The sequence below is a fragment of the Inquilinus ginsengisoli genome, assembly GCF_050434925.1.
In the GTDB taxonomy this organism is placed as follows: domain Bacteria; phylum Pseudomonadota; class Alphaproteobacteria; order DSM-16000; family Inquilinaceae; genus Inquilinus; species Inquilinus ginsengisoli_B.
The window spans coordinates 772,467-829,088 of record NZ_JBNDJK010000001.1 but is presented as its reverse complement, the minus strand read 5'-3'; the positions used below and the strand labels follow the sequence as shown (position 1 = coordinate 829,088).

Here is a 56,622-nt window from a genome sequence, read left to right as displayed (position 1 = left end):
GCCGGTCCAGCGCCCGGCGCACCGCCTGCTCGTTCACCGTGTCGAGATGCGAGGTCGCCTCGTCCAGGATCAGCACCGAGGCGTTCTTCAGGAAGGCGCGGGCGATGGCGACGCGCTGGCGCTGGCCGCCGGACAGGGCGGTGCCGCGCTCGCCGACCGGCGAGTCGAGCCCCTCGGGCAGGGTCTCGACCAGCTCGGCCAGCGAGGCATGCTCGATCGCGGCCGCCAGCTCCTGCTCGCTCGCCTCCGGCCGGGCGATCAGGATGTTGGCGCGCAGCGTGTCGTTGAACAGGTAGGTGTCCTGCGCCACCAGTGCGATGCGCCGGCGCAGGTCGTCGAGCTCGTAGTCCCGCAGGTCGGCGCCGTTCAAGGTGATCCGGCCCTCATCCACGTCCCAGAAGCGCATCAGCAGCTGCGCCGTGGTGGTCTTGCCGGCGCCGGAGGTGCCGACCAGCGCCACCGTCTTGCCGGCCGGGATCTCGACCGTCACCCCGGACAGGGCGCGTCGGCCCTGGCCCGGATAGGTGAAGCCGACGCCCTGCAGCGCTAGCGCCGCCGGGCCTTGATGATCCGGCACGCCCGGGCCGTCGAAGACCGGCACCGGCTCGGCCTTCAGCCCGTAGATGCGGCGGGTGGCGCCCAGCGTGTCGGCCAGCTGGCGGCCGACCTGCGCGATCTCCGACACCGGCAGGAAGGCGGCCATCGCCAGGATGGTCAGCAGCGGCAGCAGGCCGGAGTCGATCGCGCCGTGGGTCGACAGCGCGGCGCCGGTCACCACCACGGCCAGGCCGCCCAGGCCGGTCAGGATCTCCAGCAGGCTCTGCTGCCGGGTCAGCTCGGCGAAGAAGGGCAGGCGCAGCCGGATGAAGCGCTGCGACAGCGCATCCAGCCGGTCGCCCCGCGCGCCCTCCTGCTGGAAGGCGACGATCTCGCCCAGGCCCTGCACCGAGTCGACGGCGAAGGCGCCGAGCTCCCCGGCCGCCTCCCGCGATTCGGAGCCGAGCGTGTCGACGCGGCCGCGCATCAGGAACGGGCTGATGGCGACGGCCAGCAGGAAGGGCAGCAGCGCCAGCGCGATCCACGGGCTGGCCCAGACCAGCACCGCCAGCACTGCGGCCGGCACCAGCACGGCGACGAAGGCCGGCGCCACGGTGTGGGCGAAGAAGTACTCCACCAGCTCGATGTCGTGGGTGACCAGCGCCATCAGGTCGCCGGTGCGCCGCCGCACGAGATAGGCCGGCGCCAGGGCGTCGAGCTTGCGGAACACGTCCGAGCGCATGTCGGCCAGCAGGCGGAAGGCCATGTCATGGGCTATCCAGGATTCCAGCCAGTGCAGCACGCCGGACAGCGGCGCCACCACGGCCAGAGCCCAGAGCAGGACGCCATAAGGCTCGCCGTTCTTCAGCGCCAGCAGGACCAGGGCGCTGAGCACGCCGACGCCGATGAAGGCAACGACGCGCAGCACGCCGAAGGCGAAGGTCAGGGCCAGCTTGCCCTTCCAGGGCATGGCCAGCTTCATCAGCTCGGCCACCAGCCGGCCCCAGCCCAGCCCTTCGGCCTTGAGGATGCCTTCTGTTTCCACCTTGTCTGCGCCGTCGCCGGCCGCCTGGCCCTGCGCCGCCGGCTCCATCGCGCGGGTGGCGACGGGAGCATCGAGGATGGCTCCCGATGCCGATTCGCGCGCCTGCTCGGCCATCAGCCCGGCATAGACGCCGCCCTGCTGCATCAGCGCGGCATGGGGGCCGCTCTCGACCACCCGGCCGCGGTCCAGCACCAGGATGCGGTCGCAGCCGATCACGCTGGACAGGCGGTGCGCCAGCACCAGCGTGGTGCGGCCCTGCATCAGCCGGTCCAGCGCCTCCTGGATCACCGCCTCGTTCTCGGCGTCGACTGCGGACAGCGCCTCGTCCAGCACCAGGATCGGGGTGTCGCGGAGCAATGCCCGGGCGATGGCGACGCGCTGGCGCTGGCCGCCGGACAGCTTCACGCCCTTCTCGCCGACCACGGTGCGGTAGCCTTGCGGCAGGGACTGGACGAAGCCGTGGATGTTGGCGGCGCGGGCGGCGGCCTCGACTTCGGCCTCGGTCGCCTCCGGCCGGCCCATGCGGATGTTGTCCTCGACCGTGCCGTGGAACAGGAAGGTGTCCTGGTTCACCACCGAGATCATCGACCGGATCTGGGCGAAGGACAGGCCGCGCAGATCGTGCCCGCCCAGGCGGATCGAGCCCTGCTCCGGGTCGTAGAAGCGCAGCAGCAGGCGCACGATCGACGACTTGCCGCCGCCGGACGGGCCGACCAGGCCGATGCGCTCGCCGGCCCGGGCCTCGAAGCTCAGCGCCTCATGGATGGTGCGGCGGGTGCCGGGGTAGCGGAAGCGCACGCCGTCGAAGGCGATGGTCGGGTCCAGCGGCCGGACCAGCGTGGCCGGGGCGGCATCCGCCACCTCCGGCGTGTCGTCCAGCACCTGGTAGATGCCCTGGGCCGCGGACAGGCCGACCATGCCCTGGTGCAGCACCGACCGCAGCTCGCGCATCGGCCGGAAGATCTCGACGCCCAGCATCAGGATGACCAGCAGCGCCGACAGGGCCATGGCGCCGGAGTCGACCCGCCAGGCGCCCAGCGCCAGGGCCGCGGCGGCGCCGCTGGCGATGGCGCTGTCGGTGATGCCGCGGGCCAGCACATTGGTCCCCAGCACCCGCATGGTGCTGCGGAACACCGACTGCGCCTTGAGCTTCAGGGTCGCGGCCCGCGCGCCGCTCTGGCCGAAGGCCTTCAGCGTCGCCAGGCCCTGCACCGAATCCAGGAACTCGGCGGCGAAATCGGCATAGACCTGGCGCAGCTGCAGCGAGCTGCCGGTCTCGCGCCGATGCCACAGTGCCGGGCCGAACAGGGCGATCAGGGCGAAGCCCAGCATCACCGCCGCCACCGGCAGGTCGACGAAGGCGATGGCGGCGAAGATCAGGATCGGCGTCAGCAACGCGATCAGGAACTGCGGCAGGAACTGGCCGAAATAGACCTCCAGCTGCTCGACCCCGTCGATCAGCGACAGGGTCAAGGCGCCGGAGCGGCGGCGGGCCACGGTGCCGGGGCCCAGTGCCGCGATGCGGTCGAAGATGGTGCGGCGCAGGCGGGCCTGGACCCGCGACGCGGTCTCGTGCGCCACCATCACCCTGCCGTACTCGGCGACGCCGCGCAGCACCATGATGCCGGCGATCAGGACGATCGACGGCACAAGCTCGGCCAGCGGCCGGCCGGCGAAGACCTGGCCGATCAGCCAGCCCAGCAGCGCCAGCCGGGCGACGCCGAGCGCGACCGAGACCAGGCCGACCGCCACCGCCGCGGCGATGCGGAGGCGGACCCCTTCGGTGAACTTCCACAGGCGCGGTTCGAAATGCATCACGCATTCCCTCTGATGAAATGACGCCGCCGGTCGCCTGTCGTTCGGATGGGTCGGGCCGGCCCCGACCTGACGATACTGTGAACGCTGGTGAACGGAATTCGACAAATTCGAGGATCGGCTGTACGTTTCTGTTCAGGCATCTCGGTGCAGGAGAACGGGCCATGGCTGCCGACTGGGACGATCTGCGCGTGTTCCTGACGCTGGCGCGCGAGGGCAACCTGACCGCGGCGGCGCGGCGGCTGCAGGTGAGCCACCCGACCGTGGCGCGGCGGGTGCGCAGCCTGGAGGAGTCGATCGGTGCCCGGCTGTTCGACCGGGTGCCGGACCGCTTCGTGCTGACCGCGGCGGGCGAAGAGCTGCTGGCCGATACCGAGGCGATGGAGCGGGCTGCCGAATCGATCCAGCGCCGCAGCGCCGGCCTCGGCGACACCGCGCATGGCACGGTCCGGGTCTCGGCCGGCGAGGCGATGACCGGGTTCCTGGCCGACCACCTGCCGCGGCTGCGGCGCGGCCTGCAATGCATCGAGATCGAGCTGGCGGCCAGCCACATGCTGGCCAACCTGTCGCGGCGCGAGGCCGACCTGCTGATCCGCGAGCAGGTGCCGGACGTGTCGAGCCTGGTCGCGCGGCGGCTGGGCCGCGTCGAGTATGCGATCTATGCCGGCCGCGGCCATGAGGTCGCCGACACGACGCCGGAGGGGCTGCGCCGCCTGAGCTGGGCCGGCTTCGACGAGGAGCATAGCTACATGCCGGGCCAGGCCTGGGTGGCGGAGCTGCTGCAGGGCAGCCGGCCGGCGGTGCGGGTCAACAACTGGCTGGTGCTGCAGCATGCGGTGCGCAGCGGCGAGGCGGTGGGGCTGCTGCCCTGCTATGCCGGCGACCCGGATCCCGGCCTGCGCCGGCTGAGGCCGGTGGTGGAGGAGGTAGGGGTCGACCAGTGGCTGCTGGTGCATCGCGACCTGCGGGCTCTTTCACGAGTCCGCCGGGTGATGGATTCCCTGGTCACCCTGTTCCGTGAACGGCGCGACGTGCTGGAAGGCCGGCTGCAGGAGGTCGCGACGCCTTGATCCCGACGCCGCCGCCGGTTGAAATGGGGCCATGCTGGTGAGCGACAGATCCGTCATGACAGTCCTCGACCCGTTGGGGCCGGCCCATGCCTTTCATCCTCCCCCTCCCCTCGCGGGAGGGGGTAGGGGGAGGGGGTGTCGATGACGGGCGGCGATGTGAGGGGATCCGGAATCGTTGCCGGGCTGCGACGATCTTCCGACAAGGATGCTTGCGGCACCAACCCCTCCCCCTACCCCCTCCCGCAAGGGGAGGGGGAGGATAACAGGGGAGCGCGACGACTCCTCTTCCACCGGCCGTTCGCCCGCCTTCTCGCCTGCCTCTTCCTCCTTCTGGTCGCCGCCTGCGGGGCGATGGTACAGCCGATGGGCGCGTCGAACGGGACGCCGCGGCTGGAGGCCGATGCGGTGATCGCGGCCGACGGCTATCGCCTGCCGCTGCGGCACTGGGGGCCGGTGGACAAGCCGCGCGCCGTGGTGCTGGCGCTGCACGGCTTCAACGAATACGGCCGGGCTTTCGACGATCCGGCGCGGTTCTGGGGCCAGCTCGGTATCGCCACCTACGCCTATGACCAGCGCGGCTTCGGCGACACCGCCGGCCGCGGCATCTGGCCGGGGGCGGAGACGCTGGCGGCCGACGCCGCCACCGCGCTGCAGCTGCTGGAGGCGCGCTATCCCGGCGTGCCGGTCTATCTGTTGGGGGAGAGCATGGGCGGCGCCGTGGCGATCCTGGCCGCGACCGGGCCGGACCACCCGCCGATGGCCGGGCTGATCCTGTCCGCCCCGGCCACCTGGGGCCGGCAGAGCATGGACACCATCCCGCGGGTGGCGCTGTGGCTGACCCGCCGGCTGATCCCGGCGATGACCTTCACCGGGCGCAGCCTCGGCGTCCAGGCCAGCGACAACGTGCCGATGCTGATGGCGCTCGGCCGCGACCCGCTCTACATCCGGGCGACCCGGGTCGACACCATCGACGGGCTGGTCTACCTGATGGGCCGCGGCTCGGACGCGGCAGCGGAGATCTCGCAGCCGACCCTGGTGTTGCTGGGCGAGCATGAGCAGGTGCTGGCGCCGGCCTCGGTCAACCTGCTGCTGCGGCGCCTGCCGCGCCGGTCGGACCTGGTCGTCGCCTCCTACAGCCGCGGCTGGCACTGGCTGCTGCGCGATATCGGCCGGCGCACGCCGCAACGTGACGTCGCCGACTGGATGCTCCACCCGGGGCCAGGCCTGCCCTCCGGCGCCGAGCGGCGCGGCGAGGCCCGGCGCGCCGTGGCCGACGGCGCGGTCGTGGGATCGGAGCAGCAGGCGTCGGGCGGGCCCTGAGCTACTCGGCGGCGGCCTCCGCCGGGAGCGGCAGGCGCACCGGGCTGAACACCTCCTGCTCCTCCGACACGCCGCGCAGGCTGAACCGGCCCATCGGCTCGGCTTCGACCCCGACGGCCCGGCGGAAGGCCTCGGTCATCAGCGGCCGGCGGCCGGTGATGCGGCACAGCGCTTCGACCCGGCTGGCCAGGTTGACCGCGGGGCCGATCACGGTGAAGTCCAGCCGGTCGGCGGCGCCGATATTGCCGTACATCACCTCGCCGATATGCAGCGACAGGCCGTAGTCGAGCGCCGACCGGCCCTCCTCGACCCGCCTGGCGTTCAGCGCGGCCATGCCGTGCTCGGCCACCGCGGCGGCGGCCAGGGCCTTGGACGCGGCATCCTGCACGCCCTGATCCTCGTCCACCGGGAAGATCGCCAGCATGGCGTCGCCGATGAACTTCAAGATCTCGCCGCCGGATTCCTGCACCGCCGCGGCCATCGTCTCGAAGTAGCTGTCGAGCGAGGCGACGATCTCCTCGCGCCCGACCTTCTCGCTCATCGCGGTGAAGTCGCGCAGGTCGCAGTACCAGATCGCGGCATGCAGCGATTCCGACATGCCGCGGCGGATCTGGCCGTTCAGGATGCGGGCGCCGGCGTCATGGCCGACATAGGTGTCCAGCAGGTCGACGGCGGTGGCGCGCAGGGTGTGGATCTCGATCAGCCGGGTCAGGATCGGCATCAGCCGGTCGACCTTCTCCAGCGCCGCCTCGGTGAACCCGCCCTCCTCGCGCGTGGCGAAGGAGATGGCGGAGCGGCGGCCGCTGGTGAAGGCCATGCCGAACAGGGCGTAGTCGGTCAGCCCCTCGTCGCGGAACTCCTCCAGCACCGGGAAGTCGAGCTGCGCCTTCGGGCCGGTCAGGCGGCGGCGCAGCGCGTCCGCGCCCTCCTCGATCACTGCATGGATCGGGCTCTGCTGGTATTCGGGGGCGTTCCGGTTCTCCCACAGGCCGCGGCGGCGCTCGATCGCGCCGGTGCCGCGCCAGATATAGGCGGTGCCGAAATAGAGCGGATGCAGGGCCGGGATGATCGCCAGGCCGCGCGCGACCGGAACGTCCTCGGCGACCAGGCGGTTGCAGAATTCCTCGAGCAGCTGGCCGACGTCGCGGATGGTCGGCGCCTCATACAGCAGCCAGTCCAGCGTGGGTGAGCCGGTACAGCTCGTCATCGGATTCTCTTTCTCGATCACGACGCCCATGGTCCGCCCCTCGCAGCACAGCCTCCTTCATCTAGGGGCGGGACGTCCAGATTTCGAGTCAGGTCGTTACCGATGAAAGGAAAACCTGCCTTGCGTGGCGGGCCGGAGCGGGAGACGGCGTTGCCACCAGCCCCTTCTCAACCCCACAGCGACGGTTCCGGCGGGTACACCGTGGCGCCGTCATAGCGCAGGGCAGGATCGTGGTCCTGGGCCAGCAGCAACGGTCCGTCGAGATCCACCAGCTCCGCCCCCTGGGCCACCAGGGTGGCCGGCGCCATGGCGAGGGAGGAGGCGACCATGCAGCCGACCATCACGGCGAAGCCGCGCTCGCGGGCTGCGGCACGCAGCCGCAGCGCCTCGGTCAGGCCGCCGGCCTTGTCCAGCTTGATGTTCACCATGGCGTATTTGCCGGCGCAGCGATCCAGGCTGGCGGTGTCGTGGCAGCTCTCGTCGGCGCAGAGCGGGATCGGGCTCCGGAAGCCCAGCAGCGCGTCGTCCTCCGACGCCTTCAGCGGCTGCTCGATCACCTCGACGCCGAGCGCGGCGAAGGCCGGGCCGAAGCGCTCGAGATGGCCGATCGACCAGGCCTCGTTGGCATCGACCACCAGCCGGCTGGCCGGCGCGTTCGCCCGCACCGCCTGCACCCGCTCCAGGTCGCCGTCGCCGGTCAGCTTCAGCTTCAGCAGCGGCCGGTGCGCCGATTGCCGCGCCGCCTCGCCCATCTTTTCCACCGTGTCCAGGCTCAGCGTGTAGACGGTGGTGACCGGGCCGGGTTCCGGGATTCCGGCAACCGCCCAGGCCGGCACCCCGGCCAGCTTGGCCTCCAGGTCCCACAGGGCGCAGTCGACCGCGTTGCGCGCCGCACCGGGCGGCAGCAGCGCCTCCAGCCCGGGCCGGTCGGCGCCGTCGGCGATCGCCTGGACCACGCTCTCGATCTGCGCCGCCACGCTCTTCAGGCTCTCGCCGTAGCGGGCATAAGGCGTGCACTCGCCGCGGCCGACCGCGCCGCCGGCGACGATCTCGGCGATCAGCGTCCGCGCCTCGGTGCGGCTGCCGCGCGAGATGGTGAAGACGCCGCGGATCGGCCACACCGCCTCGCGCACCGAAAGGCGGCGGCCGGTCACGCGTGCACCGGCGCGGGCAACCGGTCGACGATGGCGGCGACGCCGGTGCGCACCGGGTCGACCGCCGGCAGGCCGAAACGGTCCTCGGCCTCCTTCAGCGCCCGCTCCGCCGCCTGCGGGTCCAGCGCCGAGGTGTTGAAGGCCAGCCCGATCACCTTGGCGTCGGGGTTGGTCAGCCGGGCGCAGTGCTCGTTCAGGGCGATGCAATCAGCCAGGTCGGGGAGGGGGAAGTGCGGCAGGCCGCGCATATGCGGCCGCCCGGGCTCATGGCACATCACCAGCGCCTCGGCCTGGGCGCCGTGCAGCAGGCCCAGCGAGACGCCGGCATAGGAGGCGTGGAACAGCGATCCCTGGCCCTCGATCAGGTCCCAATGGTCGGTCTCGGCCTCCGGGGACAGCCATTCGGTGGCGCCGGAGATGAAGTCGGCGACCACGGCGTCGACCGAGACGCCGCCGCCGGCGATCAGGATGCCGGTCTGGCCGGTGGCGCGGAAATCGGCCTTCAGGCCGCGGGCCTTCATCTCCCGCTCCAGCGCCAGCGAGGTGAACATCTTGCCGACCGAGCAGTCGGTGCCGACGGTCAGCAGGCGCCGGCCGCGGCGCGGCATGCCGGTGGCGACGTCGAAATCGCGGTCCGGGTGGCGCACGTCGAACAGGCTGCGGCCCAGCGCCTTGGCCCGCTGCGCCACCGCCGGCAGGTCGGCGATGCGGTTGTGCAGGCCGGAGGCGATGTCCATGCCCAGCTCCAGCGCCCGCAGGATGGTGCCCTGCCAGGCCTCGGAGACCCGGCCGCCGCGGTTGGCGACGCCGATGATCAGCGTCTGCGCGCCCTTGGCCGCCGCTTCCTCCAGCGTCAGGTCGGGCAAGCCGCAGGTGGCGCGGCAGCCGTCGAGCCGCAGCTGGCCGACGCAGACCTCGCGGCGCCACTGCGCCACGCCATAGGCGGTCTTGGCGGCGAGCTGGTCGGGGGCATCCCCCAGGAACAGCAGATAGGGACGCCTGATATCCACGATGCGGGCTCCTCACCAACGATCGCCGCGAGTGTAGCGGGAATCCGGGGTCAGGCCAGGACCGCGGCTTCGGGATGTCATAACCGGCGGTGAGGGTGCGCGAGGGTCCGCGAGGTCAGTTCTGGTCCTGCTGCTGCCGTTTGTCCGGTGGCGGCAGCGGACGCCGGGCCGGTGAAGGCGGGGGCCGGTGCTGCGGCTGGGCATGGGCCTGTGGCGGGACTACGCGCGGCGCCGGGTGCGGCGCGGCGGCATTGTGCGGCGGCGGCATCGGAGGCCGGGCGATCGCCGGACGCTGCGGCGCCGCCGGCGGGTGCGCCGCGGCCTGGGGCTGCGGCTGCGGGTGCCCGGCCAGCGGCTGCGCGGCCGGCGCGCTCCCGGGCCGTTGATCGCGCTCCGGCAGCGGCGGATGGCCGGGCTGGGCCGCGGCCGGGCCGCTCGGCGCCTGGGAGCCGTGCTGGTTGCGGTCGGGCAGCGGCGGGTGCGCCGGCTGGGCCTGGGCGGCGCCGGTAACGGGCGGCTTGGCGGTCGGCGCCACCGGGGGCTGCCCGGCGGCCTGGGCCGGGGTAGCCGTGCCGTGCTGGCCTGGGGCAGGCAGCGGGGCATGGCCCTGCCCGGCCGGTGCCGCGGCGACGCGGTCGATCGGCTTGGCCGGCTGGCTCGGCGCCGGCGGATGCGGCCGGTTCGGGTCGGCGGCGGCCAGCGGCAGCCTTCCGTCCGGCCCGCGGGCGAGTGCCGGATGCGGCGCCGGCGGTTGCCCGGCGGCCGGGGCCTCCGGATGGGGCAGGGCCGCGACCGGAGTCAGCCGGGCATGGTCCAGCTGGTCCGCCGCCACCGGCAGCGCGGCATGCGCCACCGGCTGGCACCCGGCCAGGACCTGCGCCGGCACCACCGTGGCGAAGCGGCGGTTGGCGCCGTCCTCGACGATCGTGGTCGGGCCGTTGTGGATGTTGGTGACGGTGTTGTTGATCCGGTTGATCTCGACGTTCCGGATGTTGGTGACGTTCACATTCCGGACATAGGCGTCGCTGACCCGGTAGGGCGGGCGGTAGGGCTCGCCCGGGCCCAGCGGGTACCAGCCGATCGGGTGGCTGTCGGCCGCCGCTGTGATGGCGGCGCCGACCGCGGCGCCGGCGAAGAAGCTGACCAGGGCCGGGGCATAGACCGGATGCGCCTCGACCGGGCCGGGCACCCAGCCCCAGCGGTCGTCGACACGGGCCCAGCGGCCATAGTGGAAGGGGGCGAAGCCCCAGGGCTGGTCGTCGACCCAGGTCCAGCCCCAGCGGTCGTCATGGTCCCAGCGGCCGTAGCGGTACGGCACCCAGTCGGCCGGCACGTCGGTCGGGTACCAGACGGTGCCGTAGGTCGGGGTCTCATGCCAGGTGCCGGCGGCGTCCAGATCCTGATAGCCGGTCATGGCGCGCGAGACGTAGCGCGGCGTGGCGGACGCCGCCCGGATCCGGCCGTCGGCCCAGTCGTCGAGCGGGCTGTGGTCGGCCGATTGCGCCAGGGTATAGCCGAACGGATCGCTGCCGCTGGCCACGCCGGTCTCGCCGCCCTGGATGTCGACCGGCCCGTCCGGCCCGCCGGCGATCTGCGCCTCGCCGGAGAACACCACCACCTGGGTCGGGTCCTGGGTGGTGCCGGCGTCGATGCGGTATTCGCCCGGTCGGTCCAGCGTGACCGTCCCGCGCGGGGTGTCGACCGTCCAGGTCTCGCCCGCCTGCAGGTCGGCGATGTCGATGTTGACCGAGCCCTGGCCCAGCTGGGCGGCGAAGGCTCTGTCGTCGAGCCGCTGGATGTCCAGCTCGGCCTGGTCGCCGAGATGCAGCTCGGCCGGGCCGATCTCCAGCGCCGCCCGGGCCTGCGGCTCGGTCCAGAGCGACATGCCGGATGTCACCGGCTGGTTGCGGGCGGCCACGGCCCAGGGCTGGGCCGGGTCGGGGCGCAGCGACACCGCGCCGGAGACATCGGCCAGCCGCCCGACCCGGGCCGGCGGATCATCATCCGCCCGGGCCGGAACGATGCCGCAGAGCAGGGCCGCCGCGGCGACCCCCGTCAGGATCCGCGCTTTCATCCATCCTCCTCGGCCGCCGGCCTCGCTGAGGGCCGGGCAGCCGGCTGTCCCCGTTCGGCGCCGGCAAAGGGCCGAAGCCCGAGACCGGCGCAAGCGCCCGTCCGCAGGGCCCGAGGCTAGGCGGGGCGCCCTTGCACGAGGCTGGCCCGGAGATGAATTCGCGGTGAGGGGGCCGGCGCAGCCTTACTTCAGCAGGCGGTCGATCTCGGCCCTCAGCTCGGCATCGTCCGGCATCCGCCCGGCCGAGGCCAGCACGGCGGCGCGCAGGAACAGGGCCTGGGCTGCCAGCTCGTCGACGCCGTCCTGGGCCTGGGCCATGACCTGCTCGATCTGGTCCAGCCGCTCCGACATGCGGTCGGCGGTGGTGCCGTCCAGCGGCTCGGTCTTCGCCGCCTCGATCGCCTCCAGCAGGTCCGCGGCGACGATGCGCAGCCCCAGCCAGGCCGTCGCCGCTTCCAGCGACTGCCGCGACCGCCGGCTCTCGCCGCTGCCCAGCCGGCCGATCAGGGGCGCCGCCGCAGCCAGGCCGCGGCGGGCCTCGTCACGGGCGTTGAGGGCCTGGGCGGCCTGCACCAGCAGCAGGTCGGCATCGAGCATCTGGGTCGATTCGGCGCCGTGCTCGAGCAGCGCCATGCCGACCAGCTCGTAGCGGCCGGCCTGCACCGCCGGCATCTCGCCATTGGCGGCATGGCCGCGCAGCCGGGCATAGAGCTCGGCGAAAGGATCCGGGGCCGTCGGCGCCGCGTCCGGCGCGGGCGTCGCGGTCACCACCGGCGGCTGCGGCCAACTTCGCAGCGCCTCGATCAGCCGGGCGGCGACCCGGGCCGAGGGCACCATCGTCGCATCGGCCGGCGGTGCGGCGGGCTGAGTCGGAGCGATCGGGTCGGCCGGCGCGGGCTGTGCCTCCCCGGCCGGCGGTGGCGAGGCTGCAGGAGGCGCGTCGGCGGCCGGAGCGGGGGTCGCGGCCGTTGCCGCCGGGTCGGAGGCTGTCGTCGTGGCGGGTGATTCTGCCGGCGGGGGCGGGGTGGGTGGCGCCGCGGCCGGCGGCTCGGTCGCAGGCGGTGCATCGGGCTGCGGCGCGGCATCCGGAGCGGCCTGGGCCACCTGAGCCTCCGGTGCGGCAGTGGACGGTGCCGCCTCCGCCGGAGCGGGCGCGTCCGGCGCCGCGGCAGTCTCGGGCAAGGCCGAAGGCGTCTGCCCGGAGCCGGACAAGGGCGCCGGCTGGACCAGCGGCCGCGGCGGCGCCGTCGCCGGGTCGGCCAGCAGCGCATCGGCCTGGGCCTGGGTCAGCCGGCCGGTGGCGGCGGCACCGCCGGCGCGCTGGTAGAGCGCGATTGCCCGTCGGGTGCCGTCGCCGAACCGGCCGTCGACCGGGCTGCGGTAGTGGCCCAACGCCGTGAGGCGCTCCTGCACCTTGCGGCGCTGCGCCGTGGTCAGCGCCGGCTCTGCGCCGTCCGGCGCCGGCGGGCCGATCAGGAGGTCGGCCTGGTTCTGCAGTGCCTGCAGCGACTGGCGGTCGCCGGCGGCGCGGTCGCGGATCGCCGCGGCCTCGGCGCAGTCGGGGCCCTGGGTGGCGGCGCGCGCGTCGATGGTGTCGACGCGCTGGCGCTGCTCGGCGATGTCGTCGGCGACGGCCAGGGCGCCGGTGCGGGCGGCCAGCGGGTCGGCGCCCTCCAATTCGCTCAGGCGCTTGCCGATGCGGTCGAGCACGGCGGTGGTATCGGCCTGCACCGACTGGGCGTCGTCGACCAGCGCCGGGCAGGCCTGCGGGCCACCGGGCAGGGCGCCGGTGGGGGTCGAGGCGATGCGGTCGGCCAGGCGGTTCGACCGTCGCGCCTCGGCGTCCAGCCGGCGGGCCAGGCTGCCCAGCCTTTCGCTCTGCAGGTCGGGGCGGCCGCATTGGCCGATGATGGTGCGATAGGCCGCCTGGGCCCGGCGCAGCTTGGCCGACAGGCCCTGGGCCTGGCTTGCGACCTGGGTCGCCTGGTCGATCGAATCGCGGGCGGTGCCGGCGCCGGCGTCGCGCTCGATCCGGTCGATCCGCGCCCGCACCCGGCCCAGATCGCTCTCCGCCGTGGTCGCCAGCACATGCGCCTCGGCCTCGGTCTGGGCGCAGCTCTGCGACCGGCTCGGCCGGGCCGGCTCCTCGAACTGGCGGCGGATGCCGCTGAAGAAGTCGTCCAGACCGTCCGCCCGCGCCGATCCGGGCGCGGCGGCGAAGGCCATCGCGGCGGCGATGATCAGGCTAGGAACGGTCCGGGCGATCCTCATGCGAACTCTTGCTCTTGCGCGTCAGCAGGCGGAAGGCCGCCGCGGCGCCGACCAGCGTCGCGACGGCCACGATTATGAGCAGCAGCGGCGCCGCATCTTCAATCCCGAAGATGCGGCCCAGGGCCTCGCCGGCGAACCAGCCGAGCCCGACCCAGACCGGCGCCCAGACGATCGCCGAGGCGACATTGGCGATCTGGAACGGGATGTGTCGCATCCCCATCATGCCGGCGACCAGCGGGATCACGGCGCGGACCGGGCCGAGGAAGCGGCCGATGAAGACGCTGATGCCGCCCCAGCGGTGGAAGAAGTCGCGGCCGGTGCGCAGCAGCTGCGGGTGGCGGGTGAAGGGCCAGATCCGCTCCACCCGGTGCTCCAGCCACACCCCGATCCAGTAGGAGGCGGCGTCGCCCAGGACGGCACCGCCGATCGCCCAAGGAATGACGTCCCACGGGCTCAGCGTGCCGGACTGGATCAGCGTGCCGGCGGCGACCAGGATCGCCGTGGCCGGCAGCAACAGGCTCAGGACGGCGAAGGATTCACCGAAGGCGAAGAGCAGGATGATCGGCCCGGCCCAGCCGGCATTGGCGCCGATCGTGGCGATCGTCTGGTCGATGAAACCCTGCACGCGGCCAATCTCTTCCGAAGCTCGCGCCCCGTATCGGCGGCAAAAGCGGCGATCAGAGGGCGAGGATGCGATCGGGCGCGTCGGAGAAAACGCCGGCGACGCCCATGTCGAACAGCGCCTTGGCCCGCTCCGCGTCGTTCACCGTATAGGCCAGCACCGGCCGGCCGGTGGCGCGGTATTCGGCGATGGTCTCTGCCGTTTCCTTCTCGTGGCTGATGTTGATGCTGGCGGCGCCGATGGCGTCGGCATTGGCAGCCCAGACCGCCGGCCGTTCCCAGATCAGGTAGCCGCGCGGCCAGTCGGGCGCGATCTCGCGGGCCTTGAGCAGGCTCTCGATGGCGAAGCTGGAGACCAGCGGCTTCGGCCGGTCGGTCGGCCACAGCTTCTGCGCCGCGGCCAGCGCCACCTCGGCGGTCTCGACCTCGCGGCCCGGGCAAGGCTTGATCTCGATGTTGACCGCCAGGCCCAGCTCCAGCGCCAGGGTCAGCACCTCATCCAGGGTCGGCACCCGCTCGCCGCGGAACTCGGGCGCGAATTTCCGGCCGGCATCCAGCATCCGCACCGCCGCGAAGTCGGAATTGGCGAGCGGGCCGCTGCCGTCGGTGGTGCGGTCCAGCGTGTCGTCATGGATCACCACCGGCACCCGGTTGCGGGTCAGCTTGACGTCGAACTCGACCATCTCGACGCCCAGCGCAGCGGCCTTGCGGAACGAGGCCAGGGTGTTCTCCGGCGCATGGGCCGCGGCACCGCGATGGCCGATGACTCGGGGCAGGGTCAGGGTCATGGGACGGTCTCCGGGGGACGTCAAGGCACTGCGGGAGGCGGGTTTCGGCTTGGTCGGCAAGGGTCCGGCTCACTCGCCCGGACGGAAAGGACCGGCAGCTCGTCAGGACAATCTCCCTCCAGGTGCCATCCTCGCCAAGCCGACGTCAAGTGCGGGACAGCCCGGCCATGACTCCCCTCGGCCCGGCATCCGTGCTAGAGCGAGCGCCGATTCGAAGATCCGGACGAGAACCCATGGGATTCAATTGCGGCATCGTCGGCCTGCCCAATGTCGGCAAGTCGACGCTGTTCAACGCGCTGACCTCCACCCAGGCGGCGGAGGCGGCGAACTATCCGTTCTGTACGATCGAGCCGAACACCGGCCGGGTCGGCGTGCCCGATCCGCGGCTGGACAAGCTGGCGGCGATCGCGGCCTCGGCCAAGGTCGTCGCCACCCAGCTGGAGTTCGTCGACATCGCCGGGCTGGTGCGCGGCGCGTCGAAGGGCGAAGGGCTGGGCAACCAGTTCCTGGCCAATATCCGCGAGACCGACGCCGTGCTGCACGTGCTGCGCTGCTTCGAGGGCGAGGTCACCCATGTCGAGGGGTCGGTCGACCCGGTGCGCGATGCCGAGATCGTCGACACCGAGCTGATGCTGGCCGACATGGAGGGGCTGGAGCGGCGGGTGCAGTCGGCGGCCAAGCGTGCCAAGGGCGGCGACAAGGACGCCAAGGCCGAGATCGACCTGATGGAGCGGGCGCTGGCGGTGCTGCGCGAGGGCAAGCCGGCCCGCACCGTGGAATTGTCAGCGGATGAGCGCGAGCCGTTCCGGCGCCTGGCGCTGCTGACCTCCAAGCCCGTGCTCTATGTCTGCAACGTCTCCGAGGAGGAGGCCGCGACCGGCAACGCCCATTCGGCCCGGGTCGAGGCGATGGCCAAGGCGCAAGGGGCCGAGGCGGTGGTGATCTCGGCCGCGATCGAGGCCGAGCTGGCGCAGCTCTCGGCCGGGGAGAAGCAGGAGTTCCTGGCCTCGATCGGGCTCGAGGAGCCGGGGCTGAACAAGGTGATCCGCGCCGGCTACAAGCTGCTCGGCCTGCTCACCTTCTTCACCGTCGGGCCGAAGGAGGCGCGGGCCTGGACCGTGCGGGCCGGCGCCGCCGCGCCGGAAGCCGCGGCCGAGATCCACAGCGACATCCAGCGCGGCTTCATCAAGGCCGAGACCATCGACTACGAGAGCTTCGTCGCGCTCGGTGGCGAGCAGGGCGCCAAGGACGCCGGCAAGATGCGGCAGGAAGGCAAGGACTACATCGTCCGCGACGGCGACATCTTCCACTTCCGCTTCAACGTCTGACGGCCGGTCGCGAATTTCGCGACCGGCTTTGACCCTATCCCGCCGTGCAGCTGGTGCTCTGGGCGCCGGCGATGCGGCTGTAGGTCGCCTGGCCGCCCTTGTCCCAGAACTCGGCGCCGTAGGGGTTGGTGTAGCGCGCACCGCTGCCGGAGATCGCGCGCTGCAGCGTCACCGTGTTGCCGCCGTCGGCCAGCACCAGCGCGTCGCCGGTGAAGCCGGCGGACAGGTTGGTGCCGTCGGCGCAGCGATAGCCGACGGTCTTGCTGGCGATGGCTTCGGTCCGCGCGGTCGGGTTCGGGGTGTCGTCGCCGCAGGCGGCCAGCGCGGCGAGGGCGAGCGCGCAGGGGATCAGGGTCAGGCGGCGGGTCATCGCAAAAATCTCCGATTCAGGGCCCGGAGCCGGAGCCCGGGCGGATAGTCGCCCCTCAGCAACGCCGCAGCCGGCCATTTGTTTCGCGGCCGGGCGAAGCGGTCCGGGTCCTTGTCGGACAAATTTCCCATCGTGACCCTTTCCGCCGGCTTTCCGGGCCCCACATCTTCACCAAAGATGCGGAGGAGACGCCGATGCGAAGCCCGGCCCCAGCCCTGCTCGCCCTGTCCCTGCTCGTCGCCAGCCCGTTCACCGCCCCGCCCGCCGCGGCCCAGGATGCCGCGCCCGGGACCAGGTTCGAGATCCGGCCGGACGCACTGCCCAAGCCCTACGCCACCGACGCCGTGGCCAACCAATCCGAGACCGTCGCCCGCACCGATGCGATGCGGCCGCAGGTGCCGAAGGGCATGACCGCGACGCTGTTCGCCGCCGGCCTCTCCGGCCCGCGCGAGATGCTGGTGCTGCCGGACCGGTCGATCCTGGTGTCGGAGCCCTCAGCCGGCCGGATCAGCCGGCTGGTCGCGCCCAACCCGCCGGCGCGGGCCCGGGCGATGCCGTTCCTGACCGGGCTGGACCAGCCCTACGGCATGGCGCTGCGCCGCGACGCGCTCTATGTCGCCGATCTCGACGGGCTGTGGCGGGTGCCCTATGCGCCGGGTGACGCCAGGGCGCAGGCCAAGCCGCAGCGGATCACGCCGGACGGCGCCTTCGACGGCGGCAACGGCCATCACAGCCGCAACGTGATCTGGGACCCGGCGTCGGACCGCTTCTTCGTCGCCATCGGCAGCCGCAGCAACATCGCCGAGGAGCCGGCGCCGCGCGCCACCATCCAGGTCTTCGCCCCGGACGGCTCGGGCGGCCGCACCTTTGCCTCGGGCCTGCGCAACCCGGTCGGGCTGGCGCTGCAGCCGGGCACCGGCCGGATCTACACCGTGGTGAACGAGCGCGACGGCCTGGGCAACGGGCTGGTGCCGGACTATCTGACGGCGGTGCAGGAGGACGGCTTCTACGGCTGGCCCTACGCCTATCTCGGCCAGAATCCGCAGCCCGACCTGGCGGACAAGAAACCCGACCTGGTGAAGGCAGCGATCGTGCCGGACCTGCTGTTCGAATCGCATTCGGCGCCGCTCGACCTGGTCTTCTACGACGGCTCGATGTTCCCCGACTGGCGCGGCGATGCGCTGGTGACGCTGCACGGCTCGTGGAACCGCGCCGACCCGATCGGCTACATGGTGGTCCGTGTGCCGTTCCGGGACGGCAAGCCCGCGGGCGGCTACGATGCGCTGGCGACCGGCTTCCGGGTCAATCGCGGCGACGGCGCCGCCCAGGTCTGGGGCCGCCCGGCCGGGATCGCGGTGCTGCCGGACGGGTCGATCCTGGTCTCCGACGACGAGGGCCGCACGATCTGGCGCATCGCCAAGGCCAGCAACTGAGGTCCGGGGCTCGGCGGTCAGACGACGGTCACGAGGTCGCTGTAGCGCGCCAGCATCCCGTCATGCGTCAGCAGGTGCAGCGGTTCACTGACCGCCTGGGCGACCAGCATCCGGTCGAACGGGTCGCGGTGATGGTGCGGCAGGTCGTGCACGGCCCGGGCGTGATCCCAGCTTACGGCCAGCGGCTCGAACCCGGCCTCCGCCAACCGCGGCATGAACTTGGTCATGTCGAGGCGCAGCTTGCCGAGAGCCGCCTTGATGCTGATTTCCCAGATCGAGACTGGACTGACGAACACGGCTGTCGCCTGTTCGATCGTCCGACGCGCCGTGGGCGACAGCATCGGATCGTCGTCCATCACCCAGATCAGGATGTTGGTGTCGAGCAGCAGCCTCACGTCGAGGAGCCGCCCTCGAATGCGTCGAGGACGGCATCGGGCAGCGGCGCATCGAAATCGGGCTCGATATGGATCTCGCCCTTCATCAGGCCGAACCGGATCTTGGCCGGCTTGCCGTCGTCCAACGGCACCAGCTTGGCCAGCGGCGTGCCCGACTTGGCGATGATGAAGCTCTCGCCCTTGCTGACCCGATCGACGATCTGCGAGAGCTGGGTCTTCGCCGCGTAGATGTTGATCTGCTTCATTGGGCTTGACCGAAGTTGGTCAAGCTAAGATGGGGCTCTGACCAATCCTGGTCAAGCCGGGTGGCTGGCCAGCTCAGGAAACGGGCGCCGGCTCCTCCGGATCCAGGTACAGCCGGAGATAGAGTTCCGACAGGAAGCCGGCGAACAGGGCTGTGGCGAGGGCTGAGAGCAGCAGCCAGAGCACCGCCCCGACGCCGGCGAGGACCACGTCGCCGGCGTCGGGCCCGGCGGAGGACGGCAAGCCCTGCCACCGCTCCAGCAGCCAGGTCAGCAGGCCGATGCCCAGCCAGGGCGGAATCTGGACCGCAACGCAGCCGACGAAGATCCGGGCCACGTTGCCCCGCGTCGCTGCCCAGCTCCGCCGGAAGGTCATCGAGCGGTCGCCGATCGCCACGGCCGGCAGGATGAGGGAAAGCCGGAAGGTGACGGCGGTGCCGGCGACGGCCAGGAGGATGATGACGGCCGTCATCACCGTGGCGCCGGCCCGGTCGCCCAGCCCGTGCAGCAGGGCGGCGATGGCGGGTGTGCCCATCAGCACGATCGCGGCACCGGGCATCACGGCGACGGCAGCCAGCAGCACATATCGCGCGAGCGTGTTCGGGCGGGAGAAGGCGCGGCGCTCCTCACGCAGCACGAAGCGGTGCCAGCCGATAGCGATGCCGGCGCCTACGACGGCCATGGCAAGGCTTCCAGCCGGCCCATCCCAGGCCTCCGGCGCCAGGGCGACCAGGGCGACGACCAGGATCACGGTGATCAAGGTCCAGGTCAGGGCGACCTTGAGGAAGGCACCGAGATTGCCGAACAGCCGGCCATACACCGCGTCGATCAGACGTGATAGCGGCAGAGGGCCGGCCATCGGTGCGGCGGAATCGTTCGGATCACCCATGCCGCATGATTGCCAAGGACCGACGCGGCAGCAAGACCGCTTCGCTGCGCTTTGATGGGCGGGAAGAGCGATTGACAAGCGTCCCGCCGCGGACTGAATATAAGTTGTGTTTCATCTATAGAAAACAATTTTAGATATGCTCTCGCCGCTGCTTCCACACCTTGCGGACCGTGCCTAGATGGTCGCCCGGATCGCTACGGTCGCGTTCCAGGGGATCGAGACGGCGCCGGTCGATGTGCAGGTGCAGGTCTCCGGCGGCTTTTCCGGCATCACCCTGGTCGGCCTGCCGGACAAGGCGGTGGCGGAAAGCCGGGAGCGGGTGCGGGCGGCGCTGCACGCCCTGGGCCTGGCCCTGCCGCCGAAGCGCATCACCGTCAATCTGGCGCCGGCCGACATGCTGAAGGAGGGCAGCCATTACGACCTGCCGATCGCGCTTGGGCTGCTCACCGCGCTCGATGTGCTGCCGGTGCACGAGGTCGGGCAGTACATGGCGCTGGGCGAGTTGGCGCTGGACGGGGCGCTGACCCCGGTCGCCGGAGTGCTGCCGGCGGCGCTGGGCGCGGCGGAGCGCGGACTCGGTCTGATCTGCCCGGCTGCCTCGGGGCCGGAGGCCGCCTGGGCCGCCGATGCCGAGGGCCGGATCGACGTGCTGGCGGCGCCGACGCTGCTGGCCCTGATCAACCACTTCAAGGGCACCCAGGTGCTGGCTCAGCCGCAGCCGCTGCTGGCCGCGGCGGACGGGCCCGGCCTCGACCTGCGCGACGTCAAGGGGCAGGAGACGGCGAAGCGGGCGCTGGAGATCGCGGCCGCCGGGAATCACAACCTCTTGATGATCGGTCCGCCCGGCTCCGGCAAGTCGATGCTGGCGGCGCGGCTGCCCGGGCTGCTGCCGCCGCTGTCGCCGGCCGAAGCGCTGGAAGTGTCGATGATCCATTCGGTCGCCGGCCTGCTGGAGGGCGGGCGGCTGATGCGCCGCCGGCCGTTCCGCGACCCACACCATTCCGCCTCGCTGCCGGCCCTGGTCGGCGGTGGGCTGCGGGTCCGGCCGGGCGAGATCTCGCTGGCCCATCGCGGCGTGCTGTTCCTGGACGAGCTGCCGGAATTCGCCCGCGCCACGCTCGAATCGCTGCGCCAGCCGATGGAGAGCGGCCGGGCGGTGATCGCCCGGGCCAACTCGCATGTCACCTACCCGTCCCGGGTGCTGCTGGCGGCGGCGATGAATCCCTGCCGCTGCGGCCATCTCGGCGACCCGGCGCTGGGCTGCGGCCGGGCGCCGCGCTGCGGCCAGGACTACCAGTCGCGCCTGTCCGGGCCGCTGCTGGACCGAATCGACCTGCATGTCGACGTGCCGGCGGTCTCGGCCGCAGACCTGTCGCTGCCACCGCCGGCCGAAGGCACGGCCGAGGTGGCGGCCCGGGTCGCGGCGGCGCGGGAGATCCAGGCCGCGCGCTATGCCGGCGATGGCATCACCACCAACGCCGAGGCCGACGGCTCGGTGCTGGGCCGGGTGGCGGCGCCCGATTCGGCCGGCGCCACCCTGCTGACCCAGGCGACGGAGCGGCTGCGCCTGTCCGCCCGCGGCTATCACCGGGTGCTGCGCGTCGCCCGCACCCTGGCCGACCTGACCGGTGCCGAGGCCATCGGCCGGGCCCAGATCGCCGAAGCTCTGTCCTATCGGCGGTTGGCCGTGGCCGGATAGGCCGGTGCACGGGCGGGCACGATGCAGCTCTCGAAAAAGCCAATTGGTTATCGGCGGAAATTTTGTGATCGTGATCGGGTTCGCTTCCGTCCGAAGCGGTTGCCCTTCAGCGCGACCCGATGGAGAGTTCCACCGATGCGATCGATCCTGCTCGTGTCCGCCGCGCTTCTGGCCGCTGCCTGCGTGCCGCAGCCAGTGCCGAAGAACTTCGTCGTGGTCCAGACCTTCAACGAGGGCGCCGCCGCGGGGGCCCAGCCCACCGCCGATCGCTATTGCGGCCAGTTCGGCCGCATGGCGCTGGCCTCCGACCGGCAATGGAACTACATCGGCTTCCAATGCGTGGAGCCGGCCAACTCGCTGGTCGCGCAGACGCCGATCCCGCCGATCTGGGACTGACTCCAGGGCCCGGACAGTAGAGGAGCCGCACGGCGGCGGCTCCTCGTTTTGCTCTCTTGTCCGCAGGCTCACCCGACGATGCCGGGTTGCCATTCTGGCGGAGGTCGCCGCAAGGGCGTTGCGGCTGGCCAATACGCGTTACCGGCTATGCCGACCACGTGGACACACGATGCGCCCCCGGAACGATCGGATCAAGGGGGTCGTCGTGCGGCGCAGCAAAGGTCAATGTGACTGCCACGGTCAGGCGTCGGATCACGCGGTCTGCCGGGCTCAGCGGCCGCGGCGAAGTCGCCCGGCATCCGGTTCTTGTGGCCGAGATGGCGATGCCGTCAATGCCACACCGCAAGCCATGGACCAACAAGCAGGAAATCGATCTGATATTTGCCGATCGCCAGCGAGGGGACGGTCATGCTCGGCAAAGAGGTGCTGGAGAAGCATTTCATCGAATCGTGGACGAAGGAGGCCGGATCCGAGGAGGACGCCGCCAGAACGATCTCGATTTCGCTCACGGTGCTCGGTCTCGGCGGTGTGCTGCTGACGCTGCAGAAGGAGGCGTACGGCCAAATTCCGGTTGACTACTGGATCATCGTCCCGCTCGCACTCTTGGTCGTTTTCCTGACGTTCTCGTCTCTCTGTATCCTCAAGATTCTCGATGCGGTGCGGCCGGCCTCCTACGGTCACCACCCGATCGAGGCAAGGATGATCGAATTTGCCGAATGGGAGGCTTGGCGACTCGAAGTTAACGAGGGCCTCTCGGGGGACGGACTCGGAGGTGAGATGGCACAGACTGCAAAGCAGAGCCACGAGCGCGAGGTGGCGAGAAAGCCGCCGCCGAAGGAAGTGGCTCCGCCAAGCGTCGAGTACGTCATCATCGGCCCGCATTTCCCTTGGGTGGACGAGACAAAGCTCAGGGGCAAGCGACTCGAGGGCGACGAATGAGCGACAAGCCCGCTCACGGCTCGCGCAACCCGAAACGGCCGCAACCCGCATCGTCGGTGTCGCCAAAGCCCACAGCGGCGCCTGGTGTCGAATACGTCGCGCGCGACGGGACCGACCGAAGCACGCCGACGAAGTAGGTATAGTCCTCTTACGCTGTCGGCCTCGGATCACGCCGCCTGGGTGGTCTGGGCGATCTGGGTCATGAACTTCCCGGCTGCCTTCTCGGCCAGCAGCGGCGCCGCCCCGGCGATCGCCTCGAGCAGCGGGTCGAGCCAGGCCTCGTCGGCCTTGGCGAAGTCGCCCAGCACCCAGCCATGCACCCGGTCCTTGTGGCCGGGATGGCCGATGCCGATGCGGACGCGCCAGAATTCCGGCCCGATATGGGCGTCGAGCGAGCGCAAGCCATTGTGGCCGGCGGTGCCGCCGCCCTTCTTGACCCGGACCTTGCCGGGCGCAAGGTCGAGCTCGTCGTGGAATACGACGACGTCGTCGGGCGTGAGCTTGTAGAAGCGCATCGCCTCGCCGACCGACCGGCCGCTCTCGTTCATGTAGGTGGTGGGCTCCAGCGCCAGCACGCGCTCGGGGCCGAGCCGGCCTTCCGCCAGCCGGCCCTGGAACTTCAGCCTCCAGGGCGAAAAGGAATGGCGCTCGACGATGTCGTCGAGCGCCATGAACCCGACATTGTGCCGGTGATACGCATATTGCGAGCCGGGATTGCCGAGGCCGACGAACAGCAGCATCGCACTCTCCCAGCCCGCAGGGCCTTGATCAGGCCTTCGGCTCCTCGGCGGCGGCCGGGGCCTCGCCGGTCACCGCAGCGGCCGCAGCCTCGGCGGCCTCGGCGCGGACGGCCGACGGCGCCGCGACGGTGGCGATCACGAAGTCGCGGTCCTGCACGGCCGGGCGGACGCCCTCCGGCAGCTTGACCGCGCTCATGCGCAGCGAATCGCCGATGTCGGCACCGGTCAGGTCGACCGAGACGAATTCGGGGATCGACTCGGCGCGGCAGATCAGCTCGACATCGTGGCGCACGACGTTCAGCACGCCGCCGCGCTTGATGCCGGGCGACGCGGCCTCGTTCTCGAAATGCACCGGCACGTCGGCATGGACGGTGGTCTTGTCGCTGACGCGCAGGAAGTCGAGATGGATCGCCTTGTCGCTCACCGGGTCCAGCGCGATGTCGCGCGCCAGCACGTGGTGCTTCTCGCTGCCGATCTCGATGTCGTAGAGGTGCGTCAGCGCCGCCGGGTCGCGCAGGATCTTCAGCAGCGACTGGGCGTTGACGTTGAACAGCACCGGCGGCTTGTTGTCGCCGTAGATGACGCCAGGAATCATCCCGGCCCGACGCGCTGCCCGTGCTGCCCCCTTACCGGCCCGGTCGCGCGCCTCGGCCGTGATCTTGATGGTTTCGGCCATTGGCTCTCTCCCAAGTGAAGACGCCGGCCTCCAGGGGTGCCGGCGTCGGTACGGCGTGAGTGAATGCTCACGCAAGCGCGGTCGTCTACCAGAATTGGTCCGCTTCCGCAACGGCCGGGGCCGCAGCCCCGGCCTGCGGCAACAGGCTTACCAAGCCGGCAGGATCGCGCCCTTGAACCGGGTCTCCAGGAACTTCGCCACCTCGGGCGACTGGTAGGCCTCGACCAGGGTCTTCAGGTCGGCCCGGTCCTTGTCGGTGGCGCGGGCGGCGACGAAGTTGCCGTAGGGGTTGTTGGTCCGGCTCTCGGCGATCAGCGCGTCCTTGCGCGGGTCCAGCCCGGCCTCCAGCGCGTAGTTGGTGTTGATGATCGCGCCGTCGAGATCCGGCAGGGCATGCGGCAGCTGCGCCGCGTCCAGTTCGGAGAACTGGAAGTTGTGCGGGTTCGCGGCGACGTCGAGCAGCGACGGGTTCAGGCCCTTGCCGTCGGCCAGCTTGATCAGACCGTTGGCGGCCAGCAGGTTCAGCGCCCGGCCGCCGTTGCTGGGATCGTTCGGGATGCCGATCTTCGCGCCGTCGGGCAGCTTGTCGATCTTGTCGACCTTCTTCGAGTACAGGCCGATCGGCTCGACGATGGTGAAGCCGATCGGGACGATGTGATAGCCGCGGGCGGCGATCTGCGCGTCCAGATAGGGCTGGTGCTGGAAGGCGTTGGCATCCAGCTCGCCATGCTCCAGCGCCTCGTTCGGGATGGCGTAGTCGGAGAAGGTGATCAGCTCGACCTCGAGGCCTTTCTTGGCCGCCACCTGCTTGGCGACCTCGGCGATCTCCTCCTCGCTGCCGCCCATGACACCGAGCTTGATGCTGGCGGCGAGGGCGCTGCCGGCGGTGGCGGCGCCGAGGGCGAGGCCGAGCGCCAGGCCGATCAGGCCGCGCGTCAGCGGGGAAAGGGACATGATGGGCTCCTGCACGTCTTGGGTCGGTATGGATATGGGCGGCTCCGCGCTGCGGATCAGGCCCGGGCCTGATCCGGCCGGTGCTGGCGGCGGGCGATCGTGGTCAGCGCCGCATGCGCCGCCCGGCCGGCCGCGCGGGTGGTGCGGAACAGGCGCCCCTCCAGCGGGGTGAAGGCCGCGTCGGATGCGTAGAAGCGGAAGCCGCGCGGCTCGCGCGTGACGATGCCGGCGGTCAGGCCACCGGCGACGATGATGAAGGCGTCAGCCATGGAAGGGATCCTCTCGGGGACGCGCCCGTTCGGGGGCGCGCTGCAACTGGTCGTGCGGTCGGGTGCGGCGGGCAGGCCCGCGATCAGCAACAGCGACAGGCGCGACACATGCCGACGCGCGGCATGGCGGCGGAGAGGATCGGTCGGGACAGGGTCGAAACCATCGGTCGGCTCCTCAGCATCAAACTGCCGGAACCACGAACTCATGTCGTGGCGCTTTAGCGTTTGGTGACGCGGCGCAAGCTGCTTCCGTCAAAATCCCGCGGGCCCGAAGACCGGTGCCGACCCTCGAACATACGAGGCGCTATGTCAATAATAAAAAATCTACAAAAATATATCGTCAATATTGTTCATTGCGAGGAGGCGAAGCTGACGAAGCAGTCCAGGGGCCGATGCGTATGGCTTCCGGATTGCTTCCCCGGCTCAGGGCCGGGGTCGCAATAACGGCGTGGCGTTCGGCAGGGCCGCTCGCAGAAGCCAGCAAAAAGCCCGCCCGGTTTCCCGGGCGGGCTTTCTGATCCGACTGCCGGCCGGGTCAGGCGCCGCGACGCCACCAGCCGCGCTTCGGGGCCTCGGGCGGCTGGTTCACCACCTGATTGGCCTCGACCGCGAGGTTCTCGGGCTGGGCCTCGGGCTCGGGCGCCGGGGCGGGCTCGGCAGCGACGGGCGCCGGCTCGGGCACCGCGCCGTTCAGCGCCGCCGCCTCCGGCTCCGCCGCCGGAGCGGGCACCGCGGCCTCGGCAACCGGCTCGGCCGCAGCCTCCGCCACCACCTCGGCCTTCTTCTTGCGCGGGGCACGGCGCTTCGGCTTCGGCGCCTCCTCGACTGGCGCCGCAGCTTCCGCTGGGGCCGCTTCCGCCGGGGCGGGCTCGGGGGCGATCACGGCCTCCGCGGCCGCAACCGTCTCCGGCGCCGTCTCGGCTTCGGGCTCGGCATGGCTGGCGGCGTCGGCGGCCTCGAGCACGAACGGTTCGGCCTCCTCGTCCGTCTTCTTGCGGCGGCCGCCGCGGCGGCCGCGGCGACGCTTGGCATCGTCCTCGGCCGGCGGGGTCTCGGGCGCCGCAGCTTCGGCGGCGGCCGGCTCGGCCGGCTCGACGGCGGCCGGGGCGGCCTCCTCGACAGGTTCGGCGTGGCTGGCGGCATCGGCGGCCTCGAGCGTGAACGGCTCGGCGGCCTGGTCCTCGCGCACGCCGTCCTCGGCCTCGTCGCGCGGGTCGTAGCCGAAGCTGCCATCGGCTGCGACCTGCGCCGGCTGGTCCGGGCGATGCCCCTCCTCGCCGCGCCGGCGGCCGCGCCGCCGCCGGCGGCGACGGCCGCGGCCCTCGCCATCGGCCTGCTGGCCGCCGCCGTGATGCTGCAGCGGCTGTCCCGGGCGCTGCTGCTGCGGCTGGCGCGCCGGCTCCTGGGCCTCGACGGCCTCCTCGACCTCTTCCGTCTCGTCCTCGACCTCGTCGGCCTCATGCTCCAGCGCGGCGTCGGTCTCGGCCATGATCCGGGCGGTGTTGTCGACCGGTGCCGCCGGGGCCGGCAGCTCGGCGCCGCGGGCGCGGGTGCGCTCGATCCGGTGCGCCGGCGGGATCAGGCTGTCATCGGCCTCGATCATCACCCGCACGCCGTAGCGTCGCTCGATGTCGGCCAGCGCGTCGCGCTTCTGGTTGAGCAGGTACAGCGCCATGGCGGTGGCGACATGCACGGTGACCTCCGAGGCGCGCTTGCGGATGCCCTCCTCCTCGATCGCGCGCAGGACGGACAGCGCCGCCGAGCCGGTGGTCCGGGTCATGCCCAGCCCGCCGCAATGGGCGCAGGTCTCGAAATGCGTCTCCATCAGGCTCGGGCGCAGCCGCTGGCGCGACAGCTCGAGCAGGCCGAAGGCGCTGATCCGGCCGATCTGGATGCGGGCGCGGTCCTGCCGCATCGCCTCCTTCAGCCGGTGCTCGACCGCCTTGTTGTGGCGGTCGTCCTCCATGTCGATGAAATCGATGACGATCAGCCCGGCCAGGTCGCGCAGGCGCAGCTGGCGGGCGACCTCGTCGGCGGCCTCGAGATTGGTCTTGTACGCCGTCTCCTCGATGTTCCGCTCGCGGGTCGACCGGCCGGAGTTGACGTCGATCGAGACCAGCGCCTCGGTCGGGTTGATGACGATGTAGCCGCCGGAGCGCAGCTGCACCACCGGGCTGTGCATCGCATCGATCTGGCCTTCCACGTTGAAGCGGTGGAAGAGCGGCACGTCCTGGTCCAGGTACGGCTGGACCTTCTTGGCATGGCTCGGCATGAGCATGCGCATGAAGTCCTTGGCGACGCGGTAGCCTTCCTCGCCGGCGACCTGGACGTCCTCGATGTCCTTGGAATAGAGGTCGCGGATCGCCCGCTTGATCAGGTCCGCCTCTTCGTGGATGGCGCAGGGGGCGGTCGACTGCAGCGTCGTCTGCCGGATCGAATCCCACAGCCGCAGCAGGTAGTCGAGGTCGCGCCGGATCTCCAGCTTGGTCCGTTCCAGCCCCGCCGTCCGCAGGATGACCGCCATGCCGTCCGGCACGTCCAGGTCATCCATGATCGCCTTCATCTTCTTGCGATCCTTGGGATTGGCGATCTTCCGGCTGATGCCGCCGCCGCGCGGCGTGTTCGGCATCAGCACGCAGTAGCGGCCGGCCAGCGACAGGTAGGTGGTCAGCGCCGCACCCTTGTTGCCGCGCTCCTCCTTGGTCACCTGCACCAGCATGATCTGCCGGCGCTTGATGACCTCCTGGATCTTGTAGTTGCGGTAGTTCGGCAGCCTCGAGCGGCGGTCGCGGGCCTCCTCGGCCTCGTCGCCGCCCAGCACCTCGACTGGCTCCTGCTCGCCGTCCTGGCCATTGCCATGGCCGTTGCCGTTCTCGCCCTCGGCGGTGGCCGGGTCGTCGCCCCGCGGCGATTCGGGTGGGGCCAGCAGCGCGACCGGGCCGGTGTCGCCCTCGCTCGACAGGGTCTCGCCGAAGCTCTCCTCGACGATGGGCTCGGCGTGGATCACCTCGCCCGCCACCCCGTCGCTCGCCTCGAACGCTTCGCTCGGGCCGGCCTCGGCGCCCTCGGCGCGGGCCGGGCGGCGGTCACCACGGCCGCGGCGCCGGCGGGACGCCGGCTCGGCCGGCTTCGCCTCGCCGGCCTCGGCCTCGTCGGCCTCCGCCGCCTGGCGGGCCAGCAGGGCCTCGCGGTCGGCGATCGGGATCCGGTAGTAGTCGGGATGGATTTCCGAGAAGGCGAGGAAACCGTGCCGGTTCCCGCCATACTCCACGAAGGCGGCCTGGAGCGAGGGTTCCACCCGCGTCACCTTGGCCAGGTAGATATTACCCTTCAGCTGCTTCTTGGCTTCGGTCTCGAAATCGAATTCCTCGAGCCGATTGCCGTCCAGCACCACCACCCGCGTTTCTTCCGCATGGGTGGCGTCCACCAGCATTCTTTTAGCCATGTACAAACCCTGGCGACGCTGCCGTCACCCCCGCGCGACCGACGGGGCTGCGGCGCGTCCTTGTCCTGCCGAAGCCGCCGGGGGCGCGAACCGTGATCACCCGAGAACGGCGCTTCGCAGCAGGCCAGACGGGAGGGTCCGCGACCACCGGTCCGGCGCGGATGCGCCGGGGCACGGCCTCGAGTTGATCTCAATGTCGCCCGACATCGCAGCCGCGCATCGCGTGCCGGCCGTTCGACGAAAGACGTTTCCCGGCGGAAATCGATGCGCCGCCGCGCGATCGACCCGGACACCCGGGGAACCCGGACATCCGATCGACCGATCGGGCAGACTGTCGCGCCGTCACGATACCGAGGCACCGCACTCTCGACAATGGGAGATTTCAGGGGTAAGGGGCTTGCCTGGCGCAAAGGCCTGACTCGCGGCCGGCGCTATGGTAACTGAAGCCGCCCCGGCCCACGGGTCGTCAGCCTGTGGTCATCAACGGAACACAATCGCGGCCTATCCGCTTCTGCGACGAGGCCGGCCTGCCGGGCCGACCCCGCCATTCCGGGGCGGCCGCCGCCGCCCGTCCACTGCCCCCATGGTTCGATGCGCCTGATCGGCTGGCTCCTGTCCTCCCTCATCCTCCTGCTCGTCATCGCGGCGGTCGGGGTCTTCGCGGCCGCGAGCTATTTCGGCCGCGACCTGCCGGACACGGCGCAGCTGGCCGAATACGCGCCGCCGATCACCACCCGCCTGCACGCGGGCGACGGCCGGCTGATGGCGGAATATGCCAACCAGAACCGGTTGTTCGTGCCGTTCGGGGCGATCCCGCCCCTGGTGGCGCAGGCCTTCGTCTCCGCCGAGGACCAGCGGTTCTACGACCATCCGGGCATCGACCTGCAGGGCATCGCCCGGGCCGGCCTAGCCGCGGTCCAGAACTATGCCTCAGGCCGGCGGGTCGAGGGCGCGTCGACCATCACCCAGCAGGTGGCGCGCAACTTCTTCCTGACGCCCGACCGGGCGATCAGCCGCAAGATCCGCGAGGTGCTGCTGGCGCTGCGCATCGAAAGCGCCTTCACCAAGCAGCAGATCCTCGAGCTGTACCTGAACCAGATCTATCTCGGCCGCGGCGCCTATGGCGTGGCGGCGGCGTCGCTGGCCTATTTCAATAAGCCGCTGAAGGATCTGACGGTCTCCGAGACCGCCTTCCTGGCCGGACTGCCGAAGGCACCCAGCAGCTACGACCCGAAGACCCGGATGGATGCGGCCGTCAACCGCCGCAACTACGTCATCGGCCGGCTGCTCGAGGACGGGGCGATCACCAGGGAGCAGGCCGACGCCGCCCGGGCCGAGCCGCTGGTGACGAAGGACCGGCGGCAGATCGAGTTCGTCAGCGCCAACTACTTCGCCGAGGAGGTGCGGCGCGAGCTGCAGCGCCTCTACGGCAACGATGCGCTCTACCAGGGCGGCCTGTCGGTGCGCACCTCGCTGGACCCGCATCTGCAGGATGTGGCCGACCAGTCGCTGCGCAACGGCCTGCGCAGCTATGACCAGCGGCATGGCTGGCGCGGCCCGCTGAAGAAGATCGAGGGCTTCGACGACTGGGCCGGGCAGCTCGCCGCGGTCGAGCGGCCGGCCGGCGCCGGCGACTGGCAGATGGCGGTGGTGCTGGAGGTCGACGCCAAGGCCGCCGACATCGGCTTCTCGGACAAGAGCCGCGGCACCATCCCCTTCGCCGAGATGAAATGGGCCCGGCCCTGGCGGCCGAACCAGACCGTCGGCGCCGATCCGAAGCGGCCGGCCGACGTGCTGGCCAAGGGCGACGTCATCCTGGTCGAACCGACCGGCCCGGTGCCGGACGACAAGGCGGTGCCGCAGGAATTCGGCCTGCGCCAGATCCCCGACGCGCAGGGCGCGCTGGTCGCGCTCGACCCCAACACCGGCCGGGTGCTGGCGATCAGCGGCGGCTACGACTATGCGATGAGCGAGTTCGACCGCGGCACCCAGGCGGTGCGGCAGCCGGGCTCGACCTTCAAGCCCTTCGTCTATCTGACGGCGCTGGAGGCCGGCTACACCCCGACGACCATCATCGACGACGCCCCGATCACCATCGATGTCGGCACCACGGACTGGACGCCGGAGAATGACGACCACCGGTTCCTCGGCCCGATGCCGCTGCGCGTCGGCGTCGAACGGTCGCGCAACCTGATGACGGTCCGGCTGATCCAGGCGGTCGGCCTCGACAAGGTCAAGGAAACGGCGGAGCGCTTCGGCGTCTACAAGGACATGCCGCTGCTGTACTCGATGGCGCTCGGCGCCGGCGCCACCACGCCGCTGCAGATGGCGACCGGCTTCGCCCAGATCGCCAATGGCGGCAAGAAGGTGCTGCCGACCTTCATCGACCGGATCCAGGACCGCACCGGCCGCACCATCTACCGGCACGACGAGCGGCCCTGCGACAGCTGCGGCCAGCCCTGGGCCGATCAGGCGACGCCGGTGATCCCGGACACGCGCGAGCAGATCGCCGACCCGGTCTCGGCCTACCAGATGACCTCGATCCTGCAGGGTGTGGTCCAGCGCGGCACCGCCTCGGCGCTGAACAAGCTGGGCTTCACCCTGGCCGGCAAGACCGGCACCACCAACGACGCCAAGGACGCCTGGTTCGTCGGCTTCTCGCCCGACCTGGTGGTGGCGATCTATGTCGGCTTCGACGAGCCGAAGACGCTGGGCGCCCGCGAATGGGGGTCGACCGCGGCGCTGCCGATCTTCCGCGACTTCATGTCCGCGGCGCTGCAGAGCAAGGACGTGCCGCCCTTCCGCATCCCGCCCGGGGTCAACCTGGTCAAGATCGACCGGCTGAGCGGCCAGCCCGCCTATGGCAGCGGCGGCGACACGATCTGGGAGGCGTTCCGTCCCGGCACCGAGCCCGGCACCGGCTATGCCCTCGACCGGCTCGACGGCGGCAGCGGCGGCACCACCGACGAGGGCGGCACCGGCTTCGGCGACAGCGTGCCCGACGCCACGACCGGCACCGGCGGGCTGTACTGAGCGCCGCCGCGGCCTAGTTCAAGCGAAGCGGCAGTCGTCAGGCCGCACACAGGGAGGACCCCATGGCACTGCGCAAATTCATCATCGAGCGTGATATCCCCGACGTCGGCACCCTCGAACGCGACCAGCTGCGCGGCGCCGCGGCCAAGTCGAACGACGCGCTGCGGCAGATCGGCCCCGACATCCAGTGGGTCGAGAGCTATGTCGCCGACAACAAGACCTTCTGCGTCTACCTGGCCCAGGACGAGGCGGTGATCCGCAAGCACGCCGAGATCAGCGGCTTTCCGGCGACCAGGATCACCGAGATCCGCAAGATGATCGACCCGACGACCGAACGGGCCGGCTGACGGGTCGCCGGATGGATCTCTCGGGCTTCATCCGGCTGCTCGAGGCCTATCGCGACACCCGCTACCTGTTCGCTGCCGACGGCATCGAGCACGAGGTGCGGATCGACCGGCGGAACCCGCAGGCCGAGGCCTGGCTGGCCGGCCGCGGTGCGGCCGGCGCCGGCTTCATCAGCGCCGACAATCCGCGCAGCCAACTGGCGCCGGCGGCTGATAACGAGGCGGCACGGCAGCGCCTGGCCGAAGCGGTGCGCCGCCGCGGCGTCGACGCGGTGCCGCACACCGGTGCCGGGACGGATGGCGAATGGCCGTCGGAGCACGGCCTCCTGGTGCTCGGCCTGCCGGTGGCGGAGCTGACCGCCCTGGCGGAGGAGTTCGGCCAGAACGCCATCGTCTGGTTCGCCCCCGGCCAGCCCGCCCGGCTGGTGCCGACCCGGCTGCTGTTCGAGGCGCTGGGCGCGGTCGCCGGAACGGACTGATCTATCAAGCCGCTGGTGCCGGTTCGAACAGCGGCACGATCTCCATCTCGGGCACCAGCACCAGCCCCTTGTCGGTGATGCGGATCTCCGGGATCACCGACAGTGGGATCAGGTTGAAGCCCATATAGGGAATGGAGCAGCCAGCCTTCTCCCATTCGGCCTTCAGCGCCCTCACCTCCTCCGCCACCTCGGTCACGCGCTTGTCGGACAGCAGGCCCGCGATCGGCAGCGGCACCATCGCCGTCACCCGGCCGTCGCGCACGACGCAGACGCCGCCCTGTGCCGCCGCGATCGCCTGCAGCGCCACGTGCATGTCGGCTTCGTTGGTGCCGGCGATGATGATGTTGTGGCTGTCATGCCCGACCGAGGAGGCGACGGCGCCCGCCCTCAGCGTGAAGCCGGACAGCAGGCCGTGCGCCACGTTGCCGGCCGACTTGCCGTGCCGCTCCACCACGGTGACGAAGCACAGGCCGTGCCGGTCGAAATGCGCCTGCCAGTCCTTCGCCGGCTCGAGGTCCAGGGTGACATGGCCGAGCAGGATGCCGGGCAGGACCGTCCGGATCGCATGGGCGGTGACGGGTCCGGTCGGAAGGTCGGGCGTCAGCTTGACGGCCGCCGGCAGCCGTACGGTGTGGTAGGCGGCGTCCGGATAGCGCCAGCGGGCGGACAGTGCCTGGTCCAGGACCGGGGTGATCCGGCCGCCTTCGACCGCCAGCTCGCCGCCGTACCAGGTGGTGACCGGCTTGTGGCCGTCGTCCAGCAGCACGAGATCCGCCCGGCGGCCGCCGCCGAAGCCGCCGATCTCGCCGTCATGGCCGAAGCGGGTGGCGCCGTGCAGCGACCCCATCGACCATGCCTGTTCGGGCGATAGGCCGGCTCGCATCGCCTCGCGCACCACCCAGTCCAGGCCGAAATGCAGCAGGTCGTCGGCGTCGCGATCGTCGGTGCAGACGGCGATGCGTTTGTGCGATGCCCCCAGCTCGGTGATCGTCCTGATCGCCTCGGGCAGGCTGTGCCAGGGCGTGGTCGGCGGGCCGCCGCGCAGGAACAGCCAGATGCCGGCCTCCAGCATGTCGTCGGCGATGTCGCGGTCGATCGCCTCATGCGTGTCGGTGACGCCGGCGGCGGCGTAGGCGGCGACGAACTCCCGCCCATAGACATGGCCGGAGACCGGCCGGCCGCGCTCCAGCGCCGCGGCGAGGATGGCGTGGCTGCGCTCGTCGCCCATGGTCACCGGGACGAAGTCCATCTTCTCGCCCAGCGCCACAGCCTCCGGCCAGCGGTCGAACAGGCCGGCGATCTTCTCGGCCGTCAGGTCGCCGCCGGCGGTCTCGAGGCGCGGCGAGGTGGCCGGCACGGTGCTGGGCACGGTGAGGAAGATCGACAGCGGCGCAGCCCGGGCATCCTCCAGCATCGCCTCGACCCCGGCCACGTCCATGACATTGCCGATCTCGTGGCTGTCGCAGAAGATCGTGGTGGTGCCGTTCAGCAGCGCCGCCTCGGCATAGGCGCAGGCCGTCACCATGCTCGATTCGATATGGATGTGCGGATCGACCAGCCCGGGCGCCAGGATGGCGCCTTTTCCGTCGTACGCGGCGGCGGATCCGTCGCGGCAGGATCCCGCCGGCTTCACCGCGGCGATGCGCCCGCCGGCCAGCCAGACCTCGCGGCCCGGCAGGATGCGCTCGGAATAGGTCGACAGCACCCGGACGTCGCGGATTACCAAGTCGGGCACGGCGCGGCCGGAGGCGACATCCGTCAGCCGCCGGGTCATGCGGGAGAGGGGGAGAACGGAGAAGCGTGTGAGACCGGACATCAGCCTGCTCTCTTGCCGCGGGGATCGGGTGCAGGCAGCTTACCAGGAGCGGAGGCCGTTGCCGCGCCGGCCATGAAAACTAAGGCATTCACACATCTGTCGGCGACACCGACGGCGGGTTTGCGAGCCCATTGCCTCTCCCGCTTGCGAGACCTTTTCAGAATTCGACCACTTGAACCGACGCATACTTCCGCTCTCCCCCTCCCCTTTGTATGGACCGGGGAGATGGTGAACAGGTGTTCGGGGACATGGTGAACACTTACGGCATGAGGCGAAGGAGGCCGTATGCCGTTTCGGGAGTGTTCGCGCATGTCGCAACGGGAAGAGTTCTGCCGGCTGGCGCTGATGCCGGATGCGAACATATCGGAGCTGTGCCGTCGGTTCGGTGTCGGTCGGACAGCAGGGTACAAATGGCTGGAGCGCTATCGGGAGGAAGGAGCCGAGGGCTTGGCGGAGCGGTCGCGTCGGCCGCGAGGCAGTCCGGGGAAGACACCGGCGGAGCTGGAGGCGCGGGTGCTGGCGGAGCGTGCGGCGCATCCGGCCTGGGGCGGCCGGAAGATCCGCCGAGTGCTGGAGCGGGAGGGACTTGTGCCGCCGGCGGTCTCGACGATCACCGAGATTCTGCGGCGGCACGGGAAGCTGGACGGTCCGCGGGCGGGGGAGCGGCGCGACTGGGTGCGGTTCGAGCATGCGGCGCCGAACGACCTGTGGCAGATGGACTTCAAGGGCCACTTCGCGCTGGAGGCGGGGCGCTGCCATCCGCTGACGGTGCTGGACGACCACTCCCGCTATTCGCTGGAGATCGGCGCCTGCGGCAACGAGACGAGCGAGACCGTGCAGGAGCGACTGGTCCGGGTGTTCCGACGCTACGGCCTGCCCTGGCGGATGCTGATGGACAATGGCCCGCCCTGGGGCACGGGCGGGTCGGCGCAGTACACGGTGCTGACCGTCTGGCTGCTCGACCTGGGCGTCGCGGTGAGCCACGGCCGGCCCTACCATCCCCAAACCCAAGGCAAGGACGAGCGCTTCCACCGCACGCTCAAGTCCGAGGTGCTCGACGGCTACCGGTTCCGGAACCTCACCCAGGCCCAGGCCGCCTTCGATGCCTGGCGCGAGGTCTACAACACCCACCGGCCGCACCAGGCGATCGAGCTCGAGACGCCTTCCAAGCGCTACCAAGTGAGCCCGCGCACAATGCCCGAGGCCATCACCCCGCCCGACTACGAGCCCGAAGCCCAGATCCGCAAGGTGCAGGACACCGGCTGGATCAGCTTCAAAGGGCAGAAGATCAACTGCTCGAAGGCCTTCGCCGGCCGCCACGTCGCACTGCGCGCCACCGACACCGACGGCCTCTTCGATCTGTGCTATCGCAGCCATGTTCACCATGCCCCGAACAGGTGTCCACCTTGTCCCCGGTCTAAACAGCGGGAGGGGGAGGGGGTGTCGATGACAGGCGCTGCCGCGGAATCGACCAGGATTTCTGCGGGGCCGGTGGTGACGTTCGACATCACGTCCATCGGCGCCAAACCCCTCCCCCTACCCCCTCCCGCAAGGGGAGGGGGAGAATAAAGGGGTGGCCGGGTCAAATAGCGGTGTTCTGAAAAGGGCTCGCAAGCGGGAGAGGCAATCTGTTCGTATGCCTGCCGTCCGATACAGTAATCGATGTGTAAATGCCGTAGCGCCCATGGAAAAGGGCCCCTCGCGGGGCCTTTTCCAATTCAATCGTGCGGCTTGCCGGTCAGGCGTGGCCGGCCGGCACGCCGCGGGTGACGGCGGTCAGCTTGGCCTGGGCCAGCTTCAGCGCGCGCTCGGCCACCGCCTTGTCGCCGGGGGTCTTGGCGTCGGCCACGTCCTCCTCGGCGTCGCGCAGCTCCTGCTCGACCTTGGCACGGTCCAGCGAGGCCACCGGCATCACCTCCTCGGCCAGCACGGTGCAGCGCTCCGGCGTCACCTCGGCAAAGCCGCCGGTGACGAACAGGCGGCTGGAGATGGCGCTGCGCTGCTCATAGACGTCGATCACGCCCGGCTGGACGGTCGACAGCATCGACATGTGCCCCTTCAGCACGCCGAAATAGCCGTCGCCACCGGGGACGACCACCATCTCGACCTGCTGCGCCACGAGCAGCTTCTCGGGCGAGACCAGTTCGAAGGCGAATTTCTCGGCCATGGATGTCCCCGGTTCCGATGCTGCTGGCGTCAGGCGGCTTCGGCGAGCTTCTTCGCCTTGGCGATGGCCTGGTCGATGGTGCCGACCATGTAGAAGGCCGCCTCCGGCAGGTGGTCGTAGTCGCCGTTGACGATGCCTTTGAAGCCGCGGATCGTCTCCTCGACCGGGACCAGCTCGCCCGGCGTGCCGGTGAACACCTCGGCGACGTGGAAGGGCTGGCTGAAGAAGCGCTGGATCTTCCGGGCGCGGGCCACGGTCAGCTTCTGCTCCTCGGTCAGCTCGTCCATGCCCAGGATGGCGATGATGTCCTGCAGCGCCTTGTACTCCTGCAGCGTGCGCTGCACGGCGCGGGCCACCTCGTAATGCTCCTGGCCGACCACGCGCGGGTCGAGGATGCGCGAGGTCGAGTCGAGGGGGTCCACCGCCGGGTAGATGCCGAGCTCGGAGATCGCGCGGCTCAGCACGGTCGTCGCATCGAGATGCGAGAACGAGGTCGCCGGCGCCGGGTCGGTCAGATCGTCGGCGGGCACGTAGATGGCCTGCACCGAGGTGATCGAGCCCTTGTTGGTGGAGGTGATGCGCTCCTGCAGCGTGCCCATGTCGGTCGACAGGGTCGGCTGGTAGCCCACCGCCGACGGGATGCGGCCCAGCAGCGCCGACACCTCGGCGCCCGCCTGGGTGAAGCGGAAGATGTTGTCGACGAAGAACAGCACGTCCTGGCCTTCGACGTCGCGGAAGTACTCGGCCACGGTCAGGCCCGACAGGCCGACGCGGGCACGGGCGCCCGGCGGCTCGTTCATCTGGCCGTAGACCAGCGCCACCTTCGATTCACCGTCGAGGTTGATGACCTTGGAGTCGATCATCTCATGGTACAGGTCGTTGCCCTCGCGGGTCCGCTCGCCCACGCCGGCGAAGACCGACACGCCGCCATGCGCCTTGGCGATGTTGTTGATCAGCTCCTGGATGGTCACCGTCTTGCCGACGCCGGCGCCGCCGAACAGGCCGATCTTGCCGCCCTTGGCGTAGGGGCTGATCAGGTCGACGACCTTGATGCCGGTGACCAGCATCTCGGCCTCGGTCGCCTGGTCGACGAAGGCCGGCGCCTGGCGGTGGATCGGCGAATGCAGCTTGGCGTTGATCGGGCCGCGCTCGTCGATCGGCTCGCCGATCACGTTCATGATGCGGCCCAGCGTCTCCGGGCCGACCGGCACCTGGATGGCGTTGCCGCTGTCCTGGACCTTGCTGCCGCGGACCAGGCCGTCGGTCGAGTCCATGGCGATGCAGCGCACGGTGTTCTCGCCGAGATGCTGCGCCACCTCGAGCACCAGCTTGCGATCGCCGATGTCGGTGGTCAGGGCGTTCAGAATGGCGGGCAACTCGCCATCGAATTGGACGTCCACCACGGCGCCCAGAACCTGGCTGATGCGGCCGATGACGTTGCTTCCGGTCTGGGTCTCGACCATGGTGTTCACGCTCCTCAGAACTGTCTTCAAGCGATCGGTGGATCAGGGCGCCTTAGATGGCTTCGGCGCCGGAGATGATCTCGATCAGCTCCTTGGTGATGTAGGCTTGGCGGGTCCGGTTGTAGACCAGCGTCAGCCGCTTGATCATGTCGCCGGCGTTGCGGGTCGCATTGTCCATCGCGGTCATGCGCGCGCCCTGCTCGGAGGCGGCGGATTCGAGCAGCGCCTTGTAGATCTGGATTGCCAGGTTGCGCGGCAGCAGCTCCGCCAGGATCTGCTCCTCGCTCGGCTCGAACTCGTAGACGATGTTCGAGGCGGTGTCCTCGGCCACGGCCGGCAGTGCCACGGGCACCAGCTGCTGCACCGTGATGATCTGGGCGATCGCCGACTTGAACTTGTTGTAGACCACCGAGCAGACGTCGAAGTCGCCGGCTTCGAACATCGCCAGGATCCGGGTCGCGATGCCGTCGGCGTCGGCGAAACCCAGCTTCGGCCGGCCGACGTCGATCACGCTCTCGACGATCAGATTGGCGAAGTCGCGGCGCAGGCTGTCCCGGCCCTTGCGGCCGACGGTGAACAGCTTCACCGTCTTGCCCTTGCCCTGCAGCTCGCGGATCTGGCGCCGCGCCTCGCGCAGTACCGTGGCGTTGAATGCCCCGGCGAGGCCGCGGTCAGAGGTGATGACGAGCAGCAGGTGCACGTCGTTCTTGCCGGTGCCGGAGATCAGCTTCGGCCCCTGGCCCGCCGTCTTGGCGACGGCGGCAAGGCCGGTCAGCATCCGCTCCATGCGGTCGGCATAGGGCCGGCCGGCTTCGGCCTGATCCTGGGCGCGGCGCAGCTTCGACGCCGCGACCATCTTCATGGCCGCAGTGATCTTCTGCGTCGACTTGACGCTGGCGATCCGGTTCCTGAGGTCCTTCAACGACGGCATGGCGCCCCGCCTTCAATCGGTGTGGTGGGTACGACTGCCGCTCAGACGAAGGTCTTGGCGTAGTTCGTGATGAAGGCGGCCAGCTTCTCCTCGTTCCCCGGCGAGATCTGCTTCTCGTTCCGGATGCCCTCGAGGATGGCCTTGCCGTCGTCGCGCAGCGCGTCGAGCAGGCCCTTCTCGAAATCCGAGATCCGGTTGACCGGGACGGTGTCGAGATGGCCGCGGACGCCGGCGAAGATCGACGCCACCTGCTCCTCGACCGGCAGCGGGCTGAACTGCGGCTGCTTCAGAAGCTCGGTCAGGCGCGCGCCGCGGGCCAGCAGCTTCTGGGTCGAGGCGTCGAGGTCCGACGCGAACTGGGCGAAGGACTCCATCTCGCGGTACTGTGCGAGCTCGAGCTTGATGCGGCCGGCGACCTGCTTCATCGCCTTGATCTGGGCGGCGGAGCCGACGCGGCTGACCGACAGACCGACATTCACCGCCGGGCGGACGCCCTTATAGAACAGGCCGGTCTCGAGGAAGATCTGGCCGTCGGTGATCGAGATCACGTTGGTCGGGATGTAGGCCGAGACGTCGCCGGCCTGGGTCTCGATGATCGGCAGCGCGGTCAGCGAACCGTTGCCGTGCTCGTCGTTCATCTTCGCCGCGCGCTCCAGCAGGCGGCTGTGCAGGTAGAACACGTCGCCGGGATAGGCCTCGCGGCCCGGCGGGCGGCGCAGCAGCAGCGACATCTGGCGGTAGGCCACGGCCTGCTTGGACAGATCGTCATAGATGATCAGCCCGTGCATGCCGTTGTCGCGGAAGAACTCGCCCATCGCGGCGCCGGTGTAGGGCGCCAGGAACTGCAGCGGCGCCGGCTCCGACGCGGTGGCGGCGACGACGATAGTGTATTCCAGCGCGCCGTATTCCTCGAGCGTCTTGACGATCTGGGCGACCGTCGAGCGCTTCTGGCCGATCGCGACGTAGATGCAGTAGAGCTTCTGACTCTCGTCGCCGGACTTGTTGATCTCGCGCTGGTTCAGGATGGCGTCGATGGCCACCGCGGTCTTGCCGGTCTGGCGGTCGCCGATGATCAGCTCGCGCTGGCCGCGGCCGACCGGGGTCAGCGCGTCGATCGACTTCAGGCCGGTCTGCATCGGCTCGTGCACAGACTTGCGCGGGATGATGCCCGGGGCCTTGACCTCGACGCGGCTCATCTTGGCGTCGGTGATCGGCCCCTTGCCGTCGATCGGGTTGCCCAGCCCGTCGACCACGCGACCCAGCAGGCCGCGGCCGACCGGGACCTCGACGATGGCGCCGGTGCGCTTGACCGTGTCGCCTTCCTTGATGTCGCGGTCTTCGCCGAAGATCACGATACCGACATTGTCGGTCTCGAGGTTCAGCGCCATGCCCTTGATGCCGCCCGGGAACTCGACCATCTCGCCCGCCTGGACGTTGTCGAGGCCGTAGACGCGGGCGACGCCGTCACCGACCGACAGCACCTGGCCGACCTCGGCAACGTCGGCCTCGGTCCCGAAATTGGCGATCTGGTCCTTGATGATCGCAGAGATTTCGGCGGCACGGATGTCCATCAGACGGTTCCCTTCATCGCGAGCTGCAGCTTGGCCAGTTTCGTGCGCAGGGAGCTGTCGACCATGCGCGAGCCGACTTTGACGATCATCCCGCCGAGCAGCGCGGGATCGATTTTGACATTGACCTGGACCTTGGCGCCCATGGCCTTCTTGAGTTGGTCGACCAGCGCCTCGGTCTGGCCGACGGTCAGCGCCGAGGCGGCGGTGACATCGGCCGTGACCTCGCCGCGGCGGCGGGCCAGCTCGGCCAGGAAGGCGTCGATCATGGCGTCGAGGGCGAACAGGCGGCGGTTGCGCGCCACCAGGGCGATGAAGCGGCGCACCAGGTCGGACACGCCCGCCCGCTCCAGCACCGCGGCCATCGCCTTGCCCTGCGCGTCGCGCGACAGGAGCGGGCTGCGGACCAGACGGCGCAGATCCTCGCTTTCGGCCAGGGCGGTCTTCAGGCCGCGCAGGTCGTCCGCGGTCTGGTCGAGCGCCTTGCCCTCGTCGGCGAGTGCGTAGAGCGCCGTCGCGTAGCTGGATGCGAGGCCGGAAATCCCTGAGCCTGTGGCTGCCACCGATCGTCCCTCGATCGTTGTTGTCGATCGTGGCAGGAGGCCACGACCACCGAAAGTTCGGGGGGCTCTATCGCACAACAGAGGGCTGTCCGAGGCCCACCCCTTACGCTCGGCGCGCCGTCATCTAACATAGCGGTAGGGGGTGCGCAACCGGCATGGCGGCGGGTTTTTCATGGCGCGGCGCCGGATGTAGACTGGCGCGAGCGATTCGCATCCTCCGGAGGCCACAATGCCGCACGACCATTCGCCCGGGCCCGGCTCCGGCCATGATCATGCGGCGCATGATCACGGGCCGGGCCGCGGTCATCACCCCGGGCACCATCACGGCATGCCGGAGGGGGCGGATGGCGAGCGGCGTCTGCTGATCGCGCTGGCCATCACCGCCGGCTTCATGCTGGTCGAGGCGGCGGGCGGCTGGTTCGCCAATTCCCTGGCCCTGCTGGCCGATGCCGGCCACATGCTGACCGATGCCGCGGCGCTGGCCCTGGCCTGGCTGGCGGCGCGGATGGCGCGGCGGCCGCGCGACGCCCGGCGCTCCTATGGCTATGGCAGGGTGCAGGTGCTGGCCGCCTTCGCCAACGGCATCGTGCTGCTGGCGGTGGTCGTCGCCATCGTGGTCGAGGCCGCCGGCCGGCTGGCCGAGCCGGCGGCGGTCGAGGGCGGGCTGATGATCGGCGTCGCCGCGGCCGGGCTGGTGGCCAATGTCGTGGCGTTCCGGGTGCTGCAGGGCGGCGACCGCGGCAATCTGAACCTCCGCGGGGCGGCACTGCATGTGATGGGCGACCTGCTCGGCTCGGTCGGCGCGCTCGCCGCCGGCGCCGTGATTCTGCTGACCGGCTGGACCCCGATCGACCCGATCCTGTCGGTGCTGGTGTCGCTGCTGGTGCTGCGCAGCGCCTGGGCGATCCTGCGCGAATCCGGCCATGTGCTGGTCGAAGGGTCGCCGGGCGGAATCGACGAGGCGGCGCTGAGCGCGGCGATCCTCGCCGAGGTGCCGGCGGTGATCGACGTTCATCACGTCCACGCCTGGACTTTGACGCCGGACCGGCCGCTGGTGACCCTGCACGCCCGGCTGCGCGAGGGCGCCGATTCCGACCAGGCGGTCGGCGCGGTGACCCGCCTGCTGCGTGACCGCTTCGGTGTCGGTCACGCCACGGTCCAGGCCGAATTCGAGGTCTGCGCCGACGTCGACAGCACTCCGCGACATTAAGCGAAACCTGTCGCGACGGAAAAACGCAATCGACAGTTCACCTTTTTGCCGGGAAGCGGTAATTATTCGACATAATGCCTGTGCATTTGATGTTGCCCATGGCCCGGCTGTCCGGGGCTGCGGGCCCGGAAAGGTGATGATGGGCCATAATGGAGCTCTAGCCCGTGACGCGGACCCGATGTCGATCTGCCGCAACGTGACGGTTGCGGGGCGGCGCACCAGCGTCCGCATGGAGGTCGTGTTCTGGGACGGGCTGATGGAGATCTGTGCGCGCGAGCAGATCGGTCTGAACGAGATCTGCACCCGGATCGACGCCGCCCGCAAGGGCAGCGGCCTGACCGGGGCGCTGCGGGTCTTCGTCCTGTGCTATTTCCGTGAGCTGACGCGCCGGCCGGCAGCGGTGCAGCCGCCGGCCCACGCCTCGGTCCAGACCCCGCCGGCGCTGCTGATCGCGGCGCTGGAAGGCGTGATCGGGGCGCGGGCGTAAAACGCCGGCCGGGTCCGCCACGGCGAGCCCGGCATCGTTACCGAGCCTCAGACGAGGCCGTCCCAGTTCAGCCGCTCCACCGCGGCCACCGGCCGCAGCCGGTGCCGTTCGGCGGCGGCGGCCAGCTTGTGCGAATCCGGCCGGCCGGTGGCGCCGTCGCGCAGCTCGGCGCCATGGATGCCGCCGATCACGAACAGACCGTCGATCCCGGCCGCGGCCGCGCCGGCCATGTCGGTGTGGAAGCTGTCGCCGACCGCCAGCACCCGCGCCGGGTCGGGCCGGCCGAGCAGCTCGAAGCAGCGGCGATAGACCGGCGGGTGCGGCTTGCCGTGATAGAACACCGGGCCGCCCAGCGTCTCGTAGTGCTGGGCCAGGGCGCCGGCGCAGATCTGCATCCGGCCGCCGACGATGACGACGATGTCCGGGTTGGCGCAGATCATCGGCAGGCGGCGCGCCGCCGCGGCCTCCAGCAGCGGGGCATGGTCCTCGACCCGCTCCTCCGGGTCGTCGATGCCGGTGTTCAACACGAAGTCGGCATCGGCCAGGTCGTCGACCCGGACGACGTCGTCGACGCCCTCATAGACATCGGCATCGCGGTCGGGGCCGAGATGCAGGAAGCGCTCGCCCAGCGCCTGGTGGAAGTCGTCGTCGCGCTCCGCCAGCGCCAGATGCGCCGCCTCGCCCGAGGACAGGATTGCGTCCCAGCAATCCTCCGGCACGCCGATCTGGGCCAGGCGCTGCACCACCGACCCGACCCGCCGCGGCGCGTTCGACAGCAGGCACACCTGCTTGCCGTCGGCGCGCAGCCGCTGCAGGCAGTCGATCACCCCGGGATAGGGCGTGACTCCGTCATGCACCACGCCCCACAGGTCGACGATGAAGGCATCGTAGCGGTCGCGGATCGCGGCGATGCCGTCGAGGATCGGAATGCTGTCGGTCATCGAGTCTGTTCGTCCCATTCCGATCATTGTGGCGCCACTGCACCGCCCGGCTTACGCCGTCTGCAGGTCCTCGCCCTGGCCCTTCAGCTTCGCCGCCAGCGAGGCTTCCAGGAACTGGTCGATGTCGCCGTCCAGCACCGCCGAGGAGGCGCTGGTCTCCACGCCGGTGCGCAGGTCCTTCACCATCTGGTAGGGCTGCAGCACGTAGCTGCGGATCTGGTGGCCCCAGCCGATGTCGGTCTTCTCGGCGTTCAGCGCGTCGGCCTGGGCCTCGCGGATCTTCAGCTCGCGCTCGTACAGGCGGGCGCGCAGCATGTCCATCGCCATGGCCCGGTTGCGGTGCTGCGACCGGTCGTTCTGGCAGGCGACGATGACGCCGGTCGGCACATGGGTGATGCGGATCGCCGAATCCGTCTTGTTGACGTGCTGGCCGCCGGCGCCCGAGGCCCGGTAGGTGTCAACTTTCAGATCCTTGTCCAGGATCGTGATCTCGATCGTATCGTCTACCACGGGCGACACCGCGACCGAGGAGAAGCTGGTGTGCCGCCGCGCCGCGCTGTCGAACGGGCTGATCCGCACCAGGCGGTGCACGCCCGATTCGGTCTTCAGCCAGCCATAGGCGTTGTGGCCCTTGATCAGCACCGTGGCCGACTTGATCCCGGCCTCTTCGCCCGGGCTCTCTTCCAGCCACTCGACCTTGAAGCCGTGCTTCTCGGCCCAGCGCATATACATGCGCAGCAGCATCAGGCCCCAGTCCTGGGCCTCGGTGCCGCCGGCGCCGGCATTGACCTCGAGATAGGCATCGTTGCCGTCGGCCTCACCGGCCAGCAGGCTCTCCAGCTGCTTCTTCGCCACCCGCTGGGCCAGTTGGCCCAGCTGGGCCTCGGCGTCGGCCAGCACCTCGGCGTCGCCCTCGGCCTCGGCCAGCTCAATCAGCCCGACGGTGTCGTCGAACTCGCCGGCCAGCGCCTTGTAGCCGCCGATGGCGTCATCCAGGTGGGTGCGCTCGCGCAGCAGGGTCTGCGCCTTCTCCGGGCTGTCCCAGAGCTTGGGATCCTCGGCGAGGGCGTTCAGCTCGTCCAGTCGTCTGAGTGCGTTGTCCCAGTCAAAGAGACCTCCTCAGCAGCGCGAGCGACTGCTTGATCTCTTGGGCCTTGGCTTCGGTCTCGGCGCGCATCGGTGCGCTCCTCTCGAATTCGGTCCGTCCACGGGATCGCAGGCCGCGCGGCAGCCTGCGATGCGAACCGGGGATGTAGGACGGATCGGCGGTCAGGTAAAGGCCGCGGGCGGGAAAACCAGGGCAGCGAACTCAAGTTACAGGTGACAGGGGGGAGAAAGGGTGAATCGCTGGAGGCGGATGATTCGGAGCCGCCGAGATGAGCGAAGAGCAGGGGAGTGCGTGGCCGAGTCGCGGCTGCGGGCGTTGTTGGAGCATTTTTCGACGATCGAGGATCCGCGGGACGTGCGTCGGATTCTGCATCCGTTGCCGGAGATCCTGCTGCTGGTGGTGTGCGGGACGCTGGCGGACTGCGACGACTATGAGGGGATCGCGTCGTGGGGCGAGGCTCATCTGCCGTTTCTGCGGCGCTATCTGCCGTATGAGCACGGGGTGCCGGGCGAGCGCTGGCTGACGATCCTGATGAACCGGATCAACCCGGCGCTGTTCTCGGCCGCTTTCAGCGACTGGGTGCGCGAGACCTGGCCGGAACGGCCGGAGTTGGTCGCCATCGACGGCAAGACCTCGCGCCGCAGCCATGACCGGGCGGCGGGCGCCGGGCCGCTGCATCTGGTCTCGGCCTTCGCCACCACCCGCCGGCTGGTGCTCGGCCAGGAGGCCGTGCCCGACAAGGCCAATGAGCTGGCCGCGATCCCCGTCCTGCTCGAACGGCTCGGCGCCGAGGACGGGCTGAAAGGCGCCCTGGTCTCGATCGACGCCATCGCCACCAATGCCGACATCGCCACGGCCATCCGAAAGGTCGGCGCCGACTATCTGCTGGCGGTCAAAGCCAACCAGCCGACCCTCAGGGCCGAGATCGAAGCCGGCTTCGCCGCTGCCGAACCTCACAGCCTCGATACCGACATCGATCTCGACAAAGCCCATGGCCGCATCGAGCACCGCCGCGTCGATGTGCTCCGCGAGGTCGACTGGCTCTCCGGCGAACGCCGCTTCCCCGGCGAGCTCCGCCTGCCCGGCGTCGCCTGCATCCTCCGCGTCCACGCCAAGGTCGAACTGGCCGACCGCTGCCGCCAGGACACCCGATACTTCATCTCCTCCGCCAGCCTCTCCGCCACCCAGGCCGCCGAGGCCGTGCGCGGACACTGGGCCATCGAGAACCGCCTGCACTGGGTCCTCGACGTCACCTTCCGCGAAGACCAGTCCAGGCTCCGCAAGGGACACGGTGCCCAGAACATGGCCGTCGTCCGACACTTCGCTCTCAACCTCCTACGCAACGCCCACGATAAAAAATCTCTCAAACTCCGCCGCAAAATCGCCGCCTGGTCCCCTGAATACCTCAGCTCGCTACTCTCCATGCCAGACCGGTAACTTGGATTCGTAGCCCTGGCGGGAAAACTCGCCCGCGGCCTGCGCCTCAAGCCTTGCGCGGCCTCAGCTGGCTGACGTCGCGCACGGCGCCGCGGGCGGCGCTGGTGGTCAGCGCGGCGTAGGCCAGCAGTGCCTGCGAGACTTTTCGCGCGCGCGGCGCCGAAGGCTGCCAGCCGCCATCGGCGCGGGCGTTCATTGCCGCCCGGCGATGGGCCAGCACCTCGTCGGAGACGACGAGGTGGATCTTGCGGGCCGGGATGTCGATCTCGATGGTGTCGCCCTCCTCGACCAGGGCGATGGCGCCGCCCTCGGCCGCCTCGGGCGAGACATGGCCGATCGACAGGCCGGATGAGCCGCCGGAGAAGCGGCCGTCGGTGACCAGGGCGCAGACCTTGCCCAGGCTCTTCGACTTCAGGTAGCTGGTCGGGTACAGCATCTCCTGCATGCCGGGGCCGCCCTTCGGGCCCTCGTAGCGGATCAACACCACATCGCCGGGCTTGACGGTGTCGCCCAGGATGGCCTCGACCGCCGCGTCCTGACTCTCGAAGATCCGGGCGGGGCCGGAGAAGGTCAGGATGCTGGCGTCGACGCCCGCGGTCTTCACCACGCAGCCATCCTCGGCGATGTTGCCGTACAGCACCGCCAGCCCGCCATCTGGGCTGAAGGCGTGCTCCAGGTCGCGGATGACCCCGCGCTTGCGGTCGGCGTCGACGCTGGGGTAGCGCGCATCCTGGCTGAAGGCGACCTGGGTCGGAATGCCGCCCGGCGCCGCGGCATAGAAACGGTGCACGGATTCGCTGTCGGTGCGCTTGATGTCCCATTGGTCCAGCGCCGCCGCCAGGCTCTCGGCATGGACCACGCGGGTGTCGCGGTTCAACAGGTTGGCGCGGTCCAGCTCGCCCAGGATGGCCATGATGCCGCCGGCGCGGTGGACGTCCTCCATATGCACGGTCGACAGCGCCGGCGCGACCTTGCACAGCACCGGCACCCGGCGCGACAGCCGGTCGATGTCGGCCATGGTGAAGTCGACCTCGCCCTCCTGCGCCGCCGCCAGCAGGTGCAGCACGGTGTTGGTCGACCCGCCCATGGCGATGTCGAGCGTCATCGCGTTCTCGAAGGCGGCGAAGCTGGCGATGTTGCGCGGCAGCACCGACGCGTCGTCCTGCTCGTAATGGCGCTTCGCCAGGTCGACGATCAGGTGCCCGGCCTCGACAAACAGGCGCCGGCGGTCGGCATGGGTGGCCAGGGTCGAACCATTGCCCGGCAGGGCCAGGCCCAGCGCCTCGGTCAGGCAGTTCATCGAATTGGCGGTGAACATGCCGGAGCAGGAGCCGCAGGTCGGGCAGGCCGACCGCTCGATCACCTTGACGTCCTCGTCGCTGATCCGGCTGTCCGCCGCGGCGACCATGGCGTCGATCAGGTCCAGTGCCTTGGTCTCGCCGCCGACCTTGACCTTGCCGGCCTCCATCGGCCCACCGGACACGAACACCACCGGGATGTTCAGCCGCATCGCGGCCATCAGCATGCCGGGCGTGATCTTGTCGCAGTTCGAGATGCAGACCATGGCGTCGGCGCAATGCGCGTTCACCATGTACTCGACGCTGTCGGCGATGATCTCGCGCGACGGCAGGCTGTACAGCATGCCGTCATGGCCCATGGCGATCCCGTCATCGACGGCGATGGTGTTGAATTCCTTGGCGACGCCGCCCGCGGCCTCGATCTCCCGCGCCACCAGCTGGCCGAGGTCCTTGAGGTGGACATGGCCGGGCACGAACTGGGTGAAGGAGTTGACGACGGCGATGATCGGCTTGCCGAAATCCGCATCCGTCATGCCGGTCGCGCGCCAGAGCCCGCGGGCTCCGGCCATGTTGCGGCCGTGGGTGGTGGTGCGGGAACGATAGGCTGGCATGGGTCGGGTCCGTGCTGCTCGGGTCACTTTCGGTCGGTCCAGATGCTGCAATGATCAGAAAAGAACCGCGGCATCCGTCGGAAACACCCAGAAAGAACGCCATTCCCGCCCGCGGCGCAAGGGCGCCGGATGCAACGCTCCCGCGCGTGGATCTAGGAAATCAGGTAAATGGCTTGGCTTCCGCCATGTACGGCGTCGGTGACCAGTCGGCGATCGAAAGTCGCAAGCCGTCCCTGACGAGCATGGGCGAGGGCCAGGAGATAGCTGTCGGTGAGTTGGCCGGAGCTCAGTAGCCGGCCGGCGTCGATCCTGGCGGAATCCATCAGGCTGATGTCGTCCGGCCAGAAGACGTGGCCCGGGAGGGCACACAGGCCCGCCAAGATTGGCATGACGGCGGCGGGAGTTCCCGGGGAGTTTGGATAGCGTGGCTGTCCGATGATCCGCAGCACTCCGTTCTCGGTCAGCGGACAGGTCGCCCATGCGTGTCCGCCTGTGACGGCAAACCAGTCATGAGCGGCGTCATGCTGGTCATGATAGGGGTCGACCAGCGCGATCAGCACGTTGACATCGAGCAGGAAGGTCATTCCGGCAGATCGTCCTGCAACTGCTTCACCAACTCGGATGTCACACGCACCGGGTTGTCGACGGCCGGCAGCAACGGAATGCCGTTGCGGAATCTTCCTCTGGAAGGTGGGGGACTCAACGATCTACGGGCCAAGTCGGAGATAACCTCGCCAACGGTCTTTCGCTGTTGCGCCGCCAAGCCCTTGGCGGCAGCCAGGACATCATCGTCGATGGCCAAGGTGGTACGCATCAGATCACCTCATGCATCACGCATCAGTCATCACATCTGGCGCGAGATACCATGCGTGTCAATCGGCTCTATCGCGTCGGTCGCGCCCCTTCGGGCTCCGGAGGCGGGTCGTCGGCGGTGTAGGCCGGGGTGGCCAGGCGCAGGCAGCTGACAATCGTGGCGGCGGTCGCCAGCCCGGCTGCGGTCAGCAGTGCCGCCTGGGCGCCATGGTCCGGAAAATGGGCGAACAGCAGTGCCACCAGCGCCGCCCCTGTGGCCTGACCGAGCAGGCGGGCGGTGCCCAGCATACCGCTGGCGGCGCCGCTGCGGCTGCGTGGGGCCGACCCGATCATCACCCGGTTGTTGGGCGCCTGGAACAGGCCGAAGCCGGCGCCGCACAGCGCCATGCGCCAGACGATGCCGAAAGGGGAGGGATCCGCCGGCAAGGTCGCCATCAGCACCAGGCCGATGGCCATGAGGGCGAGGCCGATGCCACCCAGCAGGCCGGGCGGATGCCGGTCGGACAGGCGGCCTGCGATGGGCGCGGTGACCGCGACGGCCAGGGGCCAGGGGATCATCAGCAGGCCAACCTGGGCCGGGGAGAAGCCGGAACCGGTCTGCAGCAGGAAGGGCAGCGTCACGAAGGCGGCCATCTGCGCCGCGAAGGAGCTGATCGAGGTGACGACCGACAGCCCGACCACCGGGATGCGCAGCAGGTCCAGCGGCACCAGCGGCGTCGCCCGGCCTAGCTGCCGCCGCACCAGCCAGATCGCGGCGCCGACGCTGATGCCGAGCTGCAGCGCCACCAGCCCCCAGTCCAGCCCGTGGGCGATGCTGTCGATGCCGGTGATCAGCAGGCCGAAGGTGGCGGCGGACAAGAGCGCGCTCAGCAGGTCGAAGCGGCGGTCGGCCAGGTCGCTCTCCGGCAGGTTGCGGCTGCCGATGATCAGGGCGGCGACGCCGAGCGGCAGGTTGATCGCGAACAGCCAGGGCCAGGAGGCCAGCGACAGCAGGGCGCCGGCGAAGCTGGGCCCGACGGTCGAGGCGCCGGCGGCGATCATGGCGTTGACGCCCAGCACATGGCCCAGCCGGGCACGCGGGAAGATGTAGCGGATCAGCGCGGTGTTGACGCTCATGATCCCGGCGGCGCCGAAGCCCTGGGCGACGCGCGACAGGGTCAGGGTCAGCAGCGAATCCGACAGAGCGCAGGCGACCGAGGCGACGGTGAACAGGGCCAGGCCGCCGAGATAGATCCGGCGGTAGCCGACGATCTCGCCCAGCCCGGCGAGGGGCAGCAGCGAGACCACCACCGCCAGCTGGTAGGCGTTGACGATCCAGATCGACATCGACGGGCTGGCCTGGAACTCGGCCGCGATCGTCGGCAGCGCCACATTGGCGACGGAGCCGTCGAGCACTGCGAGCATGATGCCGAGCACCACGGTGGCGAAGGCCCATCTGCGGCGGGGCAGGGGCAGGCCGTCGGGAAGGGACACGGGACTGACCTCGCTTTCGCGGCGGGCACCTTCGGTGCCGCCGTCCATGGCATGATTCTGGAACCAGCCGCCGCGAATTGCTATGGCGTTTTAGCTATAACAGAATAGCAAAATGATCGACCCGGACCAGATCTCCCCGACCGAGCGCGACCAGCTCGGCGCCTTCCGGCTGCAGCTGATGGCGCTGCTGCGCCGGCTGCGGCGCGAATCCGACAGCGGCGACATCCCGCTGTCGAAGCTGATGCTGCTGGCCGCGCTGCTGCGCCTGGGCGGCACGGCCAGCCCGACCGAGCTCGGCACGGTCGAGGGGCTGCGCTCGTCCAATGTCGCGGCGCTGCTGGGCGGGCTGGAGAAGGACGGGCTGGTCCGGCGCGAGGCCGATGCCGGCGACCGGCGCCGGCTGCATGTGGTGCTCACCGACGCCGGCACCCAGGCGGTGCTGGCCAACCGCAGCCGGCGCGAGGCCTGGCTGGCCGAGGCCGTCGCCGGCTGCCTGAGTGCGGAGGAACGGGCCCAGCTGATCGCCGCCGGCGCTTTGCTGCAGCGGTTGGCGGAGTATCAAGCGGCGGCCGATCCTGGCGACTGATCGCAGCGCAGGACAGACCGGGTAAGGCCGGCGCCGCGAAAACGGTCAGGGAAGTGTTTGGTTCACTGGTTGTTGTCGGCTCAGCAGCCTTGAACGTGCCTCTTGCTGGAATTGTGGATTTTGCGTATTTTCCTCAAAATACGTCGAGGATGCTATGCGCGAGGTTCCAGCCACTGAGTTCACCCGCAATTTCGGTCTTTACCGTGAGGTTGCGCAGCGTGAGCCTGTGGCCGTCACCAGCCACGGCCGGCCGACGGGGTATTTCATTTCCGCGGTCGAGTATGAGGAGATGCAGCGCCTCAAGGCCCTCGCTCGCCGGTCGCGCGCCATCACCGACCTGACCGAGGCGGAAATCGAAGCTGTCTCCGCGAGCCGGATGGGACCGGAGCACGATCCTCTCGATGCGCTGCTCGAGGACGAGTGACCGCTGAGGTATGGCGCTCCCCGATCCGCAGCCCGGTCTGGTCATTTCCTATTCTTATCTCTGGTACCATGAGCATCGCGCGGGCCGGGAGGAAGGTCTCAAGTCCCGGCCATGCGTGATCGTGCTTGCGATCGACCAGCAGGACGACGGCAGAACGCTGGTGCGGGTCGTTCCCGTGACGCACAGCCCACCGGCCGATCCCGACGTCGCCATTGAACTGCCCCAGCGGGTGAAGCAGCATCTCGGCCTCGATGCGGGCCGTTCCTGGGTTGTCGTCGATGAGGTCAACGACTTCGTCTGGCCGGGATATGATCTGCGCCCCATCGCGGGGACGCGGCATCGGGTCGCCTACGGGTTTCTGCCGCCGCGTCTGTTCACGAACATCGTGACGCGGGCCCGCGACCTGTGGCGCCAAGGGCGCGGCAAGGCGGCCGCACGAAACTGAGCGCGCCGATCGTCAGTGTGACGGCGGCCGATTCCTACTCCGCCGCCTCGACCAGTGGGGCGGGGATGTAGTTCAGGATCGGCCCGAGCCAGCGCTCGACCTCGGCGATCGGCATGCCCTTGCGGCGGGCGTAGTCCTCGACCTGGTCGCGCTCCACCTTGGCGACGCCGAAATAGTAGGAGTCCGGATGCGCCAGGTAGAGGCCGGAGACCGATGAGCCCGGCCACATGGCGTAGCTCTCGGTCAGGCGCACACCGATCCGCTTCTCGGCGTCGAGCAGCCGGAACAGGGTGACCTTCTCGGTGTGGTCCGGCTGGGCCGGATAGCCCGGGGCGGGGCGGATGCCGCGATAGGGCTCGCCGATCAGCTCGTCGGGGGCGAAGGCCTCGTCCGGGGCATAGCCCCAGAACTCGCGGCGCACGCGCTGGTGCATGGCCTCGGCGAAGGCCTCGGCGAAACGGTCGGCCAGCGCCTTCACCAGGATCGAGGAATAATCGTCATTGGCCCGGGCGAAGCGGTTGGCGATCGCCTCCTCCTCGATCCCGGCGGTGACGACGAAACCGCCGACATAGTCGGCCTTGCCGCTGTCCACGGGCGCGACGAAGTCGGACATCGCCACCCGCGGCCGGCCGTCGCGCTTGGACAGCTGCTGCCGCAGGGTGAAGAAGGTCGCCAGCTCCTGCCGCCGGTCCTCGTCGGTGAACAGGCGGATGTCGTCGCCCACCGTGCCGGCCGGCCAGAAGCCGATCACCGCTTGCGGCTTGAACCAGCGCTCCTCGATGATGCGGGCCAGCATCGCCTGGGCGTCCTGGAACAGCTGCCTTGCGGCCTCGCCCTGTTTCTCGTCCTGCAGGATCGCCGGGTAGCGGCCCTTCAGCTCCCAGGTCTGGAAGAACGGGGTCCAGTCGATGTAGCGCGCCAGCGTCGCCAGGTCCCAGTCCTCGAACACCCTTGTGCCCAGGAAGGACGGCTTCGGCGGCTCGTAGCCGGCCCAGTCGATGGCGAAGGGCGTGGCGCGGGCGGCGGCCAGCGGCAGGCGCTGCTTCTCCGCCTCCGCCCTTGCATGGCTGTCGGCGACCTTGCGGTACTCCTCACGCACGCCCTCGACATAGCCGCGCTTCGCCTCGGGCGACAGCAGGCTCGAGACCACGCCGACGGCGCGGCTGGCGTCGTTGACATAGACGGTCTGGCCGCGGGCGTAGCGCGGGTGGATCTTCACCGCGGTGTGCACCCGGCTGGTGGTGGCGCCGCCGATCAGCAGCGGGATGTCGAAGCCGTCGCGCTCCATCTCCGCCGCCACATGCACCATCTCGTCCAGCGACGGGGTGATCAGCCCGGACAGGCCGATGATGTCGACCTTCTCGGCCTTCGCCGTCTCCAGGATCTTGGTGGCCGGCACCATGACGCCGAGGTCGATGATCTCGTAGTTGTTGCAGGCCAGGACGACGCCGACGATGTTCTTGCCGATGTCGTGCACGTCGCCCTTGACGGTCGCCATCAGGATCTTGCCGGCGCTCTGCCGCCCGCCGGCGCCGCCATTGGCGACCTTCTCGGCCTCCATATAGGGCAGCAGATGGGCGACCGCCTGCTTCATCACGCGGGCCGACTTCACCACCTGGGGCAGGAACATCTTGCCAGCGCCGAACAGGTCGCCGACCACGTTCATGCCGGCCATCAGCGGGCCTTCGATGACGTGCAGCGGCCGCGCCGCCTCCAGCCGCGCCTCCTCGACATCGGCGTCGATGAACTCGGTGATGCCGTTGACCAGCGCATGCTCCAGCCGCTTGCCGACCGGCCGCTCGCGCCAGGTCAGGTCGCGCTCCTTGGCCTCGCGGCCGGCGGCGCCCTTGAAGCGCTCGGCCAGGGTCAGCAGCCGCTCGGTGGCATCGTCGCGGCGGTTGAGGACCACGTCCTCGCAGGCCTCGCGCAACTCCGGCTCGATCGATTCATAGACCGCCAGCTGCCCGGCATTGACGATGCCCATGTCCATGCCGGCCTGGATGGCGTGGTACAAGAACACCGCGTGCATCGCCTCGCGCACCGGCTCGTTGCCGCGGAACGAGAAGGACAGGTTGGAGACGCCGCCGGAGATATGGGCGTGCGGCAGGGTCTGCCGGATCTGCCGGGTCGCCTCGATGAAGGCGACGCCGTAGCCGTTGTGCTCCTCGATGCCGGTCGCGACCGCGAAGACGTTTGGGTCGAAGACGATGTCCTCGGGCGGGAAGCCGGCCTGTTCGGTCAGCAGCTTGTAGGCCCGGGTGCAGATCGCGACCTTGCGCTCCAGCGTGTCGGCCTGGCCGGCCTCGTCGAAGGCCATCACCACGACGGCGGCGCCGTAGGACCGCACCAGCCGGGCGTGATGCAGGAAGGCCTCCTCGCCCTCCTTCATCGAGATCGAATTGACCAGGGGCTTGCCCTGGACGCATTTCAGCCCGGCCTCGATGATCGAGAATTTCGAGCTGTCGATCATCACCGGCACGCGGGCGATGTCGGGCTCGGCCGCGATCAGGTTCAGGAACTCGACCATGGCCCGCTCGGAATCGATCAGGCCCTCATCCATGTTGATGTCGAGGATCTGGGCGCCGTTGGCGACCTGGTCGCGCGCCACCTCCAGCGCCGCGGCGTAGTCGCCGGCGGTGATCAGCTTGCGGAAGCGGGCCGAGCCGGTGACGTTGGTGCGCTCGCCGACATTGACGAACGGGATGTCGGTGGTCAGCGTGAACGGCTCCAGTCCCGACAGCCGCATCAACGGCGCGATCGTGGGCACCTGGCGCGGCGGCAGGTCAGCCACCGCATCGGCGATGGCACGGATGTGGTCGGGGGTCGAGCCGCAGCAGCCGCCGACGATGTTGACCAGGCCCTCCTCGGCGAAGCCGCGGATCTGCGCGGCCATCGCCTCGGGCGTCTCGTCATACTGGCCGAACTCGTTCGGCAGGCCGGCATTCGGATAGGCGCAGACGAAGGTGTCGGCGGCCTCGGCGATCTCGGCCAGATGCGCCCGCATGGCGTTGGCGCCGAGGGCGCAGTTCAGGCCGATGGTGAAGGGTCGGGCGTGCCGCACCGAGTTCCAGAAGGCGGTCGGCGTCTGGCCCGACAGGGTGCGGCCCGACAGGTCGGTGATGGTGCCGGAGATCATCATCGGCAGGTGCACGCCCTTCTCGGCGAAGACCAGCTCGGTGCCGAAGATCGCCGCCTTGGCGTTCAGCGTGTCGAAGATGGTCTCGATCAGAATGATCTCGGCGCCGCCATCGACCAGGCCGCGCACCTGCTCGGCATAGGCGTCGCGCAGCTGGTCGAAGGTGACCGCGCGGTAGCCCGGGTTGTTGACGTCCGGCGAGATCGAGGCGGTGCGGTTGGTCGGCCCCAGCGCGCCGGCGACGAAGCGTCGGCGGCCGTCCATCGCCCGGGCCTTGGCCGCGGCCCGGCGGGCCAGCCGCGCGCCCTGGAAATTCAGGTCGTAGACCACCTTCTCCATGCCGTAATCGGCCTGGGCGATGGAGGTGGAGGAGAAGGTGTTGGTCTCGAGGATGTCGGCTCCGGCGATGGCGTAGCCGAAATGGATCGCCTCGATCGCGTCCGGCTGGGTCAGGATCAGCAGGTCGTTGTTGCCCTGCAGGTGGCAGTCGCAGCCGGCGAAATGGGTGCCGCGGAAATGCTCCTCGCCGAAGCCCAGGCCCTGGATCTGGGTGCCCATGGCGCCGTCCAGGATCAGCACGCGCTCGCGCGCCGCCGCGGTCAGCGCGGCCAGAACCTCGGCGCCGTCGACCGGCTCCAGGGGGATGTCCAGGGTAGACGTGGTCATGGCGAGCAGCCGGCGGTTCCGGATCGGGACGTACGTAATGACATAAAGATATCTTTATATCAACATCCGATGTCGCGAAGAGAGCGACAAAGGTCGCCGGGAGAGCGACCCTTCCACCGGCCTTACTTGCCCCCCGCAATCGGCTCCAGCCCCGTTGCGGCGATGGCCGGGGCGGCGGCGGGGGATGCCAGGAAGTCGAGCAGCCTCTTCGCCGCTGCCGGATCGTGCGAGCCGGCGACGATGCCGGCGGAATACGGCGTCACCTGCTGCAGCTCCGGCGGCAGCGGGCCGACCAGGTCGATGCCCTCGACCGCCTTCAGCTCGGCGATCTGCTGGAAGCCTAGTTCCGCCTCGCCTTTTGCCACGATCTCGCCGACCGGCGTGGCCGGGATCTGGCGGGCCTTGCTGGCCATCTGCTCGGCGATGCCCAGGCGCTGGAACATCTTGGTCGAGATGTAGACGCCGCTGGCGCTGTCGGAATAGGCGATCGACTTCGCGGCCAGCAGCGCCTGCTTCACCGCCTCGGCCGAGCCGATGTCCGGCTTCGGCGCGCCGGCTTTCACCGCGACCCCGATGCTGGAGCGGGCGAGGACGACCTTGCTGTCGGGCAGCACCTTGCCCTGCTTGATCAGGTCGTCGAGCGCGGTGCCGACCATGATCACGACATCCAGCTTCTCGCCGCGGGCCAGCCGGGCCGGCACCGCATTCGGCGTGTCGCCCATCGACGGGCCCCATTGGATCTTCAGCGTGTCGCCGCTGGCGCGCTCGTACTCCGGCGCCAGGGCGCGATAGGCGGCGGCAAAGCCGCCGGAGCTGACGACCTGCAGCTCGGCCGCGGCAACGGGCTGGACCAGCAACAGCAGGCCGGCGGCAGCAACGGCAGCAGCGCGGGAAACGATCGACGGCAGCGTCATGGGGGAAGTCCTCGGCTGAATT

Annotated in this window: 47 protein-coding genes and 1 pseudogene (1 of these 48 cut by a window edge); 17 read left to right on the top strand and 31 right to left on the bottom strand. The window is 70.1% G+C overall.

Translation table 11 applies throughout. The features are described from left to right. On the bottom strand, nt 1-3,397 hold the 5' portion of the coding sequence (locus QFZ27_RS04075; RefSeq protein ID WP_429224811.1) for an ABC transporter ATP-binding protein. Its footprint begins 188 nt before the window's first position; the window shows 3,397 of its 3,585 coding nt (coding positions 1-3,397); the start codon lies at nt 3,395-3,397; its stop codon lies beyond the left edge, outside the window. 164 nt (nt 3,398-3,561) lie between these two features. Between QFZ27_RS04075 and QFZ27_RS04070 the strand changes: the two genes are divergently transcribed. Next, nucleotides 3,562-4,467, top strand: coding sequence for a LysR family transcriptional regulator (locus QFZ27_RS04070; protein WP_429224810.1), 906 nt, complete (start codon nt 3,562-3,564; stop codon nt 4,465-4,467). 363 nt (nt 4,468-4,830) lie between these two features. Then, complete coding sequence (locus QFZ27_RS04065; RefSeq protein WP_429224809.1) at nt 4,831-5,787, top strand: alpha/beta fold hydrolase; 957 nt, start codon at nt 4,831-4,833, stop codon at nt 5,785-5,787. 1 nt (nt 5,788) lies between these two features. Here QFZ27_RS04065 and QFZ27_RS04060 read toward each other — a convergent pair whose 3' ends face one another. The 7 genes from QFZ27_RS04060 to ugpQ all read right to left on the bottom strand — a co-directional run bounded on the left by QFZ27_RS04060 (nt 5,789) and on the right by ugpQ (nt 14,912). After that, on the bottom strand, nt 5,789-6,994 hold the full coding sequence (locus QFZ27_RS04060) for an adenylate/guanylate cyclase domain-containing protein (protein WP_429224808.1): 1,206 nt from the start codon (nt 6,992-6,994) through the stop codon (nt 5,789-5,791). A gap of 167 nt (nt 6,995-7,161) precedes the next feature. Then, nucleotides 7,162-8,148 (bottom strand): N-acetyl-D-Glu racemase DgcA, encoded by a 987-nt coding sequence (gene dgcA, locus QFZ27_RS04055; protein ID WP_429224807.1) that lies wholly within the window; start codon nt 8,146-8,148, stop codon nt 7,162-7,164. Continuing rightward, the gene (gene dgcN / locus QFZ27_RS04050) at nt 8,145-9,158 is read right to left on the bottom strand and encodes an N-acetyltransferase DgcN (RefSeq protein ID WP_429224806.1); all 1,014 of its coding nucleotides are present in this window, start codon (nt 9,156-9,158) and stop codon (nt 8,145-8,147) included. The genes dgcA and dgcN overlap by 4 nt, the downstream gene beginning before the upstream one ends. A 115-nt stretch (nt 9,159-9,273) precedes the next feature. Next, a complete protein-coding gene (locus QFZ27_RS04045) occupies nt 9,274-11,232 on the bottom strand; it encodes a DUF6600 domain-containing protein (protein WP_429224805.1) in 1,959 nt (652 codons plus the stop codon). Between the two features lie 183 nt (nt 11,233-11,415). Further along, nucleotides 11,416-13,503 (bottom strand): peptidoglycan-binding domain-containing protein, encoded by a 2,088-nt coding sequence (locus QFZ27_RS04040; protein ID WP_429224804.1) that lies wholly within the window; start codon nt 13,501-13,503, stop codon nt 11,416-11,418. Then, nucleotides 13,478-14,128 carry a DedA family protein gene (locus QFZ27_RS04035; protein ID WP_429224803.1) on the bottom strand — a complete coding sequence of 217 codons (651 nt, stop codon included), beginning with the start codon at nt 14,126-14,128 and terminating at the stop codon, nt 13,478-13,480. The genes QFZ27_RS04040 and QFZ27_RS04035 overlap by 26 nt, the downstream gene beginning before the upstream one ends. Nucleotides 14,129-14,180: 52 nt before the next feature. Continuing rightward, nucleotides 14,181-14,912, bottom strand: a complete 732-nt coding sequence (ugpQ, locus tag QFZ27_RS04030) for a glycerophosphodiester phosphodiesterase (protein WP_429224802.1) — start codon at nt 14,910-14,912, stop codon at nt 14,181-14,183. A 233-nt stretch (nt 14,913-15,145) separates the two neighbouring features. On the opposite strand from ugpQ, the gene ychF reads away from it, so the two are divergent. Continuing rightward, nucleotides 15,146-16,240, top strand: coding sequence for a redox-regulated ATPase YchF (ychF, locus tag QFZ27_RS04025; RefSeq protein WP_429224801.1), 1,095 nt, complete (start codon nt 15,146-15,148; stop codon nt 16,238-16,240). Between the two features lie 34 nt (nt 16,241-16,274). Here ychF and QFZ27_RS04020 read toward each other — a convergent pair whose 3' ends face one another. Then, nucleotides 16,275-16,610, bottom strand: coding sequence for an MliC family protein (locus QFZ27_RS04020; protein ID WP_429224800.1), 336 nt, complete (start codon nt 16,608-16,610; stop codon nt 16,275-16,277). Between the two features lie 194 nt (nt 16,611-16,804). On the opposite strand from QFZ27_RS04020, the gene QFZ27_RS04015 reads away from it, so the two are divergent. Next, a complete protein-coding gene (locus tag QFZ27_RS04015) occupies nt 16,805-18,043 on the top strand; it encodes a PQQ-dependent sugar dehydrogenase (RefSeq protein ID WP_429224799.1) in 1,239 nt (412 codons plus the stop codon). A gap of 17 nt (nt 18,044-18,060) precedes the next feature. On the opposite strand, the gene QFZ27_RS04010 is transcribed toward QFZ27_RS04015, so the two are convergent. From QFZ27_RS04010 to QFZ27_RS04000, 3 genes are all read right to left on the bottom strand, one after another. Further along, nucleotides 18,061-18,438, bottom strand: a complete 378-nt coding sequence (locus QFZ27_RS04010; RefSeq protein ID WP_429224798.1) for a type II toxin-antitoxin system VapC family toxin — start codon at nt 18,436-18,438, stop codon at nt 18,061-18,063. Further along, the gene (locus QFZ27_RS04005) at nt 18,435-18,683 is read right to left on the bottom strand and encodes a type II toxin-antitoxin system Phd/YefM family antitoxin (RefSeq protein ID WP_429224797.1); all 249 of its coding nucleotides are present in this window, start codon (nt 18,681-18,683) and stop codon (nt 18,435-18,437) included. The genes QFZ27_RS04010 and QFZ27_RS04005 overlap by 4 nt, the downstream gene beginning before the upstream one ends. 73 nt (nt 18,684-18,756) lie before the next feature. After that, on the bottom strand, nt 18,757-19,539 hold the full coding sequence (locus QFZ27_RS04000; RefSeq protein ID WP_429224796.1) for a DUF7847 domain-containing protein: 783 nt from the start codon (nt 19,537-19,539) through the stop codon (nt 18,757-18,759). 208 nt (nt 19,540-19,747) lie between these two features. Here QFZ27_RS04000 and QFZ27_RS03995 point away from each other — a divergent pair, with 208 nt between their 5' ends. The 3 genes from QFZ27_RS03995 to QFZ27_RS03985 all read left to right on the top strand — a co-directional run bounded on the left by QFZ27_RS03995 (nt 19,748) and on the right by QFZ27_RS03985 (nt 22,603). Continuing rightward, nucleotides 19,748-21,268: a YifB family Mg chelatase-like AAA ATPase gene (locus tag QFZ27_RS03995; protein ID WP_429224795.1), complete on the top strand. Its 1,521-nt coding sequence runs from the start codon at nt 19,748-19,750 to the stop codon at nt 21,266-21,268. Nucleotides 21,269-21,403: 135 nt separating this feature from the next. Then, nucleotides 21,404-21,664, top strand: coding sequence for a hypothetical protein (locus QFZ27_RS03990; RefSeq protein WP_429224794.1), 261 nt, complete (start codon nt 21,404-21,406; stop codon nt 21,662-21,664). Nucleotides 21,665-22,072: 408 nt separating this feature from the next. After that, complete coding sequence (locus tag QFZ27_RS03985) at nt 22,073-22,603, top strand: hypothetical protein (RefSeq protein WP_429224793.1); 531 nt, start codon at nt 22,073-22,075, stop codon at nt 22,601-22,603. Nucleotides 22,604-22,770: 167 nt separating this feature from the next. Here QFZ27_RS03985 and pth read toward each other — a convergent pair whose 3' ends face one another. The 5 genes from pth to QFZ27_RS03960 all read right to left on the bottom strand — a co-directional run bounded on the left by pth (nt 22,771) and on the right by QFZ27_RS03960 (nt 28,687). Continuing rightward, nucleotides 22,771-23,343: an aminoacyl-tRNA hydrolase gene (gene pth / locus QFZ27_RS03980; RefSeq protein ID WP_429224792.1), complete on the bottom strand. Its 573-nt coding sequence runs from the start codon at nt 23,341-23,343 to the stop codon at nt 22,771-22,773. Between the two features lie 28 nt (nt 23,344-23,371). Then, nucleotides 23,372-24,019 (bottom strand): 50S ribosomal protein L25/general stress protein Ctc, encoded by a 648-nt coding sequence (locus QFZ27_RS03975; protein WP_429224791.1) that lies wholly within the window; start codon nt 24,017-24,019, stop codon nt 23,372-23,374. A 147-nt stretch (nt 24,020-24,166) separates the two neighbouring features. Next, on the bottom strand, nt 24,167-24,973 hold the full coding sequence (locus QFZ27_RS03970; protein ID WP_429224790.1) for a MetQ/NlpA family ABC transporter substrate-binding protein: 807 nt from the start codon (nt 24,971-24,973) through the stop codon (nt 24,167-24,169). Between the two features lie 56 nt (nt 24,974-25,029). After that, nucleotides 25,030-25,242, bottom strand: a complete 213-nt coding sequence (locus QFZ27_RS03965; RefSeq protein ID WP_138885686.1) for a hypothetical protein — start codon at nt 25,240-25,242, stop codon at nt 25,030-25,032. Nucleotides 25,243-25,777: 535 nt separating this feature from the next. Beyond that, the gene (locus QFZ27_RS03960) at nt 25,778-28,687 is read right to left on the bottom strand and encodes an Rne/Rng family ribonuclease (protein ID WP_429224789.1); all 2,910 of its coding nucleotides are present in this window, start codon (nt 28,685-28,687) and stop codon (nt 25,778-25,780) included. Nucleotides 28,688-29,278: 591 nt separating this feature from the next. Here QFZ27_RS03960 and QFZ27_RS03955 point away from each other — a divergent pair. The 3 genes from QFZ27_RS03955 (at nt 29,279) to QFZ27_RS03945 (ending at nt 32,543) form a co-directional block, all read left to right on the top strand. Next, nucleotides 29,279-31,720: a penicillin-binding protein 1A gene (locus QFZ27_RS03955; protein ID WP_429224788.1), complete on the top strand. Its 2,442-nt coding sequence runs from the start codon at nt 29,279-29,281 to the stop codon at nt 31,718-31,720. Nucleotides 31,721-31,782: 62 nt separating this feature from the next. Continuing rightward, on the top strand, nt 31,783-32,067 hold the full coding sequence (locus QFZ27_RS03950) for a DUF4242 domain-containing protein (protein ID WP_429224787.1): 285 nt from the start codon (nt 31,783-31,785) through the stop codon (nt 32,065-32,067). An 11-nt stretch (nt 32,068-32,078) separates the two neighbouring features. Next, nucleotides 32,079-32,543, top strand: coding sequence for a DUF3293 domain-containing protein (locus QFZ27_RS03945; protein ID WP_429224786.1), 465 nt, complete (start codon nt 32,079-32,081; stop codon nt 32,541-32,543). A 4-nt stretch (nt 32,544-32,547) separates the two neighbouring features. Here the strand turns inward: QFZ27_RS03945 and QFZ27_RS03940 are convergent, their stop codons facing one another. After that, complete coding sequence (locus tag QFZ27_RS03940) at nt 32,548-34,359, bottom strand: adenine deaminase (protein ID WP_429224785.1); 1,812 nt, start codon at nt 34,357-34,359, stop codon at nt 32,548-32,550. A gap of 285 nt (nt 34,360-34,644) precedes the next feature. Here QFZ27_RS03940 and QFZ27_RS03935 point away from each other — a divergent pair. Continuing rightward, nucleotides 34,645-35,745: pseudogene (locus QFZ27_RS03935) on the top strand (IS481 family transposase); the annotation flags it as partial. A 352-nt stretch (nt 35,746-36,097) separates the two neighbouring features. Here the strand turns inward: QFZ27_RS03935 and QFZ27_RS03930 are convergent. Genes QFZ27_RS03930 through QFZ27_RS03910 form a run of 5 tightly spaced genes read right to left on the bottom strand, consistent with a single transcriptional unit; the run spans nt 36,098 to nt 41,051 of the window. Continuing rightward, nucleotides 36,098-36,526 (bottom strand): F0F1 ATP synthase subunit epsilon, encoded by a 429-nt coding sequence (locus QFZ27_RS03930; RefSeq protein WP_429224784.1) that lies wholly within the window; start codon nt 36,524-36,526, stop codon nt 36,098-36,100. A 29-nt stretch (nt 36,527-36,555) separates the two neighbouring features. Then, on the bottom strand, nt 36,556-37,989 hold the full coding sequence (gene atpD / locus QFZ27_RS03925) for a F0F1 ATP synthase subunit beta (protein ID WP_429224783.1): 1,434 nt from the start codon (nt 37,987-37,989) through the stop codon (nt 36,556-36,558). Nucleotides 37,990-38,041: 52 nt separating this feature from the next. Next, complete coding sequence (locus tag QFZ27_RS03920; RefSeq protein ID WP_429224782.1) at nt 38,042-38,920, bottom strand: F0F1 ATP synthase subunit gamma; 879 nt, start codon at nt 38,918-38,920, stop codon at nt 38,042-38,044. A 41-nt stretch (nt 38,921-38,961) separates the two neighbouring features. Beyond that, nucleotides 38,962-40,491 carry a F0F1 ATP synthase subunit alpha gene (atpA, locus tag QFZ27_RS03915; RefSeq protein ID WP_429224781.1) on the bottom strand — a complete coding sequence of 510 codons (1,530 nt, stop codon included), beginning with the start codon at nt 40,489-40,491 and terminating at the stop codon, nt 38,962-38,964. After that, complete coding sequence (locus QFZ27_RS03910) at nt 40,491-41,051, bottom strand: F0F1 ATP synthase subunit delta (RefSeq protein WP_429224780.1); 561 nt, start codon at nt 41,049-41,051, stop codon at nt 40,491-40,493. Before QFZ27_RS03910 ends, atpA begins: the two co-directional genes overlap by 1 nt. A 229-nt stretch (nt 41,052-41,280) precedes the next feature. Here QFZ27_RS03910 and QFZ27_RS03905 point away from each other — a divergent pair, with 229 nt between their 5' ends. Beyond that, complete coding sequence (locus QFZ27_RS03905; protein WP_429224779.1) at nt 41,281-42,261, top strand: cation diffusion facilitator family transporter; 981 nt, start codon at nt 41,281-41,283, stop codon at nt 42,259-42,261. Nucleotides 42,262-42,439: 178 nt separating this feature from the next. Next, nucleotides 42,440-42,748 (top strand): ribbon-helix-helix domain-containing protein, encoded by a 309-nt coding sequence (locus QFZ27_RS03900; protein ID WP_429224778.1) that lies wholly within the window; start codon nt 42,440-42,442, stop codon nt 42,746-42,748. A gap of 47 nt (nt 42,749-42,795) precedes the next feature. On the opposite strand, the gene QFZ27_RS03895 is transcribed toward QFZ27_RS03900, so the two are convergent. Both QFZ27_RS03895 and prfB read right to left on the bottom strand, forming a co-directional pair. Beyond that, nucleotides 42,796-43,689, bottom strand: coding sequence for a TIGR01459 family HAD-type hydrolase (locus tag QFZ27_RS03895; RefSeq protein ID WP_429224777.1), 894 nt, complete (start codon nt 43,687-43,689; stop codon nt 42,796-42,798). A gap of 51 nt (nt 43,690-43,740) precedes the next feature. After that, nucleotides 43,741-44,866, bottom strand: a protein-coding gene (prfB, locus tag QFZ27_RS03890; RefSeq protein WP_429224776.1) for a peptide chain release factor 2 whose coding sequence is annotated in 2 segments (ribosomal slippage) — nt 43,741-44,796 and nt 44,798-44,866 — 1,125 coding nt in all. Because the reading frame shifts where the segments join, the coding sequence is not laid out codon by codon here. 180 nt (nt 44,867-45,046) lie between these two features. On the opposite strand from prfB, the gene QFZ27_RS03885 reads away from it, so the two are divergent. Beyond that, entirely contained in the window at nt 45,047-46,234 is a 1,188-nt protein-coding gene (locus QFZ27_RS03885; protein ID WP_429224775.1) for an ISAs1 family transposase, read from the top strand. Between the two features lie 46 nt (nt 46,235-46,280). On the opposite strand, the gene ilvD is transcribed toward QFZ27_RS03885, so the two are convergent. The 4 genes from ilvD to QFZ27_RS03865 all read right to left on the bottom strand — a co-directional run bounded on the left by ilvD (nt 46,281) and on the right by QFZ27_RS03865 (nt 50,429). Further along, nucleotides 46,281-48,143 (bottom strand): dihydroxy-acid dehydratase, encoded by a 1,863-nt coding sequence (ilvD, locus tag QFZ27_RS03880; protein WP_429224774.1) that lies wholly within the window; start codon nt 48,141-48,143, stop codon nt 46,281-46,283. Nucleotides 48,144-48,295: 152 nt separating this feature from the next. Then, complete coding sequence (locus QFZ27_RS03875; protein ID WP_429224773.1) at nt 48,296-48,727, bottom strand: TA system VapC family ribonuclease toxin; 432 nt, start codon at nt 48,725-48,727, stop codon at nt 48,296-48,298. After that, nucleotides 48,724-48,957 (bottom strand): hypothetical protein, encoded by a 234-nt coding sequence (locus QFZ27_RS03870; RefSeq protein WP_429224772.1) that lies wholly within the window; start codon nt 48,955-48,957, stop codon nt 48,724-48,726. The genes QFZ27_RS03875 and QFZ27_RS03870 overlap by 4 nt, the downstream gene beginning before the upstream one ends. A 68-nt stretch (nt 48,958-49,025) precedes the next feature. After that, a complete protein-coding gene (locus QFZ27_RS03865; RefSeq protein WP_429224771.1) occupies nt 49,026-50,429 on the bottom strand; it encodes an MFS transporter in 1,404 nt (467 codons plus the stop codon). A 112-nt stretch (nt 50,430-50,541) separates the two neighbouring features. On the opposite strand from QFZ27_RS03865, the gene QFZ27_RS03860 reads away from it, so the two are divergent. The 3 genes from QFZ27_RS03860 (at nt 50,542) to QFZ27_RS03850 (ending at nt 51,884) form a co-directional block, all read left to right on the top strand. Further along, nucleotides 50,542-51,015, top strand: a complete 474-nt coding sequence (locus QFZ27_RS03860) for a MarR family winged helix-turn-helix transcriptional regulator (RefSeq protein WP_429224770.1) — start codon at nt 50,542-50,544, stop codon at nt 51,013-51,015. Between the two features lie 154 nt (nt 51,016-51,169). After that, complete coding sequence (locus QFZ27_RS03855; protein WP_429224769.1) at nt 51,170-51,439, top strand: type II toxin-antitoxin system prevent-host-death family antitoxin; 270 nt, start codon at nt 51,170-51,172, stop codon at nt 51,437-51,439. A 10-nt stretch (nt 51,440-51,449) separates the two neighbouring features. After that, entirely contained in the window at nt 51,450-51,884 is a 435-nt protein-coding gene (locus QFZ27_RS03850; RefSeq protein WP_429224768.1) for a hypothetical protein, read from the top strand. Between the two features lie 34 nt (nt 51,885-51,918). Here QFZ27_RS03850 and metH read toward each other — a convergent pair whose 3' ends face one another. Continuing rightward, on the bottom strand, nt 51,919-55,686 hold the full coding sequence (metH, locus tag QFZ27_RS03845) for a methionine synthase (protein ID WP_429224767.1): 3,768 nt from the start codon (nt 55,684-55,686) through the stop codon (nt 51,919-51,921). Nucleotides 55,687-55,808: 122 nt separating this feature from the next. Further along, a complete protein-coding gene (locus QFZ27_RS03840; protein ID WP_429224766.1) occupies nt 55,809-56,600 on the bottom strand; it encodes a substrate-binding domain-containing protein in 792 nt (263 codons plus the stop codon). Nucleotides 56,601-56,622: the final 22 nt, after the last annotated feature.

Excerpts from the sequence above, each read along its gene's own strand:
- atpA (WP_429224781.1), bottom strand. The coding sequence starts at position 40,491 with ATGGACATCCGTGCCGCCGAAATCTCTGCGATCATCAAGGACCAGATC.
- QFZ27_RS03930 (WP_429224784.1), bottom strand. The coding sequence starts at position 36,526 with ATGGCCGAGAAATTCGCCTTCGAACTGGTCTCGCCCGAGAAGCTGCTC.
- ugpQ (WP_429224802.1), bottom strand. The coding sequence starts at position 14,912 with ATGACCCTGACCCTGCCCCGAGTCATCGGCCATCGCGGTGCCGCGGCC.
- QFZ27_RS03855 (WP_429224769.1), top strand. The coding sequence starts at position 51,170 with ATGCGCGAGGTTCCAGCCACTGAGTTCACCCGCAATTTCGGTCTTTAC.
- QFZ27_RS04060 (WP_429224808.1), bottom strand. The coding sequence starts at position 6,994 with ATGACGAGCTGTACCGGCTCACCCACGCTGGACTGGCTGCTGTATGAG.
- QFZ27_RS03920 (WP_429224782.1), bottom strand. The coding sequence starts at position 38,920 with ATGCCGTCGTTGAAGGACCTCAGGAACCGGATCGCCAGCGTCAAGTCG.
- atpD (WP_429224783.1), bottom strand. The coding sequence starts at position 37,989 with ATGGTCGAGACCCAGACCGGAAGCAACGTCATCGGCCGCATCAGCCAG.
- QFZ27_RS03985 (WP_429224793.1), top strand. The coding sequence starts at position 22,073 with ATGCTCGGCAAAGAGGTGCTGGAGAAGCATTTCATCGAATCGTGGACG.
- QFZ27_RS03965 (WP_138885686.1), bottom strand. The coding sequence starts at position 25,242 with ATGGCTGACGCCTTCATCATCGTCGCCGGTGGCCTGACCGCCGGCATC.
- QFZ27_RS03970 (WP_429224790.1), bottom strand. The coding sequence starts at position 24,973 with ATGTCCCTTTCCCCGCTGACGCGCGGCCTGATCGGCCTGGCGCTCGGC.
- QFZ27_RS03955 (WP_429224788.1), top strand. The coding sequence starts at position 29,279 with ATGCGCCTGATCGGCTGGCTCCTGTCCTCCCTCATCCTCCTGCTCGTC.
- QFZ27_RS03875 (WP_429224773.1), bottom strand. The coding sequence starts at position 48,727 with ATGACCTTCCTGCTCGATGTCAACGTGCTGATCGCGCTGGTCGACCCC.
- ilvD (WP_429224774.1), bottom strand. The coding sequence starts at position 48,143 with ATGCCAGCCTATCGTTCCCGCACCACCACCCACGGCCGCAACATGGCC.
- QFZ27_RS04015 (WP_429224799.1), top strand. The coding sequence starts at position 16,805 with ATGCGAAGCCCGGCCCCAGCCCTGCTCGCCCTGTCCCTGCTCGTCGCC.
- QFZ27_RS04065 (WP_429224809.1), top strand. The coding sequence starts at position 4,831 with ATGGGCGCGTCGAACGGGACGCCGCGGCTGGAGGCCGATGCGGTGATC.
- QFZ27_RS04005 (WP_429224797.1), bottom strand. The coding sequence starts at position 18,683 with ATGAAGCAGATCAACATCTACGCGGCGAAGACCCAGCTCTCGCAGATC.
- metH (WP_429224767.1), bottom strand. The coding sequence starts at position 55,686 with ATGACCACGTCTACCCTGGACATCCCCCTGGAGCCGGTCGACGGCGCC.
- QFZ27_RS03870 (WP_429224772.1), bottom strand. The coding sequence starts at position 48,957 with ATGCGTACCACCTTGGCCATCGACGATGATGTCCTGGCTGCCGCCAAG.
- QFZ27_RS03945 (WP_429224786.1), top strand. The coding sequence starts at position 32,079 with ATGGATCTCTCGGGCTTCATCCGGCTGCTCGAGGCCTATCGCGACACC.
- QFZ27_RS04000 (WP_429224796.1), bottom strand. The coding sequence starts at position 19,539 with ATGGCCGGCCCTCTGCCGCTATCACGTCTGATCGACGCGGTGTATGGC.
- QFZ27_RS03895 (WP_429224777.1), bottom strand. The coding sequence starts at position 43,689 with ATGACCGACAGCATTCCGATCCTCGACGGCATCGCCGCGATCCGCGAC.
- QFZ27_RS03990 (WP_429224794.1), top strand. The coding sequence starts at position 21,404 with ATGCGATCGATCCTGCTCGTGTCCGCCGCGCTTCTGGCCGCTGCCTGC.
- QFZ27_RS03940 (WP_429224785.1), bottom strand. The coding sequence starts at position 34,359 with ATGTCCGGTCTCACACGCTTCTCCGTTCTCCCCCTCTCCCGCATGACC.
- ychF (WP_429224801.1), top strand. The coding sequence starts at position 15,146 with ATGGGATTCAATTGCGGCATCGTCGGCCTGCCCAATGTCGGCAAGTCG.
- QFZ27_RS03960 (WP_429224789.1), bottom strand. The coding sequence starts at position 28,687 with ATGGCTAAAAGAATGCTGGTGGACGCCACCCATGCGGAAGAAACGCGG.
- QFZ27_RS03850 (WP_429224768.1), top strand. The coding sequence starts at position 51,450 with ATGGCGCTCCCCGATCCGCAGCCCGGTCTGGTCATTTCCTATTCTTAT.
- QFZ27_RS03885 (WP_429224775.1), top strand. The coding sequence starts at position 45,047 with ATGATTCGGAGCCGCCGAGATGAGCGAAGAGCAGGGGAGTGCGTGGCC.
- QFZ27_RS04020 (WP_429224800.1), bottom strand. The coding sequence starts at position 16,610 with ATGACCCGCCGCCTGACCCTGATCCCCTGCGCGCTCGCCCTCGCCGCG.
- QFZ27_RS03995 (WP_429224795.1), top strand. The coding sequence starts at position 19,748 with ATGGTCGCCCGGATCGCTACGGTCGCGTTCCAGGGGATCGAGACGGCG.
- pth (WP_429224792.1), bottom strand. The coding sequence starts at position 23,343 with ATGCTGCTGTTCGTCGGCCTCGGCAATCCCGGCTCGCAATATGCGTAT.
- QFZ27_RS04045 (WP_429224805.1), bottom strand. The coding sequence starts at position 11,232 with ATGAAAGCGCGGATCCTGACGGGGGTCGCCGCGGCGGCCCTGCTCTGC.
- QFZ27_RS04040 (WP_429224804.1), bottom strand. The coding sequence starts at position 13,503 with ATGAGGATCGCCCGGACCGTTCCTAGCCTGATCATCGCCGCCGCGATG.
- QFZ27_RS03905 (WP_429224779.1), top strand. The coding sequence starts at position 41,281 with ATGCCGCACGACCATTCGCCCGGGCCCGGCTCCGGCCATGATCATGCG.
- QFZ27_RS03840 (WP_429224766.1), bottom strand. The coding sequence starts at position 56,600 with ATGACGCTGCCGTCGATCGTTTCCCGCGCTGCTGCCGTTGCTGCCGCC.
- QFZ27_RS03900 (WP_429224778.1), top strand. The coding sequence starts at position 42,440 with ATGTCGATCTGCCGCAACGTGACGGTTGCGGGGCGGCGCACCAGCGTC.
- QFZ27_RS04070 (WP_429224810.1), top strand. The coding sequence starts at position 3,562 with ATGGCTGCCGACTGGGACGATCTGCGCGTGTTCCTGACGCTGGCGCGC.
- QFZ27_RS03975 (WP_429224791.1), bottom strand. The coding sequence starts at position 24,019 with ATGGCCGAAACCATCAAGATCACGGCCGAGGCGCGCGACCGGGCCGGT.
- QFZ27_RS03860 (WP_429224770.1), top strand. The coding sequence starts at position 50,542 with ATGATCGACCCGGACCAGATCTCCCCGACCGAGCGCGACCAGCTCGGC.
- QFZ27_RS03950 (WP_429224787.1), top strand. The coding sequence starts at position 31,783 with ATGGCACTGCGCAAATTCATCATCGAGCGTGATATCCCCGACGTCGGC.